The organism is Bacillus fungorum (genome assembly GCF_002746455.1).
Lineage (GTDB): Bacteria > Bacillota > Bacilli > Bacillales > Bacillaceae_G > Bacillus_A > Bacillus_A fungorum.
This window is the reverse complement of record NZ_NWUW01000007.1, coordinates 57,184-114,854: the sequence shown is the minus strand read 5'-3', so window position 1 is coordinate 114,854 and position 57,671 is coordinate 57,184. Positions and strand designations below refer to the sequence as shown.

At 35.9% G+C, this 57,671-nt stretch carries 62 protein-coding genes, 1 pseudogene and 1 riboswitch (2 of these 64 only partly in view); of the genes and pseudogenes, 22 read left to right on the top strand and 41 right to left on the bottom strand.

Annotated elements, in window-relative coordinates; all coding sequences use genetic code 11:
* Together alsD and alsS are read right to left on the bottom strand one after the other, a co-directional pair.
* On the bottom strand, window positions 1–366 hold the 5' portion of the coding sequence (alsD, locus tag CO726_RS12505) for an alpha-acetolactate decarboxylase (protein ID WP_099684448.1). Its footprint begins 393 nt before the window's first position; only the first 366 of its 759 coding nucleotides appear in the window; it begins with the start codon at window positions 364–366; the stop codon falls past the left edge of the window.
* A gap of 16 nt (window positions 367–382) precedes the next feature.
* Entirely contained in the window at window positions 383–2,071 is a 1,689-nt protein-coding gene (gene alsS / locus CO726_RS12500; protein ID WP_099684447.1) for an acetolactate synthase AlsS, read from the bottom strand.
* Between the two features lie 400 nt (window positions 2,072–2,471).
* On the opposite strand from alsS, the gene CO726_RS12495 reads away from it, so the two are divergent.
* A complete protein-coding gene (locus CO726_RS12495) occupies window positions 2,472–3,032 on the top strand; it encodes an HAAS signaling domain-containing protein (RefSeq protein ID WP_099684446.1) in 561 nt (186 codons plus the stop codon).
* A gap of 42 nt (window positions 3,033–3,074) precedes the next feature.
* Here CO726_RS12495 and CO726_RS12490 read toward each other — a convergent pair whose 3' ends face one another.
* Together CO726_RS12490 and CO726_RS12485 are read right to left on the bottom strand one after the other, a co-directional pair.
* Entirely contained in the window at window positions 3,075–3,431 is a 357-nt protein-coding gene (locus tag CO726_RS12490; RefSeq protein ID WP_098761289.1) for a YlbF/YmcA family competence regulator, read from the bottom strand.
* Between the two features lie 143 nt (window positions 3,432–3,574).
* On the bottom strand, window positions 3,575–4,711 hold the full coding sequence (locus CO726_RS12485) for a DUF445 domain-containing protein (protein WP_136699592.1): 1,137 nt from the start codon (window positions 4,709–4,711) through the stop codon (window positions 3,575–3,577).
* A gap of 134 nt (window positions 4,712–4,845) precedes the next feature.
* Here CO726_RS12485 and CO726_RS12480 point away from each other — a divergent pair, with 134 nt between their 5' ends.
* On the top strand, window positions 4,846–5,898 hold the full coding sequence (locus CO726_RS12480; protein ID WP_099684444.1) for a YheC/YheD family protein: 1,053 nt from the start codon (window positions 4,846–4,848) through the stop codon (window positions 5,896–5,898).
* 20 nt (window positions 5,899–5,918) lie between these two features.
* Window positions 5,919–7,379 carry a YheC/YheD family endospore coat-associated protein gene (locus tag CO726_RS12475; protein WP_099684443.1) on the top strand — a complete coding sequence of 487 codons (1,461 nt, stop codon included), beginning with the start codon at window positions 5,919–5,921 and terminating at the stop codon, window positions 7,377–7,379.
* A gap of 16 nt (window positions 7,380–7,395) precedes the next feature.
* Here CO726_RS12475 and CO726_RS12470 read toward each other — a convergent pair whose 3' ends face one another.
* Window positions 7,396–7,641: a hypothetical protein gene (locus tag CO726_RS12470; protein ID WP_099684442.1), complete on the bottom strand. Its 246-nt coding sequence runs from the start codon at window positions 7,639–7,641 to the stop codon at window positions 7,396–7,398.
* 417 nt (window positions 7,642–8,058) lie between these two features.
* On the opposite strand from CO726_RS12470, the gene sasP reads away from it, so the two are divergent.
* Entirely contained in the window at window positions 8,059–8,262 is a 204-nt protein-coding gene (gene sasP, locus CO726_RS12465; protein WP_000013349.1) for a small acid-soluble spore protein, SasP family, read from the top strand.
* A 51-nt stretch (window positions 8,263–8,313) separates the two neighbouring features.
* Here sasP and CO726_RS12460 read toward each other — a convergent pair whose 3' ends face one another.
* The 5 genes from CO726_RS12460 to CO726_RS12435 form a co-directional block, all read right to left on the bottom strand.
* Entirely contained in the window at window positions 8,314–9,048 is a 735-nt protein-coding gene (locus CO726_RS12460; protein WP_098884280.1) for an amino acid ABC transporter ATP-binding protein, read from the bottom strand.
* Between the two features lie 28 nt (window positions 9,049–9,076).
* Entirely contained in the window at window positions 9,077–9,775 is a 699-nt protein-coding gene (locus tag CO726_RS12455; protein ID WP_099684441.1) for an amino acid ABC transporter permease, read from the bottom strand.
* Window positions 9,762–10,559, bottom strand: a complete 798-nt coding sequence (locus tag CO726_RS12450; RefSeq protein WP_099684440.1) for an amino acid ABC transporter substrate-binding protein — start codon at window positions 10,557–10,559, stop codon at window positions 9,762–9,764. Before CO726_RS12450 ends, CO726_RS12455 begins: the two co-directional genes overlap by 14 nt.
* 293 nt (window positions 10,560–10,852) lie before the next feature.
* Entirely contained in the window at window positions 10,853–12,853 is a 2,001-nt protein-coding gene (locus CO726_RS12440; RefSeq protein ID WP_099684439.1) for an ABC transporter ATP-binding protein, read from the bottom strand.
* On the bottom strand, window positions 12,850–14,610 hold the full coding sequence (locus tag CO726_RS12435) for an ABC transporter ATP-binding protein (protein WP_099684438.1): 1,761 nt from the start codon (window positions 14,608–14,610) through the stop codon (window positions 12,850–12,852). The genes CO726_RS12440 and CO726_RS12435 overlap by 4 nt, the downstream gene beginning before the upstream one ends.
* 590 nt (window positions 14,611–15,200) lie before the next feature.
* Between CO726_RS12435 and gapN the strand changes: the two genes are divergently transcribed.
* Window positions 15,201–16,640, top strand: coding sequence for an NADP-dependent glyceraldehyde-3-phosphate dehydrogenase (gene gapN, locus CO726_RS12415; protein WP_061677872.1), 1,440 nt, complete (start codon window positions 15,201–15,203; stop codon window positions 16,638–16,640).
* Between the two features lie 62 nt (window positions 16,641–16,702).
* Here gapN and CO726_RS12410 read toward each other — a convergent pair whose 3' ends face one another.
* A complete protein-coding gene (locus CO726_RS12410) occupies window positions 16,703–16,969 on the bottom strand; it encodes a hypothetical protein (RefSeq protein ID WP_099684435.1) in 267 nt (88 codons plus the stop codon).
* 250 nt (window positions 16,970–17,219) lie between these two features.
* Window positions 17,220–17,401: riboswitch (Lysine riboswitch) on the top strand.
* Window positions 17,402–17,547: 146 nt separating this feature from the next.
* Between CO726_RS12410 and CO726_RS12405 the strand changes: the two genes are divergently transcribed.
* The 3 genes from CO726_RS12405 to CO726_RS12395 all read left to right on the top strand — a co-directional run bounded on the left by CO726_RS12405 (window position 17,548) and on the right by CO726_RS12395 (window position 20,858).
* Entirely contained in the window at window positions 17,548–18,972 is a 1,425-nt protein-coding gene (locus CO726_RS12405) for an amino acid permease (protein WP_099684434.1), read from the top strand.
* Between the two features lie 60 nt (window positions 18,973–19,032).
* Entirely contained in the window at window positions 19,033–20,238 is a 1,206-nt protein-coding gene (locus tag CO726_RS12400; RefSeq protein ID WP_099684433.1) for an ABC transporter permease, read from the top strand.
* 101 nt (window positions 20,239–20,339) lie between these two features.
* Window positions 20,340–20,858 (top strand): general stress protein, encoded by a 519-nt coding sequence (locus CO726_RS12395; RefSeq protein ID WP_099684432.1) that lies wholly within the window; start codon window positions 20,340–20,342, stop codon window positions 20,856–20,858.
* Between the two features lie 54 nt (window positions 20,859–20,912).
* Here the strand turns inward: CO726_RS12395 and CO726_RS12390 are convergent, their stop codons facing one another.
* A complete protein-coding gene (locus CO726_RS12390; protein WP_099684431.1) occupies window positions 20,913–21,461 on the bottom strand; it encodes an NAD(P)H-dependent oxidoreductase in 549 nt (182 codons plus the stop codon).
* 19 nt (window positions 21,462–21,480) lie between these two features.
* Window positions 21,481–22,020, bottom strand: a complete 540-nt coding sequence (locus tag CO726_RS12385) for an ester cyclase (RefSeq protein WP_099684430.1) — start codon at window positions 22,018–22,020, stop codon at window positions 21,481–21,483.
* A gap of 169 nt (window positions 22,021–22,189) precedes the next feature.
* Between CO726_RS12385 and CO726_RS12380 the strand changes: the two genes are divergently transcribed.
* Window positions 22,190–22,528, top strand: a complete 339-nt coding sequence (locus CO726_RS12380; protein WP_063223780.1) for a winged helix-turn-helix transcriptional regulator — start codon at window positions 22,190–22,192, stop codon at window positions 22,526–22,528.
* Window positions 22,529–22,624: 96 nt separating this feature from the next.
* On the opposite strand, the gene CO726_RS12375 is transcribed toward CO726_RS12380, so the two are convergent.
* From CO726_RS12375 to CO726_RS12355, 5 genes are all read right to left on the bottom strand, one after another.
* A complete protein-coding gene (locus CO726_RS12375) occupies window positions 22,625–23,827 on the bottom strand; it encodes an MFS transporter (protein ID WP_099684429.1) in 1,203 nt (400 codons plus the stop codon).
* Between the two features lie 211 nt (window positions 23,828–24,038).
* On the bottom strand, window positions 24,039–24,617 hold the full coding sequence (locus CO726_RS12370) for a TetR/AcrR family transcriptional regulator (RefSeq protein ID WP_099684428.1): 579 nt from the start codon (window positions 24,615–24,617) through the stop codon (window positions 24,039–24,041).
* A 150-nt stretch (window positions 24,618–24,767) separates the two neighbouring features.
* Window positions 24,768–25,082, bottom strand: a complete 315-nt coding sequence (locus tag CO726_RS12365; protein WP_099684427.1) for a DMT family transporter — start codon at window positions 25,080–25,082, stop codon at window positions 24,768–24,770.
* 2 nt (window positions 25,083–25,084) lie between these two features.
* Window positions 25,085–25,429 (bottom strand): DMT family transporter, encoded by a 345-nt coding sequence (locus CO726_RS12360; RefSeq protein WP_099684426.1) that lies wholly within the window; start codon window positions 25,427–25,429, stop codon window positions 25,085–25,087.
* A gap of 412 nt (window positions 25,430–25,841) precedes the next feature.
* Window positions 25,842–26,201, bottom strand: coding sequence for a MerR family transcriptional regulator (locus tag CO726_RS12355; RefSeq protein WP_098761311.1), 360 nt, complete (start codon window positions 26,199–26,201; stop codon window positions 25,842–25,844).
* Window positions 26,202–26,335: 134 nt separating this feature from the next.
* Between CO726_RS12355 and CO726_RS12350 the strand changes: the two genes are divergently transcribed.
* Complete coding sequence (locus CO726_RS12350; RefSeq protein WP_099684425.1) at window positions 26,336–27,106, top strand: SDR family NAD(P)-dependent oxidoreductase; 771 nt, start codon at window positions 26,336–26,338, stop codon at window positions 27,104–27,106.
* A gap of 79 nt (window positions 27,107–27,185) precedes the next feature.
* Here CO726_RS12350 and CO726_RS12345 read toward each other — a convergent pair whose 3' ends face one another.
* Together CO726_RS12345 and CO726_RS12340 are read right to left on the bottom strand one after the other, a co-directional pair.
* Window positions 27,186–27,641: an N-acetyltransferase gene (locus CO726_RS12345; RefSeq protein ID WP_099684424.1), complete on the bottom strand. Its 456-nt coding sequence runs from the start codon at window positions 27,639–27,641 to the stop codon at window positions 27,186–27,188.
* 138 nt (window positions 27,642–27,779) lie between these two features.
* A complete protein-coding gene (locus tag CO726_RS12340; protein ID WP_088232423.1) occupies window positions 27,780–28,274 on the bottom strand; it encodes an Lrp/AsnC family transcriptional regulator in 495 nt (164 codons plus the stop codon).
* Window positions 28,275–28,479: 205 nt separating this feature from the next.
* Here CO726_RS12340 and CO726_RS12335 point away from each other — a divergent pair, with 205 nt between their 5' ends.
* A complete protein-coding gene (locus CO726_RS12335; RefSeq protein ID WP_099684423.1) occupies window positions 28,480–29,391 on the top strand; it encodes a DMT family transporter in 912 nt (303 codons plus the stop codon).
* Between the two features lie 35 nt (window positions 29,392–29,426).
* On the opposite strand, the gene CO726_RS12330 is transcribed toward CO726_RS12335, so the two are convergent.
* The 9 genes from CO726_RS12330 to CO726_RS12290 all read right to left on the bottom strand — a co-directional run bounded on the left by CO726_RS12330 (window position 29,427) and on the right by CO726_RS12290 (window position 37,128).
* Window positions 29,427–29,912 carry a PRK06770 family protein gene (locus CO726_RS12330; protein ID WP_098761316.1) on the bottom strand — a complete coding sequence of 162 codons (486 nt, stop codon included), beginning with the start codon at window positions 29,910–29,912 and terminating at the stop codon, window positions 29,427–29,429.
* Window positions 29,912–30,313, bottom strand: coding sequence for a nuclear transport factor 2 family protein (locus CO726_RS12325; RefSeq protein ID WP_099684422.1), 402 nt, complete (start codon window positions 30,311–30,313; stop codon window positions 29,912–29,914). The genes CO726_RS12330 and CO726_RS12325 overlap by 1 nt, the downstream gene beginning before the upstream one ends.
* Before the next feature lie 155 nt (window positions 30,314–30,468).
* Window positions 30,469–30,873, bottom strand: a complete 405-nt coding sequence (locus tag CO726_RS12320; RefSeq protein ID WP_001077751.1) for a DoxX family protein — start codon at window positions 30,871–30,873, stop codon at window positions 30,469–30,471.
* A gap of 160 nt (window positions 30,874–31,033) precedes the next feature.
* The gene (locus CO726_RS12315) at window positions 31,034–32,098 is read right to left on the bottom strand and encodes a DUF871 domain-containing protein (protein ID WP_099684421.1); all 1,065 of its coding nucleotides are present in this window, start codon (window positions 32,096–32,098) and stop codon (window positions 31,034–31,036) included.
* 48 nt (window positions 32,099–32,146) lie between these two features.
* Window positions 32,147–33,511 carry a PTS transporter subunit EIIC gene (locus CO726_RS12310; protein WP_098761318.1) on the bottom strand — a complete coding sequence of 455 codons (1,365 nt, stop codon included), beginning with the start codon at window positions 33,509–33,511 and terminating at the stop codon, window positions 32,147–32,149.
* A 23-nt stretch (window positions 33,512–33,534) separates the two neighbouring features.
* Window positions 33,535–34,419: an N-acetylmuramic acid 6-phosphate etherase gene (murQ, locus tag CO726_RS12305; RefSeq protein ID WP_099684420.1), complete on the bottom strand. Its 885-nt coding sequence runs from the start codon at window positions 34,417–34,419 to the stop codon at window positions 33,535–33,537.
* Window positions 34,420–34,573: 154 nt separating this feature from the next.
* Window positions 34,574–35,437 carry a MurR/RpiR family transcriptional regulator gene (locus CO726_RS12300; RefSeq protein WP_099684419.1) on the bottom strand — a complete coding sequence of 288 codons (864 nt, stop codon included), beginning with the start codon at window positions 35,435–35,437 and terminating at the stop codon, window positions 34,574–34,576.
* A gap of 29 nt (window positions 35,438–35,466) precedes the next feature.
* The gene (locus CO726_RS12295; RefSeq protein WP_099684418.1) at window positions 35,467–35,781 is read right to left on the bottom strand and encodes an outer surface protein; all 315 of its coding nucleotides are present in this window, start codon (window positions 35,779–35,781) and stop codon (window positions 35,467–35,469) included.
* Between the two features lie 123 nt (window positions 35,782–35,904).
* Window positions 35,905–37,128: a cation:proton antiporter gene (locus tag CO726_RS12290; protein ID WP_136699609.1), complete on the bottom strand. Its 1,224-nt coding sequence runs from the start codon at window positions 37,126–37,128 to the stop codon at window positions 35,905–35,907.
* Window positions 37,129–37,306: 178 nt separating this feature from the next.
* Here CO726_RS12290 and bcaP point away from each other — a divergent pair, with 178 nt between their 5' ends.
* Complete coding sequence (gene bcaP, locus CO726_RS12285) at window positions 37,307–38,710, top strand: branched-chain amino acid transporter BcaP (protein ID WP_099684417.1); 1,404 nt, start codon at window positions 37,307–37,309, stop codon at window positions 38,708–38,710.
* 34 nt (window positions 38,711–38,744) lie between these two features.
* On the opposite strand, the gene CO726_RS31765 is transcribed toward bcaP, so the two are convergent.
* From CO726_RS31765 to CO726_RS12270, 3 genes are all read right to left on the bottom strand, one after another.
* Window positions 38,745–38,909, bottom strand: a complete 165-nt coding sequence (locus CO726_RS31765) for a hypothetical protein (protein WP_098761324.1) — start codon at window positions 38,907–38,909, stop codon at window positions 38,745–38,747.
* A gap of 12 nt (window positions 38,910–38,921) precedes the next feature.
* Entirely contained in the window at window positions 38,922–39,125 is a 204-nt protein-coding gene (locus CO726_RS12275) for a hypothetical protein (RefSeq protein WP_000391504.1), read from the bottom strand.
* 80 nt (window positions 39,126–39,205) lie between these two features.
* On the bottom strand, window positions 39,206–41,668 hold the full coding sequence (locus tag CO726_RS12270) for a LamG-like jellyroll fold domain-containing protein (protein ID WP_136699590.1): 2,463 nt from the start codon (window positions 41,666–41,668) through the stop codon (window positions 39,206–39,208).
* A 315-nt stretch (window positions 41,669–41,983) separates the two neighbouring features.
* Here CO726_RS12270 and CO726_RS12265 point away from each other — a divergent pair, with 315 nt between their 5' ends.
* A complete protein-coding gene (locus tag CO726_RS12265; protein WP_099684415.1) occupies window positions 41,984–42,451 on the top strand; it encodes an S-Ena type endospore appendage in 468 nt (155 codons plus the stop codon).
* A 101-nt stretch (window positions 42,452–42,552) separates the two neighbouring features.
* Here the strand turns inward: CO726_RS12265 and CO726_RS12260 are convergent, their stop codons facing one another.
* From CO726_RS12260 to CO726_RS12240, 5 genes are all read right to left on the bottom strand, one after another.
* Window positions 42,553–42,906, bottom strand: a complete 354-nt coding sequence (locus tag CO726_RS12260) for a DUF3992 domain-containing protein (RefSeq protein WP_098761327.1) — start codon at window positions 42,904–42,906, stop codon at window positions 42,553–42,555.
* A gap of 14 nt (window positions 42,907–42,920) precedes the next feature.
* Window positions 42,921–43,301 carry a DUF3992 domain-containing protein gene (locus CO726_RS12255; protein WP_098761328.1) on the bottom strand — a complete coding sequence of 127 codons (381 nt, stop codon included), beginning with the start codon at window positions 43,299–43,301 and terminating at the stop codon, window positions 42,921–42,923.
* A 106-nt stretch (window positions 43,302–43,407) separates the two neighbouring features.
* Window positions 43,408–44,013, bottom strand: coding sequence for a DedA family protein (locus CO726_RS12250; RefSeq protein WP_099684414.1), 606 nt, complete (start codon window positions 44,011–44,013; stop codon window positions 43,408–43,410).
* 11 nt (window positions 44,014–44,024) lie between these two features.
* Window positions 44,025–44,306 carry a YkvA family protein gene (locus CO726_RS12245; RefSeq protein ID WP_002116431.1) on the bottom strand — a complete coding sequence of 94 codons (282 nt, stop codon included), beginning with the start codon at window positions 44,304–44,306 and terminating at the stop codon, window positions 44,025–44,027.
* 240 nt (window positions 44,307–44,546) lie between these two features.
* Complete coding sequence (locus CO726_RS12240; protein ID WP_099684413.1) at window positions 44,547–44,957, bottom strand: VOC family protein; 411 nt, start codon at window positions 44,955–44,957, stop codon at window positions 44,547–44,549.
* Between the two features lie 108 nt (window positions 44,958–45,065).
* Between CO726_RS12240 and CO726_RS12235 the strand changes: the two genes are divergently transcribed.
* From CO726_RS12235 to brnQ2, 4 genes are all read left to right on the top strand, one after another.
* A complete protein-coding gene (locus tag CO726_RS12235; protein WP_048562472.1) occupies window positions 45,066–45,281 on the top strand; it encodes a spore coat associated protein CotJA in 216 nt (71 codons plus the stop codon).
* A gap of 8 nt (window positions 45,282–45,289) precedes the next feature.
* On the top strand, window positions 45,290–45,553 hold the full coding sequence (locus CO726_RS12230) for a spore coat protein CotJB (protein WP_136699588.1): 264 nt from the start codon (window positions 45,290–45,292) through the stop codon (window positions 45,551–45,553).
* A 165-nt stretch (window positions 45,554–45,718) separates the two neighbouring features.
* Entirely contained in the window at window positions 45,719–46,288 is a 570-nt protein-coding gene (gene cotJC / locus CO726_RS12225; protein WP_002170510.1) for a spore coat protein CotJC, read from the top strand.
* Window positions 46,289–46,505: 217 nt separating this feature from the next.
* Window positions 46,506–47,822 (top strand): branched-chain amino acid transport system II carrier protein BrnQ2, encoded by a 1,317-nt coding sequence (gene brnQ2, locus CO726_RS12220; RefSeq protein ID WP_099684412.1) that lies wholly within the window; start codon window positions 46,506–46,508, stop codon window positions 47,820–47,822.
* A gap of 44 nt (window positions 47,823–47,866) precedes the next feature.
* Here the strand turns inward: brnQ2 and CO726_RS12215 are convergent, their stop codons facing one another.
* The 3 genes and pseudogenes from CO726_RS12215 to CO726_RS12205 form a co-directional block, all read right to left on the bottom strand.
* A complete protein-coding gene (locus CO726_RS12215; protein ID WP_099684411.1) occupies window positions 47,867–48,871 on the bottom strand; it encodes an ABC transporter permease in 1,005 nt (334 codons plus the stop codon).
* Between the two features lies 1 nt (window position 48,872).
* Complete coding sequence (locus CO726_RS12210; protein ID WP_136699585.1) at window positions 48,873–49,739, bottom strand: ABC transporter permease subunit; 867 nt, start codon at window positions 49,737–49,739, stop codon at window positions 48,873–48,875.
* 156 nt (window positions 49,740–49,895) lie between these two features.
* Window positions 49,896–50,075: pseudogene (locus CO726_RS12205) on the bottom strand (YwaF family protein); the annotation flags it as partial.
* 211 nt (window positions 50,076–50,286) lie between these two features.
* On the opposite strand from CO726_RS12205, the gene CO726_RS12200 reads away from it, so the two are divergent.
* The 4 genes from CO726_RS12200 (at window position 50,287) to CO726_RS12185 (ending at window position 54,952) form a co-directional block, all read left to right on the top strand.
* Window positions 50,287–51,390: an efflux RND transporter periplasmic adaptor subunit gene (locus CO726_RS12200; RefSeq protein WP_099684410.1), complete on the top strand. Its 1,104-nt coding sequence runs from the start codon at window positions 50,287–50,289 to the stop codon at window positions 51,388–51,390.
* Window positions 51,387–52,061 (top strand): ABC transporter ATP-binding protein, encoded by a 675-nt coding sequence (locus CO726_RS12195; protein WP_000609098.1) that lies wholly within the window; start codon window positions 51,387–51,389, stop codon window positions 52,059–52,061. Before CO726_RS12200 ends, CO726_RS12195 begins: the two co-directional genes overlap by 4 nt.
* A gap of 26 nt (window positions 52,062–52,087) precedes the next feature.
* Window positions 52,088–53,245, top strand: coding sequence for an ABC transporter permease (locus CO726_RS12190; protein ID WP_425427796.1), 1,158 nt, complete (start codon window positions 52,088–52,090; stop codon window positions 53,243–53,245).
* A 447-nt stretch (window positions 53,246–53,692) separates the two neighbouring features.
* Window positions 53,693–54,952: a 3D domain-containing protein gene (locus tag CO726_RS12185; RefSeq protein ID WP_136699583.1), complete on the top strand. Its 1,260-nt coding sequence runs from the start codon at window positions 53,693–53,695 to the stop codon at window positions 54,950–54,952.
* 380 nt (window positions 54,953–55,332) lie between these two features.
* Here the strand turns inward: CO726_RS12185 and CO726_RS12175 are convergent, their stop codons facing one another.
* On the bottom strand, window positions 55,333–56,421 hold the full coding sequence (locus CO726_RS12175; RefSeq protein ID WP_099684408.1) for a DUF871 domain-containing protein: 1,089 nt from the start codon (window positions 56,419–56,421) through the stop codon (window positions 55,333–55,335).
* Window positions 56,422–56,733: 312 nt separating this feature from the next.
* Here CO726_RS12175 and CO726_RS12165 point away from each other — a divergent pair, with 312 nt between their 5' ends.
* Window positions 56,734–57,671 carry the 5' portion of an MFS transporter gene (locus CO726_RS12165; RefSeq protein WP_099684407.1) on the top strand. 265 nt of this gene lie beyond the right edge of the window, so only the first 938 of its 1,203 coding nucleotides appear in the window; the start codon lies at window positions 56,734–56,736; its stop codon lies off the right edge, out of view.

Sequence of the window (57,671 nt, the reverse complement as noted above, 5' to 3'; positions counted from 1 at the left end):
TTTACTCGGCATCAATTCATGTAATAATACCTCAACTTCTTCACGATTCATCGGATGCTCTATCGTATAGCTCATTTCTTTTTCAAAAAATGTTACAGTCGCAAACGGTGTTGTTTCTTCTGGCTCTACTTTTTCTGCCGAACCGTCTGAACGTAAATGATAAAACTCGTTATCAAATGCGATCATTTCACCATCTAATTGATCAAATGTACCGATGCCGAAATCACCACGTTCTTTCAATTCCTCAAAGCTAATTACACCATCATATATACCATCTAATAGTGCAAGCATTGTAGATGTTTGATATACTTCGTTATTTGTTTTCGTTCTTTTTGCATCCATATCAATTAATTGCGCAACAGTCATCTCAAATCTGCCTCCATTAGTTTAATTGGTTTGGTAATAATTTTTCGCTTAATTTAATATTGTCACGGTAATCGATTGGAATATCAATAATGACAGGACCGTCTGCTGCTAGTGCGGATTTTAGTACATCTTCTAATTCATCGGGCGTGTTAACGCGAAGACCTGTCGCACCGAAGCTTTCTGCATACTTTACAAGATCAACATCACCGAACTCTGTTGCAGATGTTCTACCGTATTTCATCATTTGTTGGAACGCAACCATATCATACGTACCGTCTCGCCATACAAGATGTACGATTGGAGATTTTAAACGTACTGCTGTTTCTAATTCCATCGCCGAGAATAAGAAACCACCGTCACCTGATACAGAAACTACTTTTTTACCTGGTTCTACTAAAGTAGCAGCGATTGCCCAAGGAAGTGCAACACCTAGCGTTTGCATACCGTTACTAAATAATAATCTACGTGGTTCATAAGAACGGAAACATCTCGCCATCCAAATAGAATGGGAACCGATGTCACATGTAACGGTTGTATCGTCACTAATTAAAGAACGAAGTGTACGAATCACTTGAAGTGGATGCGTAACACCTTCTGAAGGACGATTTGGAACTTCTGCTTGTTCTGATAATTTCGCTCGTAATCGTTCTAATACTGCTTCTGATTTCGTGCTTAATACAAGTTTCGGTAGTTTTTCTGCGATGCTATTTACCGTTAAGGCAATATCACCAATTAATTCACGCTCTGGTTGATAGTCATGGTCGATATCCGCTTGATGATCATCAAGATGAATAATCGTTCTGTCGCCAAGTTTATTCCAGAACTTTGGATCATACTCGATTGGATCATAACCGATCGAAATCACAAGATCTGCTTCTTCTAGTAAAATATCACCTGGTTGGTTACGGAATAATCCAACGCGGCCGAAGAAATGGTCTTCTAACTCACGTGAAATCGCACCAGCTGCTTGATATGTTTCAACGACAGGAAGTTCTGTATCCGCAATTAATTTACGAACAGCTTTCGTCACTTCATTTGTGCTCGCTCTCATACCAAGTAAAATAACTGGTAATTTCGCTGCTTTTATTTTTTCTACTACATATGTAATATCATGTGTGGGAGCGATTCCAAGCTGTGGCTTAGAAAGCGCACCGATAGACTCTACAGTCGTTTCCGCAGTCATAACGTCTTGCGGCAGACTTACTAAAGTAGCGCCTGGATTTGTAGAAGTCGCACTTCGGAATGCATTTGATAGTGCTTCTGGCACATTATCAGGATGCTCTACTTCTACGCTATATTTTGTGATTGGTTCGAATAGTGCAGCATTATCCATAGATTGATGCGTACGTTTCAATCTATCTGTACGCGGAACTGCACCAGCTAAAGCAACAACGGGATCACTCTCCGCATTCGCAGTAACAAGACCTGTCGCTAAATTTGATGTCCCTGGTCCTGAAGTTACAAGACACACACCCGGTTTCCCTGTTAATCTACCAATCGCAGCTGCCATAAATGCTGCATTTTGTTCATGACGACAAACAATTAACTCTGGTCCTCTTTCTTGCAGTACATCAAATACAGAGTCAATCTTCGCTCCTGGAATACCGAAAACATGTGTAACACCTTGTTTAATTAAACAATCAACAACAAGATCTGCTCCTTTTGTTTTTGTCTTCACGTCGTTTGCTTTTACATCTGTACTCAAACTAATCATTCCTTTATTTCATAATGTGTGTAATAAAGTTTTTCATTTCACTATGTTAATTAACGTAGTGAAGTATTATTTATTATTATATTACAAATACATTATTTTTCCAACGATATGAATTTGACATTTTTTTGACACACATTAAGGAATACGCTTACAATCCTTTATTTATCCTAAAATAATATTTTTATATCTCCTCTAAAAATGCACAAAAATACTCCATCTAATCACAGTATTAAGAACTTCACATTACCTTGCATAGAACACTAGTAAATGATATATTTGTAAATATTGGAAGTCCTATTAATTGGAATGTTTTTTCGATCAGTCTCTCCCCCTTTCAAAAAGAGAGGATTCTCAGCTGTAATTCATCATTTTATAAAGGAAAGTGATTGTAATGAACAAAAGTGAATTTTTGGAACAACTTAATTCTTCCCTGCGGAATATGCCTAATTCAGAAAAGGAGGATATTATCTCCGAGTACGAAACTCATTTTATTAGTGGTAAACGGGATGGAATATCTGAAGAGGAAATTTCTAAAAAACTAGGAAACCCTAAAACTATTGCTAAAGAACTTAATGTTTCATATGTAATAAGCAATGCTGACAATACACGAAGCTTTAAAAATATGATAACCGCACTATTTTCTGTTATGAGCTTAAGTGTTTTAAACTTTGCCTTTATCATTATCTCCTTTTTCGTACTACTCTTTTTATTACCAATTCTTCTAGCACTTATCATTGCCACTCCATTATTAATCATTTCACCTATTTTATTAATAGGGTTAGGATTTTTTAAAGGGTTTCATCAAATTAGTTATTCCGATGTCTATAATGTGTTCATCGCTTTTTGCAGCGGTTTACTCATATCCGTCATATGTTATCAAATGATAAAACATCTATACGCACTTTTAGTAAAGTATTTGAAATGGAATGTAGCTATTTTACAAAGACACTAATGAATAAAAAAGACGCCCCTATACTAGGAGCGTCTTCTCTCATTACGCTTGTTGTTGCGCGCTATATAATTCTTCAAGGGGCTTCATGATAATTTTGTTAACGTCACCGATTACAACGTTTAGACGTTGTTCAGTTTCCATTAACTTTGTAATTTTAGCATCTTGTTGAATGCGAGCTACAACTTCTTGTGCTTTTTGGTTATCTTCTTCAGTGATTTCTTGACCTTGCATCATTTTTTGTTGTAGGCCAAGTTGCATTGTACGGAACTCATCGAATAAGTTCTTTGAAGCTGCATCACCTTGTACTGCTGCATAGCTTGCTTTTAATGTTTGGAAATCTTCGTTTTCAGCGATTGCTTTTTGTAATTCATATGCTACATCATGAATGTTTTTTGTCATTTTATTTTTCCTCCTTTAGAAGGCTAGCGCTTTTCTCTCGCACTGCCTTTTACGTGCATTTACATACGCACCTCTTCTTACCATATCAAACTATGCAAGAGATGTGAAGAAATTTCAATTTTATTTCTATGTACTTACCTTTATTATCTAAGAAACAATAATAACAATCCTTGCACGATCCCGATCATTCCGCCTAATAAGGCACCTAAATACGTAATCATTTTTAGTTCATTTTTTGTAATAGACAGAACTAAATCTTCTAGTCTCTCCGTTGAAAATGTAGACACTTCTTGCTGGACAATTTCCGCAAGATGGAGATTGCTTAATATACTTTCTACGTTTTCTGTCCCCCAATTCAAACCTTTCGTTACTGCACTTGGGACTACCTTTTCAATAATTGTTGCTCGAACGGGCTCACATACTTGCTGCACAGATTGGTTTAAAAATTTACGCACTGTTTCCTCAACTTTAACTGCTGACAAAATGGAGTTTATAATTGTTTCCTTTTCTATAAACATTTCTAATTCTTTTACATCTCTTCCTTTTAACTTTTCCCACTCTTTTTGCAGTACGTCAGTTAAAAGTTGCTTCGTACCATCTTGCCCTAAAAACTTAATAACTTCTGGCTGCACACGATCTACTACACTTACATTTCCTAAAAACATTCCGACTAAGTTAAGCAGTGTTCCGCGAGAAGCAAAGAAATCATCAATCATTTTTGAAAGGCGCGCTTTCCCTTCTTCACTTTCAAAAAACCTACTTCCTCTCTCTAAAATAAATGCCGCGACATTTGGGATCGCATTCTCTATTTTTTCATGAACAGAATGAGGTAACGCCTGTTCCCATGTATATGTATAGTACTCCGCTAAAAATGCCTGAATCTTTTCTGTAATCACATGTTCAATTTTTTGAATTGCCTCTTCTTCTACATGGGCTACGTTCCATTTTTCTAACATATGCCGCAGTGATTGTTCATTCGTAATTACTTTATCCGCTTCCACTTGTGCCCATTGGATTAAACCTTTTTGAAACTCTTCATTTGTTAATTTTTTTCCGATTCCTTCTGGTGTTAACAAATGTTCTACAACCATTTTTCCTAATTGAACAGCAAGCTCATCACGGCGCTTCGGAATTAATCCTGGTGTAAATGGCACTTGAAACTTTCCAATATACATAGGACGATGAGGACGAAATAACATTTTTATCGCTAAATGATTTGTGAATCCTCCAATAATTGCTCCGAGCCCTGTCGTCGTTAACATACTTAACCATATATTCATTACAATCAACCTTTCGCTTCTCCAAAACTATAGCATATCATCATACGGACAAAAGTATAATGGTATAAAAACGTATTTGCAATATATAGCTTCGCCTATTATGTCAACATTTTGTTAGTAAAGGAGTGATTTCGTTGGTTCTCGGTATTTTAACTTCTGAGCCTCATTATGAGCAAACGTATTACACCGAAATCGCTAAACGCGCCCGGCTTTATCATAATGTCGTTGCACAGTTTACGCCATTTGGTATGGATCCTAAAACAGATCTTATTTCTGGTCTGATTTATGATACAGATACAGGAAAATGGAAAGAGCAAACATTCCCTATTCCTTCTTATATATATGATCGTTCTTCTTTTAACGAGGAAACAGACTTCGAAAAAGCAAAATCAATTATTCACTCATTACACAATCGTCCTTCCACTACCTTTTTAAATAACACACTCATTGACTTAAGCGAACTACATGATGTATTTTTCACGAATAAAAATTTATCTCCTTATATACCAAAATTTGAAATAGCAACAATACAAAACGTTTTCAAACTGTTATTAAAAACAAAAGATATTATTATACGTCCTACTAACACACATTCCAATGAAAGTCTGTACCGGGTCGCTTATAAAAATAAAACGTTTCATATTGATACAATAAATGACGCATATCATAATTCTACTCCAATCAAACGGACTGATGAATTTATATCTTGGTACAAATCTAATATACGTTCAGCGCGTTACATCACCCATACTATGCTGCAACCACCAAATCAATTATCTTATCCACTCCATATTCGAACCATTTTGCAAAAAAACAAAGAACACGAGTGGAACGTTATCGGGCAATTTATACAAAAAAGCTTATTTCCGAATCAACTTTTACTTTCGGCAACGGATGATTCCTCGTTGCATTCATTTTCAAAAATTAAATACGTACTATCTAGTACCGGTGTACAACTATTACAAAACGCTTTACAAGACATTATAAATGAAGTATTTCAAACACTAGATCAATCTTATTCTTCGTTATTCGAGCTAGAGCTTTCCACCATTATGGATCAAAAAGGGGCAATTTGGCTTATGTATGTCAACACGATCCCCCCGTACGAACATTACATTCGTCATAGTGATTCATTAGCCGAAAAAATATATCACGGACCATTAAAATTTAGTCGCTTTACACCATAATGAAAGGAGGTAAGTCCATTTTGAAAGAGCACATATATACATTAAACATTTCAGATGAGCATCCAAATAGTATTACTTTACCTTATATTTTTTCTATTACACCACCGATTACATCCCTATCCTTCGGCATACGCCATGTTGCCAGTGAAGAGGTTAAGATTCATTATTCCTTCACCCGCAAAATCATTATCGGAAAACAAATTGCAGAAAAACTTTTACTTCCTCATTCCACTACCATTCATGCATTCACGCAAAATGAAACAATTATTTTCGGGCCACTAATCGGGATTTTCACAACTGGTTTTAACGATGACTCTTCTAATCCTGTAGGGAACCGCTCAACTTCTCTTGGCGAGTTACTAACGCCGCCATTCACCTTGCAACCATTTGTATTCGTTTTTGGTGTACAACATATAAACTGGGAAGACGAAACAATTGAAGGATATTTCTTTCAAGAAGAGCAATGGGTAAAGAAAAAAGTCCCTTTACCGAATGTCATTTACGATCGATTACCCAATCGGAAAGCCGAAAATTATAAACCGATCGTAAGAGCAAAAAGGAAGTTAGAACATGACTATGCTATTCCATGGTTTAACCCAGGTTTTTTTAATAAATGGGAAGTGCATCAACTTCTTATGAAAGATGAATCCATTATGCCGTTATTACCAAACACAGAAACATTTCAGCACTTCGAACAAGTAGAACGATTTCTCGGAACGTATAAATCGATTTACATGAAACCGATTCATGGTAGCTTCGGTAGAAATATTCATCAACTATTTTATTCTCAAGCAGAGAATTGCTACTACTGTCGTTATCGCGAAAATGAAGAAAACAAACTAAGAAAGTACCAATCATTAGAAACGCTTCTGAACCATGTGTTAAAAGGACATGATTTAAAAACGTTTATCGTACAACAAGGTATTTCCTTACTTCGCTTCAATGGGCAACCTGTTGATTTCCGCATTCATACAAATAAAAATCATTTCGGCCAATGGATGGTCAGTGCAATCGTCGCAAAAATTGCTGGCAAAGGTAGTTTAACAACACACGTAAATAGCGGCGGTGACACAAAATTACTGCAAGAGCTTTTTCCAGATCCGACGAAACAAGTTCAAATTGAAAACAAGTTAAAACAAACTGCTCTGCAAATAAGTTATGCACTCGACGAACAAGTAACCGGCAACATCGGTGAGATTGGTTTTGATATCGGTTTAGACACGCAGGAAAACCCGTGGCTCTTTGAAGCAAACTCTAAACCTGGGCGAACTGTATTCCAAGATGCGAAGTTAAAAGCACAAAGTGAACTGACGCGCCAATTATTTTACGAATATGCCATCTACTTAACTGAACATTCTTTGCGGGGTGCAAAAGAAAAAATGTCTCAAATAAAATTAGGGGCTTCCTCAAACACCAAACATATCCGGTCCACTATGATTCACTCACACATACGAAAACAAAAACTTCCACCTCATTCATAAGGTGGAAGTTTTCTATTTACACAAGTTTTATTACAACCTCTGTTTCCACATTACATACTCCGCAATAAAAAATATGTTTGCAGTATTCATTTGAATTATTATTTGTTAACCCATCTACTGCACTTAATAATTCTTGGTCCATATACGCACTATAATCGTCTATGTAATCTACAGCCTTCCCATAATCTTGGAGTATACTTTGACAATTTTGACAAGAATATGTTTGTGATTCTAATGCGTTGCAAAGCGGGCAAATTCCCATCACGATTCCTCCATACGTTATCATTTACAAGCTGATTGAAGAGAGCATCTAGCCGTGCATAGGAGCGTTCTATCCCACTCCTACTCAAAATAGAACTATAAATGTAATAAGTTATAAATAAGAAGTTAATGATTTGCCTCCAAATAGCGGGATACAAAAAACATATTTCATATCGCTCTTAGTTTAGCCTTCTTTCTAAAAAATACAACGATTACTCTTATTTCATAATTTACGAAATCACCAATATTTTTTACAAAATTTACAAATTATTATTTCGTATATCTTTCTAGGTAACATCCATACTATGAGTACAAACTTAATTACCGATGGATTAGCGCCAAACGGGGCGATAATCTGGTTCAACTCCAGCTAGTCCAACCAAAAAAATTTTTATAACTCTAAGGAGGATATATTCCTATGGCAAACCAAAGTTCTTACAATCAATTAGTAGTACCAGGAGCAACAGCTGCAATCGATCAAATGAAGTACGAAATCGCTCAAGAATTTGGTGTACAATTAGGAGCAGATTCTACGGCTCGTGCTAACGGTTCTGTTGGTGGAGAAATTACAAAACGTCTAGTTGCAATGGCTGAGCAAAGCCTTGGCGGATTCCAAAAATAAATATATATGGCAAAAAGGTCTCAAGGCATATGCCTTGAGACCTTCCTTCATTTATTGCAACATTTGTAAAAACTTCTTCGTACGTTCTTCTTTTGGATTTGTAAATACATCTTCTGGTGTACCTTGTTCGACAACGACACCGCCATCCATGAAAATAACGCGGTTCGCAATTTGATGTGCAAAGCGCATTTCGTGCGTTACAATAACCATCGTCATGCCTTCTTTAGCAAGTTCTTTCATTACTTTCAGAACTTCTTGAACGAGTTCAGGATCAAGTGCTGACGTTGGCTCATCAAATAGTAACACCTCCGGCTCCATCGCAAGCGCGCGAGCAATTCCAACGCGCTGTTGTTGTCCGCCTGATAATTGGAACGGATATAAGTCTACTTTATCCGCAAGACCAACTTTTTCAAGAAAATAGTTGGCTTTTTTCTTCGCTTCTTCTTTCCCCATCTTTTTCACTGTAACGAGCCCTTCCATTACATTTTGAAGTGCTGTTAAATGCGGGAATAAGTTATGGTGCTGGAATACCATACCTGTTTGCGTACGAAGATTGACAATATCTTTCTTCGATACTTTTTGAGAGAAGTCGAGCTCTTTATTACCGATACGAATACTACCAGCGTTCGGCGTTTCTAGCACGTTGAGACAACGTAAGAATGTCGTTTTACCAGATCCAGATGGCCCGATAATAACAACAACTTCTCCCTTCTCAACTGATAAATCTATATGCTTTAGTACAGTATTATCTCCGAAACTTTTTTGTAAGTGCTGAATTGAAATCATAAAAACAAAAACTCCTTTTATGAAAGGGTTATTTTAGAGTGTAACGTTCTGAACGTTTTTCTAATATTTGTTGCACGATAGATAATAAGAAGCAAATTACCCAATAAATAAGACCTGCTTCGAAATAAACAATTAAAAACTCGTAGTTCATTGCCGCAATTTCCTGCGCTTTTCGGAACATTTCTGTTACTAAAATTAACGATGCTAACGAAGTATCCTTCACTAAGCTAATAAATGTATTTGAAAGCGGCGGGATAGATACGCGCCTCGCTTGCGGTAAAATAACACGTTTTAACGCTTGCGGGTATGTCATCCCAATTGTGTAAGCTGCTTCCCACTGCCCTTTCGGAATGGAAAGAATTGAAGCACGAATAATTTCTGATGCATACGCACCGACATTTAATGAAAATCCAACAACTGCTGCTGTATATGGCTCAACTTCAATATTAAGAGTTGGAAGACCATAGAAAATAATAAATAACTGTACAAGAAGTGGCGTTCCGCGAATGATAGATACATAGATACGAGCAATCCATTGTAAAATACGACTACCTGAAATACGTGCCAGCGCCGTTAACGTCGCAAGTATAATCCCGATAATAAATGTAATAAGCGTTAATGGAATTGTCGTAAAAACAGCTTCCTTCAGCATAGGCATGAAGGAAGACTGCATAATATCTATCCAAGTAGACAATCGATCTGAAACCAATGCACTACTTAGATACATTTTCACCGAACCATTTTTTCGCTATTTTGTCATACGTACCGTCTTTTTTCATATCTTCTAACGCTTTATTTACTTCTTGTACTAGCTTGTCGCTACCTTTACGGAATAAGAATCCACTTTGTGACGCTTCTTTTTCTGTATCTACAATTTTAATTTTTGCATCTTTTTTCGTTTCTAAGTAGTTCAACACTGATAATTTATCATTAATTGTGAAATCAACGCGGCCAGTATTTAATAATTCTGCCGCTTGGCTAAAGCCTTCTACATTTGTGATTTCCGCACCATTTTTCTTAGCAATATCTGCATAGTTACTTGTTAAAGATTGTGCTGCTTTTAATCCTTTTACATCAGCAAATGTAGCAGGTTTATCTTTATCTTTTGCAATAACTAATACCGCTGAAGATGATACGTATGGGCTAGAGAAGTCATATTTCTTTTGGCGATCTTCACGAATACCAACTTCATTCGCAACCATATCGAAACGTTTTGCATCTAGGCCAGCAAGTAAACTATCCCATTGTGTTTCTTTAAACACAGGTTTTACACCTAAACGTTTTGAAACTTCTTCTGCTAATTCAACGTCAAATCCAGTTAATTTATTGCTTGAATCGTGGAATGTGAACGGTGGATATGTACCTTCTGTTCCAATTACAAGTTCACCACTTTGTTTTATCTTTTGTAACGCATCTTGACTAGCTGTATCTTTTTTCTCTTCTTTACCACAGCCCGCTACAATCCCGATCGCTAATGTAGTTAGTGCAAGTACTGAAAATAATTTTTTCATGATGGTAATCCTCCAAGTATTCTGATAGGAATTTAAAAACTATATTGATTGTATGCAATCTTGAACAATTTTTCAATGAAAATGTTCTTATTTAGTTTATCCTTTTTCTTCATAATCAAACAAAAGAGAAAAATAACGCTACATACAAAAAATAAGTAACGTTTTTAAATATAGCATTTATAAAGAAAAAGGTAAAACAATACTTCTTATTTAACAGTCGTGATTCGCTGAAGAATCGATATATTCACCAATAAAAAGAACTTGTGAAAATCACAAGTTCTCCACCATACCTATTAAGCGCTCTGGTTTCCTTCCATTTGCGTTTTGTACATATCGTAATAACGCCCGCGCTTTTTCATTAATTCATCATGAGAACCTTTTTCCAAGATCGTTCCTCTATCAAGTACAATAATTTGATCTGCGCTTTTAATTGTTGAAAGTCGGTGAGCAATAATAAATGTCGTTCTTCCTTTTTTCACAACTTCTAGTGCTTGTTGGATCATCGCTTCTGTCTCTGTATCAATACTAGATGTCGCTTCATCTAAAATTAAAATAGCTGGATCAAAAGCAAGTGCCCTAGCAAACGATATAAGCTGACGTTCTCCAGTGGAAAGTGTGCTTCCCTTTTCTGTAATTTCTTCATTTATATTGTTCGCAAATCTTTCAGCACCAACATCACGCAATGCCTTTACGATGCGATCTTTTGAAATGTTTTCATTTTCTAAACTTACATTAGATGCAACTGTCCCGCTAAATAAAAACGGATCTTGCAGTACGATTCCCATATGTTCACGAGTTGCTTGTTTTGGCATCTCTTTTACGTCGTGACCGTCAATTGTAAGCTTTCCTTTTTCAAACTCATAAAACTGAAAGAGTACATTCATAATGGAACTTTTTCCTGATCCAGTATGACCGACAAGTGCCACTGTCTCACCTTGTTTCGCTTCAAAAGAAATATTTTTTAACACTTCATCTTTTCCATTATAAGAAAACGACACATTATCAAACTTCACATTTCCTTGTAAGCGAGGCATACGTTCTTCTTCTACTGCTTCCCCTTTTTCCTCTAACAATTCAAAAACGCGTTCTGATGCCACACGCGATTGTTCTAAGTTAGCCAGCTGGTTCACCATATTTGTAATTGGTGAGAACAATCGTGTTAAATAATCAACGAACGCATACAGTATTCCTAGCGAAATGATGCCTGAAGCACTTAATGAAGCACCACCGAAATACCAAATCACACCTGTGAAAGCGATATTTCTTAATACAGACACTAAATTATGAGAAGTTGCTGCATTTAAATTCAAAATTTTATTTTGATACTTAAAATAATCGCCATTTAATTCTTCAAACTCTTTTTTCGTTTCACGCTCTTGACGGAACGCTTGAATAATTGGCATCCCTTGAATGGATTCATTCACTGTTCCGTTAATATCTGATAAACGTGAACGCATTTTATGATTGTATACAGACGCATACTTTCTATAAAGAATTGCCCAAACGATTAAAATCGGGATGATGAGTAAACATAACGTTGCCAATTTTACATCGAGTAAAAATAGCGCAGCGAATATCCCGATAATATAGATGATACTAGAAACGAATGTCGCCAGCACCGTCACATATAAATCACGAATGGCTTCCGTATCATTCGTTACACGCGACACAATTTTCCCTGCTGGTAAATGATCAAAATATTGAATTGGCAACGTTTGAATATGAGAGAAAACGTCTTCCCTCATAATTTGAATAATTTTGTTCGCTGCCTTCTGTAAGAAAAATTGCTTTCCGTATGCAAACAATGATACGACTACTAATAAAGCGAAATAGCCACCACCAAGTAATAATAGACGGTTTATTTCTGGTTTATAAAACGCAAACACTTCTTCCTTTGTTAATGCTTTCGCTTTATACACTTGGACCGCCTTACCATTTTGAACGGTAATCATATCATCTTTTACAGTCCGTGATCCTTCCACATTTACTTTATTCGGTACAAAATAATATTGAAAACCAACTTGCATCACACGTACTTCTTTTCCCTTTTTCTCACCTTCCTGGAAGCGATCACTTCGCTTATAAAAGGTACCATTATATGAAACAGCCTCGTCACTCTTTTCTGTTTCATACCAAGGTTTCTCTATTCCAACGATATGATCGTCAATCATCGTTTTCGCGACGAAAGGACCAGCAAGCTCTGCGATGACGAAAATAAATAACATTAGCATCGCTGCAAAAATCGTTCCTTTCACTTTCATCGCGTATTGAAACAATCGTTTTGAAACGCTCATATTTTCACCCCACTATCCGCACTTTCACTTTCCCCTTGTTGTCTTTCAAATTGCTCAGCATACCAGCCTCCGCTTTTAATAAGCTGATCATGCGTACCTTCTTCTATTACTTGCCCCTCATCCATAACGAGAATCCAATCCGCATGTTGTACGGCAGATAAACGATGCGTCGTAATAATCGTTGTCTTTCCGCTTCTTTCTGTTCTTATATTGTCAATAATCGCTGCTTCCGTACGAGCATCAACAGCTGATAACGAATCGTCCAAAATTAAAATTTCTGGATTTTGAATAACAGCTCGTGCAATCGAGATCCTTTGTTTTTGCCCTCCTGATAAAGAAACACCTTTCTCTCCAACGAGCGTTTCTAACCCTTCTGGTAAAAACTCTAAATCCTTTGTAAACGCCGCAATTTCAATCGCTTTCTCGAGTTCTTCTTCCGTCGCTTCTCGGTTCCCGAATAAAATATTTTCCCTCGCTGTTTTTGAGAACAAAATATGTTCCTGCGGTACATACCCAATCCACCCAAGTACATTTTCATTCGTTATTTTATCTAACGTCACATCAGAGACTGCAATATCCCCATCTCCAAGTGGATATTGACGAAGAAGCTGACGTACGAGCGTCGTTTTTCCGCTTCCTGTTTTTCCAACAACCCCAAGCGTTTCCCCTTGTTTTAATGTAAATGAAACCTTTTTTAAATTTGTTTCAGTTGATGAAGGATATGAAAAGGTAACGTCATCAAACTGAATATAATCCGGCTCTTGTACAAGCTTTGGATTTTTCGGATCCTTTACATCTGGTTCATACGCTAACGTTTCATTCACACGGTCTAATGATGCATTTCCTCTTTGCATAACATTGATTAATTCCCCAATTGCAAACATCGGCCAAATCATCATCCCTAAATACACGTTAAATGAAACAAGTTCACCAAGTGTTACCTTTGATTGAAATACAAGATACGCGCCATACACTAAACCGATTAAATAACTAAGGCCAACAAGCATTTTCACAGTTGGCTGGAATAATGCATCAATTCTAGCTACCTTCATATTTTTTTCGTAGACGTCATCTCCTAAATGATGAAATCTTTCTTGATCTGCGTTCTCTTGTACGTATGCACGAATAACGCGCACACCAGCGATCGATTCTAGTACCTTATCGTTCATATCACCGAACGCATCTTGCGCAACTGTAAATCTTTCATGCAATTTCTTTCCATATATATTCATCGCATACGCCATAATTGGAAGCGGTATAAGTGCCGCAAATGTAAGCTCCCAACTAATTGTAAATCCCATCATAAAGACAATCGTAAGCATATATAAACTCGAATCAACGAGCGTTAATATACCGAAACCAGCTGTCATAGCGATCGCTTTTAAATCGTTTGTCGCCCTCGCCATTAAATCACCAGTACGATTTTTTTGATAAAAAGTCGGCGTCATCTTAAGTAAATGCCCCATAAATTTAGAGCGCATCGTCTTCTCCAGTACGAATGCACCGCCAAACAATTGATGTTGCCAAACGAATGTGAGGCCATATCCAACTATCGTAACCCCTATTAAAATAAGAATAGACTCTATAATTGCTTCGTTCGTTAACGTTCCTGTTTTTATGTTATCAATCGTAACCCCTAACACTTTCGGGGGAATAACCTCAACTATATTCACAATTAAAAGAGCTCCAATGGCGATACTATATCTCTTCCAATGCTCTTTAAAAAACCATTTCAACTTTAGTAATACTGAAAACAATGTAACCTCTCCCTTCTCGTTCTCGTTTATCTCTCATTTCTTTATCCACTATCCAGATCCATCACATTTACATTTCGTAACCCATGCAATCTCATCACATTTTTCCACCTTCCAAAATTTTATATAGTAACATGGAAAACAAACAAAAAAAAGCATACCGCCGCTTGACGATATGCACAGAAATGCATAAAAAGCGTACGTTACGATATACGCAACGTACGCTTTTTATAAGACAAAGATGCCCTATATATCCGTACAGGTTGCGTAATGATATAAATGTTTTCTGCCATTTAACAGAGCTAAGCCCATTACATTTACGATTACAATCATTACGCACACCTCCTTCATTTATTTTCCATTTATAATCTTACAACTATATTGAGTATTCTGTCAATTGTTTTTTTACAAGCCGGACAAAAATATATGATACATCATTTTGAAATAAGAGAATGTTCTGTAAGAAAGGGTATACAAAATAAAATAAGAATAAGAAATCGTTTTCACAAACATTTCATTTGAAAAATGTTATCAAACCCCCTACAATCACCTTATACTCACTCTTACAAGTTGCTATTTTAGGAGGACTAATCATGACAACTAGCAATACGTACAAATTTTATTTAAACGGAGAATGGAGAGAAAGCTCTTCAGGAGAAACAATCGAAATTCCATCTCCATACTTACACGAAGTAATTGGACAAGTACAAGCAATTACTCGCGGAGAAGTTGATGAAGCAATTGCATCTGCAAAAGAAGCTCAAAAATCATGGGCGGAAGCTTCTCTACAAGATCGCGCAAAATATTTATATAAATGGGCTGATGAGCTCGTAAATATGCAAGATGAAATTGCCGATATCATTATGAAAGAAGTCGGTAAAGGATATAAAGATGCGAAGAAAGAAGTTGTTCGTACAGCTGATTTCATTCGTTACACGATCGAAGAAGCTCTACATATGCACGGAGAAAGCATGATGGGCGATAGCTTCCCTGGCGGAACGAAATCTAAACTTGCGATTATCCAACGCGCACCACTTGGTGTTGTATTAGCAATCGCACCATTTAACTACCCAGTAAACTTATCTGCTGCAAAACTTGCACCAGCATTAATTATGGGTAACGCTGTTATTTTCAAACCAGCAACTCAAGGTGCAATTAGCGGTATTAAAATGGTTGAAGCACTTCATAAAGCTGGCCTTCCAAAAGGTCTTGTAAACGTAGCGACAGGACGCGGTTCTGTAATTGGTGACTACTTAGTAGAACACGAAGGTATCAATATGGTATCGTTCACAGGTGGTACAAACACAGGTAAACATTTAGCGAAAAAAGCTGCAATGATTCCACTTGTATTAGAACTTGGTGGTAAAGACCCTGGTATCGTTCGTGAAGATGCTGACTTACAAGATGCTGCAAACCATATCGTAAGCGGTGCATTCTCTTATTCTGGTCAACGTTGTACAGCTATTAAACGTGTACTTGTACACGAAAACGTAGCGGACGAGCTTGTTAGCTTATTAAAAGCGCAAGTAGCTGAGCTATCAGTTGGATCTCCAGAACAAGACAGCACAATCGTTCCATTAATCGACGACAAATCTGCTGACTTCGTTCAAGGCTTAGTTGACGACGCTGTTGAAAAAGGTGCTACAATCGTTATCGGTAACAAACGTGAGCGTAACTTAATTTACCCAACATTAATCGACCACGTAACAGAAGAAATGAAAGTTGCTTGGGAAGAGCCATTCGGCCCAATCCTTCCAATCATCCGTGTTTCTTCAGATGAGCAAGCAATTGAAATTGCTAACAAATCAGAGTTCGGCTTACAAGCAAGTGTCTTCACAAAAGACATTAACAAAGCATTTGCAATTGCTAACAAAATCGAAACTGGTTCTGTTCAAATTAACGGACGCACAGAGCGCGGCCCTGACCACTTCCCATTCATCGGTGTAAAAGGTTCAGGTATGGGCGCACAAGGTATTCGTAAGAGCCTTGAGTCTATGACACGCGAAAAAGTAACTGTATTAAACTTAGTTTAATCTTATAAAAAAACAGGCTGCGTAGAAGGAGTTATATACCCCCTTCTATGACAGCCTGTTTTTTAATTTTTATTATATTTCGTATCAACAGCAAGCCAAGTACCGAGCGACGTCATCAATCCTAATAACACTACAAGCACTGCTTCTAAATTCAATGTACCTTGTTGGAAAACATAGAAAACAGATAGCACAGCAATAATAACTGTAATGACTGCCCACACATAGTATAAAGGATGATTCCATTTTTTCTTCTTTTTTTTCTTCTTCCACTTAATAATCACAGTCACCTTCTCTTCCTGAGTTTCTTTTACCCAAACCACTTTTCCCATAATTCATACCTCCAATTAATATGTAAAATTTAATGCTCTACTCATATTTTCAGAGAATGAACTAAACCCTTGTTCCAAAATACACTTTTTAAAAATTTATTTATGAATGAATTCCACCCTTAATTTTAAAAACCTAACTAATCACAAACTCTTCTCTATAATCTGATTATTACTATATCCATTGACGTATAAAAATTCATTTGTTACTCTTAAATACGTTAATTTAATATTTAAATCCTCATTCGTATCTCGGTGAGGTAGAGGTTGCAATCATTAAAAGTATCATTTCAGGAGATGTAGTGGCATTGATGAAAGAATGAGAAAGGAATGGTTGCCGAAGTAAGTCGTGTCCACCATGCACGCTTGCTGGGTCTGCATTTAATAAGTGCAGAACTGTCACAAACGTTTCGTTTGTGGAGAGCTATCGAGAGGTATGTCGTGGGTTTCTTATAAGATAGAAAGCATGTAGCGGCAAATTACGTGCTTTTTTTGTTTTGTTTGGAACTTCTCTTCTCTAATAGGAAGACATACATATCTCCTCGCTTGACTTGGTTATACTAACTTTGGAGGTATTTTCTATGCAGCAAAAAAAATGGGGCTTTTGGGTACTCACAGCTTTCGTTGTCGGTAACATGGTTGGCGCTGGTATTTTCATGGTACCAAGTACGTTGGCACAAACAGCAAGCCCTCTCGGTGTCACTTTAGCTTGGTTAACAACAGGGTTTGGTGTTTTAATGCTAGCTCTTGTTTTCGGTAATTTAGCAATTCGTCGTCCTGATTTAACGACAGGACCACAAAGCCATGCATATGCTTTATTCTCAACACCAAAAAAGAAAAAAATGGCTGGCTTCAGTATGGTATGGGGATATTGGGTTGCAAACTGGGCAAGTAACGTTGCCATCATTACATCTTTCGCGGGATATTTATCACTCTTCTTCCCAATTATGAAAGATACACGACTACTATTTTCAATCGGTTCGTTTAACATAGAAGTCGGAAAACTAATTACATTTACGATTTGTTCCATCTTACTTTGGGGAACTCATATTATATTAACAAACGGTGTAAGCGGAGCTGGAAAGCTAAACTTCTTAGCAACAACAACGAAAGTAACTGGATTCCTTTTATTCATCGTCGTTACTTTATTTGCATTCGAAGCTTCTAAATTTGGACAATGGTACACACCGATGATCGATAAATCAGGTGTATCACACGGTCTTCTTTCACAAGTAAATTTAGCTGCTCTTACAACACTTTGGGCATTTATCGGAATTGAATCAGCAGTTCTTTTATCAAATCGTGCTGTTTCTCCAAAAACGGTAAAACGCGCAACAGTTGCGGGATTACTTATTACAGTTGCGATTTACTTAGGAATTACAATTTTAACAATGGGTGTACTTCACGTTGATAAATTACAAGCTTCTGAACGCCCATTAGCAGATGCACTAAATGCTGCAATGGGTCATGGCGGCGGGAAACTGATGGCATTACTTGCTCTTACTTCCCTATTCGGTTCCATCTTAGGCTGGATTTTATTAAGCTCAGAAGTACCGTACCAAGCAGCAAAAGAAGGTTTCTTCCCTTCCTTCTTCACAAAAACAAATAAAAAAGGAAGTCCAATTTACTCATTACGATTAACAAACATTATGTCGCAAGTGTTCTTATTCTCAACATTATCAGGAACCATTGCGGAAGCTTATACATTCGTTATTACCGTATCAACACTGGCCTACCTCATTCCATATCTCGTTTCACCAATCTTCCAGTTAAAACTAGTCGCAACTGGTGAAACATATAAAAATGAAATGCGGGCAAGAATTACAGATGGTATAGTCGCAGTTATCGCACTTTGCTATGCACTATGGGTTATTAAAACGGGTGCATCTGATATAAAAACGTTCCTTCTCGGAATTGGTTTATTCGTAATCGGCTTTGCCTTCTATCCATTAATGAATCGTGATCAGAAAAAAGATAACGAAAAGAAAAACGAGCAAGTTGCATAACGCAATTTGCTCGTTTTTTCTTTTGCAAAACATATATAATAGAACAAAGAGGTGAAAAACATGTCAATCGAATCGCTATGGAGCATCCGCTTCCAACAACATATGCAAAATATCATTACATACTTCGCACGTATGATTAACGGTTTACTATATAGCTTTATCTTCGTTGCCTGTATAGGTGCTTACTATTACGCAAAGTTTCTTAAGACAGCTCCTTCTAAAGGACTATCTTTACTACTCATCACGATTGTACTTACATTCATTATAACGAGATGCCCTATCCGTACATTTATTCAGAAACCTGATGCTGTCTATTTACTCGCACTAGAAGAGAAATTAACATCTTATTTTAAAAAATCTCTTCTATATAATTACATCATTCAGCTTTTCCCATTATTATTTACGTTCCTTATTCTCGTACCACTTGCACTGCAATCATTACAATTAACTGTACCTTTCTTATGTACAATCTTTATCGTTTTAATGATTACGAAAGCTTGGAACATGTACATACATTGGATGTGGCGTGATGGTTATGAAAAAAATATATGGCTGATCATCCGTATTACTTGTAACGCCTTACTCATTTACATGCTGTTTTATTCGGCAAATGTTCTCATATTAGGCGGATTGCTCTTGCTACTTGCTTTCCTGCTTCTATACACGAAAAAACAGCCTACAAAACGAATACCGTGGGATTACATAATCGAACAAGAAGAGAAAATGGACGTTCGTTTTTATCAATTTGCTAGCATTTTCACCGATGTTCCGCAACTGAATAAGCAAGTAAATAAAAGAAAATGGCTTACAAATTGGATTGAACCTTTATTACATAAAAAAAGAGCAACTTTCTTCTATTTACATACACTAGCATTTTTACGTGGAAATGATTATTTTGGTATATATATTCGCTTAGGGTTAATCGGTGCCTTCGCCTTATATTTTATACCAAACATATACGTAAAAGGCGCTATCGCATATATCGTCCTATATATGATTTCTATGCAGCTCCGTTCACTGTGGAAATATTTTTCGGGAAATATTATTGTAGCATTATACCCAATCCATACTGAGAAACGAATGAATCAATTTCTTCACTTAATCTTTATATTGCTAAGTATTCAACTCATTGTATTTTCAAGTGTTATACTCATTGCTACAGGACAATTACTACATGCTTTGATTATTATGGTAATCGGCGTACTTTGGATAAAATTTATTATTGTCCCAAAAACGAAGCAACGCATTTCTTCGTTTCTCCTTTAAAAAATGTAACAATTGATTCATTCGGCTGGGTAAATTTTGCGAAGTTATGGATACAGCCATCCACGTATTAAAATGTGTATGTTTATAAAAGGAGAAGAACCATGAAACGCAACCTAGAAAAAAGACTTTTCTATCTATACACGGGTGAGTTATTTTCAGTCATTACTTTTGTTTTCACAAGTTACTTACTTAATTATGCTTATCCTACATTACATTTATATTCCCTATCTTCTTTTTGGGTCTCATTTCTTCTTTTAGATTTTATCTTACTACAAGGAACAATTTACTGGTACGTAAAGTGGCAACGACTAAAAAAAGAGAAAACATCTATTACACCTATTAGGATGATTCAATGTTTAAAAGTACTTAAAAAGATAAATATAGCATTGATTATCACGGGATTTATTACGTTTACTATTGATTTTGTAATTTGGTATCCCCACTTACCTTTAGGCGGGCTATCATTCACTCTATTTATTTATATTTTTGCATTACTTGAGTACATTAACTATTATCATACTCAGCTTTCACACGATAACATCTCTGATATGAAACATTTAATTAAATCAAAAAAACTAAAACAGTCCTGTATAAGTAAAGATTTTCAACGTATTTCATGAAAGAGAAGGTACTACATCCTTAGTAGTACCTTCTTCACATACAGATGCAAACTATTATTTAATTACTCCATCTAAATGATCTTTCAAGTTCAATAAATACTGCTCAATATTCGGATGCTTCACCACATCATAACAAGCAAAACTCTTTAAAGGGCTCATCCCAAGAAACTTCTGCACACGGTGTAAATGACTAAGCGTTGATTCTAAACTTTCTCCTTCAAAGAACTTCGTCTTATCTCCAAATGCTTTCTCAGGCGCATTCCAAGTTGTAGAAAACATATACTGCTTCTCTTTTAGTAAACCACCTGTTCCATATTCATCAGCACCTTTAAAGAACAAACCGTATTCATATACTTCATCCATATACGTTTTAAATAAGCCAGGTATACTAAACCAGTAAATCGGTGTTTGATAAATCACAACATCCGCCCATAAAAACTTATCTTGTTCTTCTTTAATATTGTAGCCATCTTGAACCGTTGTTGTTTTCACATGATGATTCTCGCTTAATACAGTGACCATATAATCAACTAACGTTTTATTTAATCGTCCTTCCTTTGTACCGTATTTTTCATGTCCATTTATAATGAATATATTTTTCATCGCTTTTCTCTCCCTTATTTTATTCCTCGGCTATTAACCCAAGTTGCTGTTTCAGCGTAAGATTATCTTCTAAATGCCAGTCTTCCGTTATCTTTCCGTCTTTCACATGTAAAATATCAATTGCAAAAAAATTGATCTTCTTATCATTATGCGTTCCTGTAAAAGAAAGACGAGCTGTTACTTTATCACCAACGACTAATAAATCTTCAATCTCGCAATGTATATCAGGCACAACTTTACGAAAATTTTGCGCCGCAAACTTTAATCCTTCAGTGCCTTGTGGTCGCCCTTTTGGCAACGTATTATCGAAGAATTTTTCAGAAACAGTCTGCGGAATAAGTTCCTCTTTACCTGTATCCCAGAATGCATAAAAACGCTGCGCTGCATGAACCATTTCGGTCGCTTCCTTTTTACTTAGTGAGGGATCAATTGTCATTGCTTTTGGCTTTGGCATTTCTTTTAATAACTGGACTTCCGTTTTTTCTTCCACGCCGCATGCTACAAGCACAATACAAACAACAAACAAACTAAGGAATCCAAACAACTTTTTTATCCCCATGGAAATCACCTCCTCCTCATCTAAACTCTTTTTATTCCTTATTGCTATTGTATATGCACTAACTTCCTTTATGGAAGTAGTGATATTTTTTTCATATAGTTACCAAAAGTATAGTTTTGTGATACCATAAAGAAAATTCATCCAAAAAAATTTTATGGAGGCTAGTTCCATGAACAATATAGATCCAGTTGAATTAACGAAAGGTTTACCTGGCATACCTTGTCCTATCGCTAAAACCCTTGACGTAATTAGTACAAAATGGACGTTTTTAATCATTCGTGATCTTCTTATCGAAGGAACATTACGATTTAGTGATTTACAAAAATCAATGGACGGGATTAGTCCAAAAACTTTATCGCTTCGACTAAAAGAATTAGAAGCACAAGGCATTATAACGAGAAAAGTATATCCAGAAGTTCCACCTCGTGTAGAGTACACATTAACGGATAAAGGAAAGCAATTAGAGGGGATTTTTATTGAATTAAAACGATTTGGATTAAGTTTATAAAGTGAAACTTTAATGAACCTAGCTCCGCACAAATAGCAGGATAAACGAAAAGCCCCTTACCATAACAATGGTAAGGGGCTTTCATAATTCACTACATTACTTCGCAAAACTTTCAGCTAGCTGTTTCTCTCTCCACATAAATGTAATGCCGAGACCAACTATTAAAACAACTCCTGAAAATGCATATGGATAATGAATATTCATATCAAACAATATTCCGCCCATCGCTGGTCCTGCTATATTTCCTAAACTCGTATAAGTCGAGTTCATACCAGCAACGAATCCTTGCTCTTTTCCAGCTGCTTTTGATAAAAACGTCGTTAAAGCTGGACGAAGTAAATCAAATGCTAAGAAAATAAAGCAAGTAACAAGAAGTACAATCCAATAATTAAAGACGATAGTTGAAACGAACGCTAATACTGCACCTACAATTAAACAGATTTGAATTAACACTTTTTCACCAAACATATCAACCAATTTACCAAACATAAATACTTGCACAACTACCCCAAAGATTGAACTAATTGTAATAATTGCAGCAATATCTTTCGGTGTGAATCCAAACTTATGATCAGAAAACAGACTAAACACAGTTTCATACGCCGATAAACCGAATGCAAGTACAAATACGATAATAAATGCGATTGCATACATTGGATGTAACGATTTCTTTAAATCACCAATAAAACTTGATTCTTTCGTGTTAGAAGAAATCTCTGCAAGCTCTTCTTTCGTTAACGGTTCTTTTAAAATAAAAATAGAAATTACACATGCTAAAAAGGCAATTGCCGCTGCAACGAAAAACGGCACACGTATACCGTATTCTGCAATAAATCCGCCAATTCCAGGCCCTATAATAAATCCGGTACTAATTGCCGCCGATAAATATCCCATCGCCTTTGGACGTTCCTGCATAGATGTAATATCAGCAACATATGCCGTAACACCAGGCATAATAAACGCAGCACTAATTCCGCCTAACACCCGTGCTGCATAAAGCATCCATACATCCGTTCCTAATCCAAAAAGAAGCTCTGAAACACCAAAAATAAATAATCCAATGATTATCATTTTCTTCCTACCGTAAAGGTCGACCCACCGGCCTGTAATAGGTGAAGCAATAAGCTGAGCCATTGCAAACACTGCAACGAGATAACCCATCGTTTTCCCTGTTAAACCCATATCATTCATAAAGGACGGCATAACCGGAATGATTAATCCAATCCCTAAAAAAGCGATAAATATATTACTCAAAAGAATGACCAATACCATCTTTTGTTCTTTTATCGGTTTCTTCACTTTTTAACACCTCTTCCCGTAAATTCCTCTCAAAAAATAATGCCCAAGAAGCTTTTTCTTTATCCTGCTCTTTGTGGGCTAATCATGAGTAGAGATGCCCCACTCATTAGAATTTCACTCTATCCTTCCACACATACATAAGCATTAGGTGAATGACTATCATTCATTTTTCCTCAAAAATGAACCTACCTTTTCAGACAGGTTCATCTTACTACTTCTTTATATGTAATGCATGTGTTAAAAAATCTAGTACTTCTGCCTTTTGTAGCTCGACTTGTTCATCATCTTTATGATCATATAAATAAACTTGTTCCGCTGCTGATTCAACAAGAGCGATAAATAACTTCGCTGTTCGCTCTGCATGAACCGAATCACGAATTTCGCCGTCTTCTTTTGCTTCACTTAAAAATTCGCTTAGCCACATATAAAGAGGCTCATACACAGCTTCCCATTCTTTTATATGTTCAGTAGATGCAAGACCCGCATACATTAAAGCTTGTATTTCACGATATTCCTCTATAAAGTGAAACACCGCATCTATTACTTGCGTCACTTTACTTGAGAAAGGTGCATCGTTTTGCACTTTTTCTTTCACTGCAAGTATCATCTTTTCAACCATCACTTCTGCTATTGCAGGCATAACAGATAACTTAGAAGGAAAATATAAATAGAAAGTTCCTTGTGCAATGCCAGCCAATTTCACGATATCAGAAATCTTCGTTTTTTCAACGCCCTTTTCCTGAAACACTTCAATAGCTGCATAGACAATTTTTTCTTTTTTATTCATCATCTAAACCCTTTCACACACATATTGAATGACTGTCACTCATTTTATAAGATAATTGATTGTACTGTCAATGATAGTGAACTCTAAGAGGAAATTATTTTTAATATTAAAAATCTCCTAACAAACCATTAGGAGATAAAATGCAGTATAGCCTTACGAAAGAGCCTTTAATCCTGTCACTCCACATACAATAAGAGCCACACTAATGATACGTGCTTTATTTTTCGACTCACCAAACAGGAACATGTTTAATAAAACGGCACCTGCTGTTCCAATACCAATCCAAACCGCATAAGCGACACTTACTTGTAAAAATAAGAAAGATGTATACAACAATGCGAAGGAAGTTGCAAATCCCCCTATATAAATCGCGCCATTTGCTAACGTTTGATCTTTACTATACATTTTAAGTCCTATCACACCGACTATTTCACTAATTGCAGCACAAAATACGAAAAACCAACCCATCTTTAAGCAGCTCCTTCCATAGTCTCTTCTTTATTGTCAGCTAACTTTAAACCAATAACGCCAGCTACAACCATCATAATAAAGAATAGTTTTCCTACACTGAAACTTCCGCCAAAAAGAAATACATCCATTAAGAAAGTACCTACCGTACCTGCTCCGGCAAACACAGCATATACAGTCCCTGTTGCAAGATGTTCACACGCTTTAGAAAGAAAGTGAAAATCAACAGCGATAACTCCTACAATAATAATCCAATGCCACCAAGTATCAGCCGTATTAAAACCAAACACCCAAAAAATTTCAAAAATACATGTTAATATGACATATAACCAAGCTCTATTTTTCATACCTCTCACCTCTTATGACTGACTATCAGTCATTTTTATTTTTAAAAAATATACTCCTTCATCACTACTATATAAAAGACAACTATCATCCTCATTTACCATTATATTTGTTCCATTTCCAAGCTAACTACATCCTTTCACTGAAAATGACTGAATGTCATTCATAAATATTGTACATGAATATTTTAAAAACTGTCAATGCCAAAAGGTTATTTAAAATTTCTTTCATCCGATTTGTATATTTCTCAATAATCTGCCAATACTGCTAGTAACATAATATTTTCTCCACTCCCCCTTGGAGAAATCCCTTGAATGGAGCAGTTAGCTTTTACTATCTGCTCTTTTTTATTTGCCAACACACTATGAGATCAAATCCATTTTTATCATTTAACTAAGGAGCAGATTATGTTTTCTATTTATTTTCCAAAGAGGCCTTGTATGCAATAATTTTATTCTCAAGCATCTTTTCTGTAATTACTAAATTCTCTCTTTGAGTTTGAATAGATGTTTTATGGTTTTCTAACAATTGTAAACGAGCTTCAGTTGTATGCTCTCCTTCTAAATATAACCTAGCGTATTCTCTTATTTTCGCTATTGGCATTTGCGTTTGTTTTAATTTCATTACAAACTGCAACCATGTTATATGTGATTCATCATACACTCTATTTCCATTTGTATTACGATTTGCAATTAATATATTTTCCTTTTCATAATAACGTAATGTATGAGTGCTAACTCCTATTAATTTAGCTACCTCGCTAATTGTGTACATACTCTAACTCCCTCCACACATCCTCATATATTTTATAGCCTTATCAAATTTATAAAAAAACATTTGACTTAGAGTATACTCTAACAAATAAAATTTAACCATAATACATTCATTTGAACTTAGGGGGATTTTATATGAAGTACACTGTTATTACTGGTGCTAGTTCTGGAATTGGCTATGAATCAGCTTTAGCCTTTGCATCTCGCGGAAAAAACTTAATACTTGTAGCTAGAAGACAAGAAGAATTAGACGGATTAAAATTAAAAATTAATGACATGAATCCAGAATTGGATATTGTCATTCGAAGAACGGATTTATCTATCACGGAAAATGTTTATAAGCTTTATGAAAGCCTACAAGCCTTTCAACTTGAAACGTGGATTAACAACGCAGGTTTCGGTAATTTCGCCTCAATTTCTGAACAAAATTTAAATAAAATTGAAACGATGTTACATGTCAATATAGAAGCACTAACAATACTCTCTTCTCTTTTCGTTCGAGATTATTCAATGGTTGATGGAACGCAGCTTATTAACGTTTCATCAGGCGGCGGATACACGATTGTTGCTGATGCTGTTACGTATTGTGCTACGAAATTCTATGTAAGTGCATTTACAGAAGGGCTGTCTCACGAACTGAAAGAACAAGGCGCAAAAATGCAAGCAAAAGTTTTAGCTCCTGCTGCAACTGAAACCGAGTTTGCAAAACGTTCATTTGATATTGATGAATTCCAATACGATAATGTTGTACCAAAATTCCACACTGCAAAACAAATAGCACAATTTATGCTCGACCTTTATGATAATGATAAAGTTGTAGGAATTGTCGACGGTTTTACGTATAACTATGAACTTAAAGATCCGCTTTATAATTTTGCCGTAAGACAAACGAATTCAAATTCTTAATAACATCTCCATTTCTTATGGAAATATAAGTTCCCACTATTATGTAAATAATAGTAGGAACTTTTTCTCTATAAATTTTTCATCCAACATACCGAACCATCGCCACTTCATCACAATAATCCACCTTTGGGCAATGTCTACAATCAATCCATACTTTCTCTGGCAAAGCTTCTTTATTTACAAAATCAAATCCACACTTTTGAAAAAATACTGTTTCATATGTTAAGGAAATTACTCTTCTTACATTTATTTTCGTAGCTTCCTTTATGACATGATTTACGAGCATACGCCCTATCCCTTTCCCTGCATATGTATGCGAAACGACTAACGATCGTATTTCTGCAAGATCTTCCCCTAATACATGCAATCCAGCAACTCCAACAATTTTTTCGTCTTCTTTCATGACATATAAACATTGCAAATATTGATAAAGAGACAAAAGAGAACGCGGTAAAACCACTCCCTCTTTTGTATAAACTTCAATGAGACTATAAATTTCTTTCACATCACTCGTAACCGCATTACAGATTTTCATATTATATCCCCTTGTCCCTGATATTAATATTTATAAATCAAAATGAATTTAAATACATAATTTTATATAATAATACATCTCTCCTTTTTCCCCGTCAATCACTTTTCTTAACCTTATGCAAACAAAAAACCAAGCAATCTAATCGATGCTCGGTTCCTCATTTCGTATTGGCAATACCGTCGAATATTTAATTTCACGAAGAGCTAAACTCGTCTGTATACGTGTAATACCAAGCTTATTCAGCTTCCTAATAAACTGCTCCAATTCTTTACGATCACGATTTGCAACCTTTAATAAATAATCATACTCTCCTGTTAAACAGTGACATTCTAACACTTCCGGCATCGATTCTAATTCTTTCTCCAACACTTCAAGTTTATCTGATTGATGAATATTCGTACTCATAAAAATGAAGCATAACAAATCAAAACCAAGCTTTTCTTGATTTAAAATGGCTACTTGCTTATCGATGAAACCTTCTCCATCTAACCTTTTTATCCTTGCGTGCATCGCAGCTGGTGATAAATTAACGCGTCTCGCAAGCTCTGCATTACTTACTTGTGATTCCTTCTGCAATATATCTAAAATTTGTACATCTAAATCATCCAACACTTTAATAACAGACGACTCCATTACAATTCCCCCTTTTTTCTTACCGATGATTATTCGAAAAAACACCTTATAACTTATATAAAACTGAATATCTTTCTTTAAATAACATTAACAACAAAATTTTTTATCGACTTTTATCCATTATACAAAAGAATATATTACATAATGAAGAAAAATGCTAAAATTATTTACAATTCGTATTGATTACAAAAAAGGGGATTTTAGTATGCCTTATTTTTACGTCTTTTTACTATTACTAACGAGCTTATTATGGGGAGGAAATTTCGTCGTTGGAAAATCACTTGTTGATCACGCATCTCCAATGACACTTACAAGTTTAAGATGGATGATTGCGATCGTTTGTTTATTACCAATGGTTTGGTTTAAAGAAAAGAAAATCATTCCACCTCGTGCTGCAATACTTCCTCTAATACTAATGGGGATTTCAGGGGTCGCTCTTTTTAACATCTTTCAATTCTTAGCACTTGAAAAAACATCCGCAACAAATGTAGGTCTTATTTCTACATTAAACGCAATTTCCATCGCATTATTTTCTGTCTTATTTCTAAAAGAAAAAGTAAATACGCTTCAAATTCTATCCATGATTCTTTCATTCTTTGGGGTTATTCTTGTGCTATTAAAAGGTGATTTCTCACTTTTATTTTCACTACATTTTAATAGCGGCGATTTATGGATGATTGCGGCAGTTTGTATTTGGGGAATCTATTCTGTTTGTAGTAAATGGGCAACAAAAACAACTACACCGCTTATGGCGACGTTATACTCTGGTATTTTCGGCGTTATTTTATTACTTCCATTTAATATAGGGAGCTTCACTGTTTCGAATATAAACACTTCTTTCATAACATCACTTTTATATACAGGACTCATTTCCACAGTTCTTTGTATGGTATTTTGGAATGTTGGCGTACAAAAATTAGGAGCAACTACATCTGGCATTTTTCTAAACTTCAATCCAATTTTCACAGCTATTTTAGCATTCCTTTTCCTCGGTGAAGAACTAACATGGATACAAATTTTAGGGACAATGATCGTTGTAACAGGATGTTATTTATTTTCTCATTTCAAAACGGTTACTGTTCAGCCAACTGGGGCTTTAATACGAAAACATTCTTAATGAAAAAAACATCGTCATCTGAGTTGGCGATGTTTTTATTTATTCTTCATTTCTTTTATATACTGCTTTTCTTCTTCTAGCGATAAACGTTCCGTCGCCTTGCCAGTATCTCCACCTTGAAGGCTCCATAAAAAGTTATGCTCTTCAACAGTTTGAGAAAAATCTCCTTTTTCCCATCTATTTATAATAGAAAATAACTTCATTTTATATTGAAAACCTGTACTATTTTCAATATCTCTTTTCACATTAGAAATTTCCTTGTTCGTCATTTCTACAAATCCCCATTTTTCAGAGGATTTCACCTTTTGATGCACCATTTTATGCATAGTAGAAATAATTTCACCTTCACTAATTTGTGGAGCTTCTTCTGCAACTTTCTTCTCTTTTTCGTTTGCTGCTTGCTGGGTTTGAATATTTTTATTTTCTTTTTCCACATATGCAAGCAATTTCTTTCCTCCAACTATAGACGAGATAATTACTATAATTGTAATGCATATACCTACGATCCACTTAAAAAGCATTAGCTCTTCATCGCTTCCCTAACAATATGACTATCTACATATTGCTTAAACTTCACGATTTTTCCATTCTCAAGTTTCCATACGTGAACGAAATCTGCTTTAAATGATTTTCCTGTTTCTTTATAAACACCAGAATACATACCTTCAGCAATAATTACCTCTTTTCCGTTTACTTCATGATATGTATTTACACTTGCTTTATAATTATCCCATTCTGATTCTAAACGACTAAATACATTTTCCATTATTGCTTCTACACCTGTATATGTTCCGCCGTACGGGAAACCTTCTGCCTCTGTCCATTCTACTTTTTCAGAGAATGCTTCTGCTAAATGTTTTGCATTCGAAGAAGTTGATCCTTCATATGTACTTCGAATAATTTCTAAATTTGATTTAGACATATTACTTCCTCCCGTTTTATTTATTTTTACACAAGATGTAACTTACATTGTTACATCTTGTGTAAAAAAATATTTAAATTGCTTTATTCTTAATTTACATGTTGTAATCATTATAGTTACAATAATCCTTCAAGTCAACAATTTATAAATAAAGTCTACTTCGTTTTCATTACTTTCTCTTTTAAGAAACGATCTACATATCCTTCTGCTTTTACAACGAATAAATACGCACCCATTGATAATAATGCAAGATCTAATTCATACCCTGGATTCTTTCCATCTCCTAATAATCCTGCTGCTCCATTTACCTTTACGATAGCTCCAGCTAAAATAAGAGCGAATAACAATCCTACATATCGAACACCTAAACCAATAATTAATAATATACCACCAACTAATTCAACTGTTGCTACGCCGTATGCAAGACCACCTGGTAAGCCGATGCTTGTAAACCACCCTGCTACGTTATCGATACCTGATTGAAACTTCGCTAAACCATGTGCAAAGAATGTCACTCCTAATACGATACGAATAATTAAATTCCCAATATATTGATTCATTTTGAACTCTCCTTTTTGTTTTGTTATGGTGAACTTTTATTTACAAGTAAAAACAATACTGTATTTTATTTCATTCGTCAAATACTTTTTTAAAGAAAACAAAAAACATTATCCCTTTTACAGATAATGTTTTCCTACAAAACAGCGTTAATTCAAGCTTTTATTCTATCGCACAAAAAATTTGAAACATTTTTCCAGCGCTAACAAACGGCAATAAAGACAAGTCCTCTTCTACAACCATTCCAACAACGTTCACTTTCTCATCTACAGGCAAATCATGTACAACAACTTGCATCTCCCCTGCATATCTACCGTACAATTCATTATCAATTGTAATGCTGCCTTTCTTTCTTACAATTGTATGCACCGGCTGTAACACCACTCTATTTCCTTCCCTTGATTCTACAGATCGAATAACATCACGAGCCGGATCTAGTCTATTTGTATGCACTTGCTCCACCACTTTTAATACTTCTTTATCAGTTATAAATGATTTGTAACGCAATTGAATAATTCCTCTACTCGCACTAGCTACTTCTTGCATACTTTCCAAACTTGCGCTTATATCTCCAATCAATACTTTATCAACACCACAATCTTGAACAAGTTCTAAGTACGCTTCTAGCGGTCGCATATTACGATGTTTTTCTAACGTTGGTAACCCTTCATATAACGGACCACGTTTTTCACCATCTCCTGGAATAAATGCCATCGTTTTTATTCCGCACTCATGCAAATATTGATTTTGCTTTTGCAAGAAGGACTTTGCTAATCCTGTTTCTGGACGCGGGTAAAAATTATGCCACGCTTCTACGTTCTCTATTCGGATACTTTCCGAAAGTAACTCTTTCCAAAATGATTCTGTAATCGTACTCGCATTTAAAGCTACTTTCATCTTATGGGATACGCGTGCAATTTCTTTCGGTGTGATGCCATAATCCATTCGTAAACCAGTAATCCCCCAGCCCAATAGCTCCTCCACATTTTCGTACGTCATTCCTAAATGGTGTAACGATTTTGGAGAAACATCGACCATTAATTCCATTTCATTTTCAAGAGCCTGCTTCCCAAGTATTTGAATTAACTCTTTATACGTACCAGGATCATCCTCTGGTATATGAAGTGATGTAAAAATAGATGAAAATCCATTTTCCTTCGCCACTTTTAGCCACTCTTCTTGCTTCTTTACTTGTTCTTTTGAAAGATAAATTGAAACTCCTATCATATGAATCTCCCTTTCTATGAATAGAAAAAGAGAAAGGAATCCCTTTCTCTATATGTTTTCTGCCATTTCTTCTTTGAATCCGAAGAAGTACGTAAAGATGAATCCGAAAGTATACGCCACTACTAATCCAAGGAAATATAATAAATATTTATTATCAGCAATTAACGGAATTAATGATAATCCTGATACGCCAATTCCAAGTGCCGCCGTTTTCATAACTGCTTGGAATGCACCGCCGACAGCTGCTCCTAAACAAGCGGTAAGAAATGGTTTCCCAAGTGGTAATGTAACCCCGTATAATAACGGTTCACCAATTCCTAAAAATCCAACTGGCAATGCACCTTTAATTACGTTACGAAGTCGTTTGTTTTTTGTTTTTACAAAAATCGCAATCGCTGCTCCTACTTGCCCAGCGCCAGCCATTGCAAGTACTGGTAATAACGGTGTTACGTGCGTTTGATTAATAAACTCCATATGAATCGGTGTTAAACCGTGATGCAATCCGACCATAACGAGCGGTAAAAATGTTCCAGCAAGCACTGCTCCCGCAAACGCGCCGCCAATATTTAAAATACCATTAATTCCGCTTGTAATTCCCTCAGATAAGAAACCTGCTATCGGCTGAATGGCTAACATCGTTACGATACTTACCACTAACACAGTAATGAGTGGTGTCACGATAATATCAACTGCATTTGGCACAGCTTTTCGAACTTGTTTTTCCACTACAACCATAAGCCATGCTGCAAAAATAACTGCAAACAATCCGCCCCGTCCGGGTACTAGCGCTTCACCGAATAATTTCACGTTCGCCATTGCCGGGTTAAAAATTAAAATACCAGCAATTGCCCCAAGAACTGGTGTCCCGCCAAACTCTTTCGCTGTATTCCAACCGACTAAAATCCCTAAGAATGTAAAGATACCGCCGCCAATAAGTAGTAGCATTTGTAGCCACGTTGCATTCGGATCAGCACCTGCGTTTTTCGCAAAGTTAGCAACCCCGTTTATAATACCTGACGCAACAAGACCAGGAATTAACGGAATGAAAATACTTCCTATTTTTCTTAAAAAGTTTTTCACTGGTGTATTATTTTTCTTCTTAATCTCTGACTTCATCTCTTGCCCAAGATCTTCAAGGTGATGATCTGCCACCTCACCAATTCGCAGTCCCGTTAAACCTTCCATTTCAGCTGCTACTTTATTTACTGTCCCTGGTCCAACGACAACTTGAAGCGTCTCATCTTCAATAACACCCATAACCCCTTCAACCTTTTTCAAAAGGTCCATATTCACTTTACTTTCATCATGAAGCGTTAATCGCAGCCTCGTCATACAATGAGCAATACCGCGAATATTTTTCACTCCCCCAAGTTGCTCTGAAATTTCTTTGGCCATTCTCTCTTCTTTCTTCATAATAGAATCCCCCTCCCTATTATTTATAGTGCCTTCTTCACAAACCCTTTCGCTTCTTTTAGTTTCTCCAGTGCTTCCCCATACTCACACTGTAGTAACACCATAACAATTGCAGCTTTCACGTTACGTTCTGCTTTTTCATAGTACTCTGCCGCTACTTCATAACTAGCGCCTGTTGCTTCCACAATAATTCGTTTTGATCGTTCTACTAGCTTTCCGTTTGTAGATTGAACATCTACCATTAAGTTTTTATATACTTTCCCAACACCAATCATAGAAGCTGTTGAAATCATATTAAGTACTAACTTTTGCGCTGTACCAGCCTTCAAACGCGTTGAGCCTGTTAAAATTTCTGCACCTGTTTCTACTTCCACATTTTGTTTTGCATATTTACTTATTTCAGCATTTTTATTACAGGAGATACTAGCTGTACTCGCTCCCACGCTATGCGCGTATTTCAAGCCGCCAATTACATAAGGAGTTCGACCACTTGCAGCAATACCAATCACTGTATCTTTTTCGTTTAATCTAATACTTTTTAAATCTTCTTCTGCTAACTCTTCGCGATCTTCGGCACCTTCTACCGCTTTAGTAAACGCTTTCAATCCACCTGCTATAAATCCTTGTACCATTTTATCATCTGTGCCAAATGTCGGCGGACATTCAACCGCGTCCAAAATACCTAAACGGCCACTCGTACCAGCCCCAATGTAAATTAATCTCCCTTCTTCTTCAAATGATTTAATTACAGTTTGCACAACCTTTTCAATCTGTTCTATCTCTTTTTCAACTGCTAATGCAACAGTTCGATCTTCTTCATTCATACTTTGTAAAACTTCTTTTATGCTCATCTCATCTAAATTCATCGTCTTCTCATTACGGTGTTCTGTCGATAAATTTTCTAACATATTACCACCTGCTTTGAAATTTAATTTCATGCTTTTATTATAACTTTAAGAAATTTAAAATCAATATCACTTTATTATTTTATGAAATTTAATTTCTTTTCATGACGAATTTATGTCCGTCAGTATGCAAAAAAAGATGGGTTTCCCCATCTTCTCATTTCAGCTTCCGTAATCGCAAAGCTTCTTCTCTTGTTTCCATAAATTGATCCAACACTTTATTACCAATACGATTAAAGGTAATCACATATAGAGCATCTATCATGTTCAATTGCGTCATTCTTGAAGCAATACTTGCAATACGATGATCTTGTTCTACATCTGGCATACAAAGACGAATATCCGCCTCTTTATATAACGGTGATGATTGATCAAGCTTTGTAATCGCAATAACTGTTGCACCTTGTCTCTTCGCATATTGTGCCATTTCAAGTACATCTTTCGTACAACCAGATGTTGAAATCGCTACAAATATATCGCCCTCTTTTAAATTTGTCACAAGCGGCAACATCATATGAAAATCAGATAGCATCATCGCTGTAAATCCGAGCCTTGTAAATTTATAAGCACCGTCCATCGCCGGAGTAGCTGATCCGCCTACTCCGTAAAATATGATTTTATCCGCATTTACAATAAGGTCCGCTGCTTTCTCCAGTTCCTTCTTATCAATAGCAGTAACGCTCGCCTCAATTGCAGCTTTATTCACATATGTAACTTTATTAAACAAGTCGTACGGTCCATCTTCCGTATTCATCACTGAAAAATCATTAATATTATAATCAGCAATCGTTAATTCACGAACGAGCGCGATTTTAAATGCTTTGAAACTTCCGATTCCAATCGACTTACAAAAGCGAACAACACTCGCCTCACTTGCGCCTGCATTCGTTGACACTTCTTTCGTCGTTAAGTTCGGAACAATCTCTGCATTCTCCATTATGTACATGGCAACCTTCTTCTCAGCTGGTGAAAATTGATCCATATTACTTTCAATTTTAAATAGTAACGTTGAAGCTTTCACTATTTAACCTCCACTTCTTACGGTTGCGTTCACTTATTTTCTCTTGCTTCAAGAAGATAAAAACCATCATCACCAGGAGGATGAAACACATTTACAATGCGATTTCCTTTTTGATAGACAGTTCTTTCCCCTTCTGTCCACTTCTTTTCCCAACCGTTCATCCAAATCGCAACATTAGGTAAAAAAGCAGTATATTTCAGCTTCTGATTGTACTCACCATCTGCTTCTTCCGAAAAAATAGAAACCGGAAAATCTTTCACCTTTGACTCTTTCCCAGCAGTAAATGGTATGCACAATACAAGGAGTATCATTACGCCTATAACCTTCCCCTTTGTAATCCTCACACATTTCTCTCCTTGCCTACATCATATACATAGATTTTACCATAATTGCACCCTATTCACGCTATATGACGATTGCTTTTCCAATAAAAAAGAGCTTACCTACATCAGATAAGCCCTTCCTCTCTATACAAAATATTTCTTCAAAAGCGGCGGCGTAATAATCGTCGTTAATATGACAACAATAACAATCGCTGTGAAATTTTCTTTCGCTAATAGATTCGCCGTAAGTCCATTCGCAGCAATGATGAGCGCTACTTCTCCGCGCGACACCATCCCCGCACCGATACTAATAGAAGATTGAAGGTTGAACCCTGTTAGTCTTGCTCCTAAACCTGATCCGATTAACTTTGTGAAAATCGCAATGAGAGTCATAATGATAATGAACCAAAGCTGGCTTCCGATACCTTGAAATGTAATTTCCATTCCGATACTTACGAAGAACACTGGAACAAATATTGCATAAGCAATCGGTTCAATTTTATGTTCTACTTCGTGCTTATACTCTGTTTGAGAAATGGCAATCCCAGCTGCAAATGCTCCAATAATACCAGCGATCCCCATCATTTCACTGTAGTATGAAAAAGAAAAACAAATAATAAGAGCTGCGCTAATTAGCGCTTCTGTTACACGAAGTGGCACAAGCATTTTCATAATCCAGGGAACAACTTTCCATGCGATGAAAACAATACTAACAAAGAAAACAATTTTCTTTACGATAACAAGTGTTATATTCACATCTTGCGTTCCTAAAAAGCTCATAACAAATGCTAATAAAATAACAACAATGACATCATCAAATACGGCAGCACCTAAAATCGTTGTACTTTCTCTCGTATTCATTTTCTCTAAATCACGTAACGTTTGCACCGTAATACTAACTGACGTTGCGCAAAGTAATAATCCTAAAAAAATGGCATGAGATTGCATTAATCCAAACAGTAATCCTGTTACATAACCACCGATGAAAGGAAAAATAATTCCACCAGCCGCTACTGCAAATGACGATTTCAAATTCCGATTTAGCTCTTCCAAATCTGTTTCAAGTCCCGCCATAAACATAAGGAGTAAAACACCAATCTCACTCAGTTCATCAATTAGTTCAGAACTATTAATAATACCGAGTACAGCTGGGCCAATAATAATACCGACAATTAGCTTACCAAGTACAGAAGGCTGACCAAGTCTTACACTAATATCACCAGCTAATTTCGTACAAAGTAAAATGACGACAAGTTCAAAATAAAATAACATAGCATCTTCTCCTACTTTATAAAGTGAAACTTTTATGAGTGGTTTTATCACTCTGTTAACCCTGGTCCATTCCTGCAAGTAGTTTCCCCTATTCATTCGCATTTTATTTGTCACATTTTAATTTGACAAAATATTCTGAATTATAATAAAATGAATCCAGCAATTTCAAAAACTATATACCATAACTGTACCTCCATTTACTTACATACTCTTTTTTAGTGGGCTCATACTATATTCGCGGTTATGGAAATGAAAAACGGAGGGAGAGTCCAAAGTGAAGTCATTATTACGAAAAAAAGCGCTTAGTACTGAATCACCACGGCAGTTAGAGAGAACATTAACGGCACTTGATTTAACGTTTTTAGGAATTGGCGCCGTAATTGGGACAGGGATCTTTGTATTAACAGGTATCGTCGCAGCGAAACATTCTGGTCCTGGTATTATGCTATCATTCCTTATTGCTGCATTTACTTGTGCTTGTGTAGCCTTTTGTTATGCTGAGTTTGCTTCTTCTATTCCTGTCTCAGGAAGTGTGTATACTTACGCATACATGACAGTCGGAGAAGTCGTCGCCTTCATCGTCGGCTGGTGTTTAATGCTCGAATATTTACTTGCAGTCGCAGCAGTAGCTGTCGGTTGGTCTGGTTATTTACAATCTTTATTACAAGGATTTAACATCCATCTGCCCGCCATAATTGCCTCGGCACCTGGCGTAGGAAAGGGTGGTCTTATCGATTTACCAGCTGTTTGTATTTTACTAATCATTACTGGTCTTTTAAGTTTCGGTATACGCGAAAGCGCACGCATTAATAATATTATGGTTCTTATTAAGTTAGCTGTTATTATCGCCTTTATCGTAGCAGGCGCAAAATATGTAAAACCTGAAAATTGGACTCCGTTCATTCCATTCGGATACGACGGTATTATTACTGGGGCTGCCACTGTTTTCTTCGCCTTCTTAGGTTTTGATGCAATCGCAACCGCTGCAGAAGAAACGAAAAAACCACAGCGCGATTTACCAATTGGCATTATCGGTTCCCTTCTTATTTGTACTGTTTTATACATGATTGTATCTTTTGTTTTAACAGGTATGGTTCCGTATACACAATTAGACGTTTCTGATCCAGTTGCATTTGCCTTACATTTCGTTGGTGAAGATACAATTGCAGGACTACTCGCTGTTGGGGCAATGACTGGAATGACAACCGTCCTCTTAGTTGTTATGTATGGACAAGTTCGCGTTTCGTATGCGATGAGCCGCGACGGTTTACTTCCAAAAGCGTTAGCACGTGTGAATAAAAGAGTAAAAATCCCTTTATTAAACACGTGGATTACTGGCGTTGTTTCAGCTTTATTAGCAGGACTTTTAGACTTACATGTATTAGCTAACTTAGTGAACATCGGTACGTTAACAGCCTTCACATTCGTTTGCTGTGCTGTACTTATTTTACGAAAAACACACCCTGACTTAAAACGCGGATTCCGCGCACCTTTCGTACCTGTATTACCAGTTGTTGCAATTCTTTGCTGTTTATATTTAATGATCAATTTGTCTAAAACGACATGGATTAGCTTTGTAGTTTGGCTTATAGTCGGCTTATGCTTCTATTTCTTCTACTCTAGAAAACATAGTCACTTAGCTACTGAAAAAACAAATGATGAAGAGAAAAAAGCATAACAAAATAGCTCGCCGATGAAACGGCGAGCTTTCTTCATGTCTGATTATGTTTTTTCGTTAACGATTGTAAAATGAAAAATATGCCGATGCAAGCTGTAAACCACGCCCAATTTCCTATTGGTGTCGAGTATTTAACAATTCCAATACATACAAGCAATAGGAAAATAATCACCTGATATATGAGCTTCCACTTTTTCATATATTCCCTCCTTTACTTCGTTCCCTTCTTTTTCTTCTTCCATGCATTTAGACTATCAAAGAAGAAATTAATAAATAACGTGCCTAAACCCGCTAATAAAAATGTCATTAGAAATAGAACCCAAATACTTTTTTCTTTTAAGAAATAATATCCTACAAGGAGCACAACTGCGATCCATACATATTCAAGAATTCTTTTTAACTTTTTCTCTTCCAAATTATTCGCTCCCTCATTCTATGCTATTTTTAGTATAACAAAAAAGAAGCCTATCATGATAAGCTTCTTTTTCTTCTCTCTTATTTGTTCATACTTTTTTCAACGAGTGAAATCGCATATTCTAACGTACGATTCATTGATTCTACATACTCAGTTTTTGCTTTTGCATCTTTTAATACAGCTTCTGCCACTGTAATCTTTTGACTCAGTGATTTCACTGAACCGTCCGTTACATTTGCAGCTTGCGCTTTTTTCACTACCGCTTTTGCAGATTCAATATTGATTTGTAATTTTTCTTTCGGTGTTTTCGGTTGTTCTTCTGCTACTTTAGATTGTACAAATGTCACATTTGCTGTTTTTAATTCATTATACGTTTGAACAATTTGTTCCCCCGTACTCCCTACAGTTTCAAACACTTGCTTTGCATTATTATAACTTTTCTCTAATTCTTGAAATGCTTCCTTTGAATATTGACCTGGCTTGTCACCAAACTCATACGTACCAGCTAATACTTCTTTTACTTTTCCAAGCTCTTCATATAAAGCGTTTACCTCTTCTAACTTTGTACGGTTAGAAAACTCATTATACGCTGCTACTACTTCTGAAGAACTTAACGCTTTACTATATAATTTTGCAAGCGCAATTTGTCCATTTAACGGAATACCACCATTTCCGTTACTATCAGGGTCAGCTCCAAATGCAAATGGTACGTTCGGGTGATATACTTTCCCTGTAGCTGGTTGGCTATTTACTTTTTTACCATCTACGTAAATGGCTACTTCACTTCCATTATACGTTCCAGTTAAATGGTACGTTTTATTTGCCTCTAATTGAACGCCAACACGCTTATAGCTACCGCCAATATGAGCCCATAATTCAACATATCCACTTCCTGTAGATTCAAAACCAATTCCGCCGCTCTCTGTATTTTGTAAAATACCTTGCCCACGGATTTCATTCATTGAAAATACAGTTTCTAACGTAAACGTATTTGCTACTTTCTCTTTTTGTGCTGCTGAAAACGGAAGATATCCAAATGTATTTGCTTTTCCATTTAGCTTCATAACATTTTTTTTCAATGCTTTATCATATTCAATAGTTACATTGCCCTTAACATCACCTTTTGTACTAAATGGTGAATTATCTTTAAATGTACCCTCTGCAAAGTTCACATCAAAAACATCAGCCTTTGGTACTTTCACATTCGGGTCAATATTATCTTTTTTCGTAGTAATTTCTGCCGTTAACGGTTGTACACTTTCATTGCCAAATGAATCAATCGCAACAACTTCAAGTGTATATGTTTTTCCGCCATCTAATCCTGCAAGTGTAAATGTCAGCTCTTTCGGTACTGGATCACGATAAAACTCTGAGAATGCTAACAATTTATTCTTTATTTCTCCAGTTTGCTTATCTCTAGCTTGTACACGATAAGAGTGTACAAGAAGGTTGTCCAACGCTTGTTGGAATGTTACTGTCACTGCATTTTCTGTTACATTTGATACAGCAAGTTTTGCATCCTTAGCAAAATATGGTTTTTCCTTGTCACGATCTTCTAAATAGTTAAATGATTCTTTTTTCGTTGGTAACTTAATTTTCCAAGGTTCACCTGTCCAAGAATTCGTATGGAAATCACGGCGGTTAATCGTTACTTCTTTATCATCCACTTCTACTAATAAGCCTTGGCTTAATGTGCTAGCTCCTGGCGGGATATTCCCTTGTACTTTACCACCTTCAACTTCCATATAACTTACAGAAGATGTACCAACTGATGTAAAGTCTTTTTGATGAATTGATCTTGGATCATCTAACGGATAATGAGAATGACCTGAAAACGTAATAACTTGTGGATATTCTTTTAATACCGCATTAATTTTCGCACTATCTTGCGTTCCCCATTCTTGGCTACCGTATACTGTATTTTTAATATGTTGATGTAAAAATACGAAAATCGGTTTTTCTGGATCATCTTTTTGTGCCTTTGCCATTTCTTGTTTTAACCAATTAATTTGCTTGTCTGAATAATATCCATGAGTTGTCCCATCTTCCGGAGACATAACAAGGAAATGATACCCTTTCACAACTTTGTGATAGTAAATCGATTCCATTCCTGTTTTTTCTAAGAAACGCTTCTGCGCGCCCTCTACAGATAAACCGTTCCAATAATCATGGTTACCAAGAGAATTCATTCGCACGGCATCTTTATTTGCATTTTCATTATATACTTGCATGAAACGATCATATTGTTGTACCGATCCTGAATCAGTAAAATCTCCCACGATTACAAACGCATCTTGTTTAGGTGCAAGTGTATTAAGTTGCTCGATTGCTCGTTTCCAGCGAAACGTATCATCTGTTCCACTATTTTTAATATGTACATCACTTACAACTGGAAAAACTATCTTCTTCTCACTTGGTGCCTTTTCTTGCTTTTTTTCTTCCGCTTTAACTGATGTACTCCACGGAAATGATACAAATGCTAATACAAAAACCATTAATAATCCAATAAGGCCTTTTACTTCCCTTAAAGCAGTTCTGTTCACGTAAATCCTCCTCATATAATGAATTAATTACAATGTTTATTGTAGCGACTACATATTAACTTCGTATAAATTGCAAATCAAATTTATTTCACTTTTGTAAATATACAGTTAATTAAATGTGAAATGCCACATTTATATGAAACAGCCCTTTTTGTCTAATAGACACCTCTTACTTCTCTATCCCAACAAACTATGCCGTTTTGTAAGCCTAGTAAACTATTTAATTTTTTCATTTTTTGTCCATTTATTAACAACATTCTTCATACTTTTACATTTACTAATAGGAAACAATCTTATGAAAAAGGAGGGATTCCATTGAAACCCCATAAAAACATCGGCTGTTTTGCTCCTTTATCTATCATTTGTCAACCTATTTGCTCCTGTCCTCCTCCTATTCCCCCACCTGACCGATGTGACGCCGAATTAGTTACCAATGAGTTCGCTGGAGATATTCTTATCTCAAATGATTTTATTCCAATTTCTCAAAAACAACTAAAACAAACTTATACTACAGTAAACGTTTGGAAAAACGACGGAATCATTTCATTATCTGGCACTATCTCCATATACAATAATAGGAATAGTACTAATGCATTATCTGTCCAAATAATCGGTTCTACCACAAATACTTTTACAGTTTTACCTGGAAACACTATTTCGTACACAGGTTTTGATTTACAATCCGTTTCAATTATCGATATTTCACCAGACCCTTCTATTTATATTGAAGGGCGTTACTGTTTCCAATTAACTTATTGTAAATCAAAGCGAGATTGCCTATAACAAAAAATTATCGCTTTTGAATTTAATCAAAAGTCTACTAAAAAACGTGCAAACTTATGAATCGTTTGCACGCTTTTTAGTAATCTTTAAATCACTATATATTAAGACAAAGTGTAACGAATCGTCATACAAAATTCTCCTGTTTCAGCAGCTGCCGTCCCAAGAATAGTAACAGTATCAAAACGGCGAACTGTAAAAGATGCGCTACTTCCGGTGGCAACAACAATCGTTTCCACTGCAGTCCCTGCTATACCACCACTATAAAACACAATCGTAACAGGACCAGTACCAGTATCTACTTTCAAGTAACCCGATGCATAAATATCTTGCGAAATATTATCAGCATAAATGATGGCTGCAGTTGCAGCTGCTGTCCAATCAATACATACCTTATCTTGGACAATTGTTTTTTGTCCATTTGCACAACACGAAAGATTTGTACTACAATTCCCCATATTAATTCCCCTCTCTATGACATTAAATATCTAGTTGTAATACAAAATTCACCTTGATACGTACCTACTGGAGTTGCAGGAGTTGTAATTTGTATAATGTTAAAACGGCGAAACGTAAATGAAATGCTAGTACCTTCATTTACTAGGAATGTTTGGATTGTACCTCCACCTGAGTCTAAAACAGTCACCGTAATTTGGTTCGCAGGACTCACCCCAGGCCCAACATCATAAGTTAAATATCCTGTACCAACAATATTTTGATTCACATTATTTGCATAAACTGTAAATGTACTACCTTCAGCACTAGACCACGGGTTACATACTTTATCTTGGACAAAATTACTACTATTATCTGAGCAGCATGTTAATACTGTACTTGAGCATTCACAAGCCATAGCCTTTCCCCTCTCTCTTTTTTATTCCTTATATGTGTATGTCCCCCAGAGTCTTTTGCCTGTACTATTCATCTATTTTTTAAAATTTTAACTTCAGTACCAATGACTAGATAGATTCCGTTCTGTTTCTTTTTTTCATAAATTTATAGATTAATATCCCACCTATAACAATAACTACGACCGCTAATATAGGTAGCATATATTGTCCAACAACATCCGCCGCTTTTGCCCAATGCGGACCTAATTTCATTCCAAAATAAATATACAAAGTCGTTAACGGAAACATTGCTACAAATGTATATATACTAAATTTCCATATATTCATTTTTGCCATACCACACGGAACAGAAATAAGCGTCCGAACCCCTGGCACAAAGCGTCCAACAAATGCTACAACTGGTCCATATTTCTCAAAGAAATTATCTGCTTTTTGAATTTGTTCTTCTTTAATGAAGAAGTACTTTCCGTACTTCACTAGTAGAGGACGCCCTCCGTAATAACCAAGCGCATATAACGTTAAAGGTCCTGTCGTTCCGCCCAGTGTTCCAGCTAATACAGCTAGCCAAAAGTTCATATCTCCCTCGTACACCCAATATCCAACCATGGGTAAAACTACTTCTGCTGGAATAAATTCAAAAGTTAAAGCTAACACAACTCCAAAATAAGAAAACTGCTTTAAATACTCAATTATATCTAAAATAATTTGCTCCATACTTTTAACTCCTATCCTACATTCATATTATGCTTTTCTTGCAATTGTACTGGCGCCATTTTTACAATTCGGTTCAAAATAAATAACACAATTCCAATATCATCTAAAATACCGATAAATGGTAAGAAGTCTGGAATTAAATCGAGCGGCATCGCTACATAACCAACTAAAAAAGCAATAGATAAAATTTTCTTCTTTATTGAAACCTCTTTTGAAGTGAAAAAGTCAAATAGGAATGGAACAAAACGACGAACATGAAATACAACTCTTAATCTACTTATAAGTTTTTTCATTTTTATATCTCCTCTCTTTGTATACAAAAAGGACCCTACCGAATATGGTAAGGGTCCTAAAAAAGACAATAAGGGGCCTTTACCATTGCTGGTAAAGGTCTCACTAACAACGAAACGTTGCCAATAAAGCCGAGGGTTTCTCCCTGTAATGACGACTTTACTGTAATAAGTTACTCCCCTTTATATACACAATTTTATACAATCACATTAAAATATTTGCCTAAGCTTGTCAATATTTTTTTATTCACCATTCAGATTATTACATTGCAAAAATCTCTCTTCTATGTTCTCTATTGAAGTAAATTGAAGTGTATAACCATCTGGATCATGAAATATTATTCTAACTTCTTCACCGCAGCGCTCTTCTACAAATGATATTTGATAAAACGCTAACTTTTTCTTTAACCGCTCGATATTTGTAGTTTTTAACAATAGTTCCTTCACTGATGATGTAACAGTTTCTCGATACTCTCCCAATCCCCTGTTCACAACAAAACAAATTCTCGTTGAACAAATATCATACCACACACCTGTTACACGTATTTGTGGCCTCTTCTTACTCGGTTTAAAACCTAGAATTCCTTCATAAAAATATAATGTTTCCTTTAAGTTTTTAGATTCTAATACAATACATGTTGTAACACTTTCCATCCGCACTCCCCCTGCCCCTTTTAGTTTTCTATATGAGTCATAATTTGCAATTATGTACGAATACAATACATAGTGATGAATATTTCATTTATAAAGGAGGCGTGTAACATGGATAAATTTATGAAATCTTACATACCTTATCACGGTCCAAATGATCCTTGCCCTCCAATTGGAAAGAAATATTACTCAACTCCCCCACACCTATTTATGGGCTTTCAACCACCTAACCTACCCCAATTCCCACCAAAAGAAGCTTTAAGAAAAGGAACTCTCTGGCCTGCTTTTTATGATTTTTATGAAAATCCTTATAAAAAAGGACGGTGAATAAAAACGTGACGCAGACATTACCTGATGAATATTACAAATGGATTGAAGAACTACAAGAACTAGACTTTGTATTAGTTGAACTTACCCTCTACTTAGATACACATCCCGACGATACTGCGGCTATAAATCAATTCAATGATTTCTCCTATAAACGGAGAGTATTACAGCAAAAGATTGAAGAAAAATACGGGCCGCTTCAGCAGTTTGGAAATAGTTATTCTAACGCTCCATGGGAATGGAGCAAAGGGCCTTGGCCATGGCAAATATAAAGTGAAACTTTAATTAGTGAGGGTTTGGTTCATCCTCCACTGATTATTAGTTGAACCAATCGAGCGTTTACGGGTAGCCCGACTCCCACCTAACTTCTTTGCTCCAGTCGAATTTTGAGATGGGAGTCTTACTGTCCGCAAATAGCGGGATAAAGGAGAGAAACTATGTGGATTTATGAAAAGAAATTACAATATCCAGTTAAAGTGAGTACTTGTAATCCAGCACTCGCCAAATTATTAGTTGAACAATATGGCGGTGCGGACGGCGAACTAGCTGCTGCTCTTCGCTACTTAAATCAACGTTATACAATTCCTGACAAAGTTGTCGGCTTACTAACCGACATTGGTACAGAAGAATTCGCACATTTAGAAATGATTGCAACAATGATTTATAAGTTAACAAAAGATGCAACACCAGAGCAAATGAAAGCTGCTGGATTAGACGCACAGTACGCTAATCACGATAGTGCTTTGTTTTATCATAATGCAGGTGGCGTTCCTTTTACTGCTACTTATATTCAAGCAAAAGGAGACCCTATTGCAGATTTATATGAAGATATTGCTGCTGAAGAGAAAGCAAGAGCAACTTATCAATGGCTAATTGATTTATCTGACGATCCCGACATAAATGACAGCTTGCGCTTTTTACGTGAACGAGAAATTGTACATTCTCAACGTTTCCGAGAAGCAGTTGAAATTTTAAAAGAAGAACGCGATCGAAAAATTTATTTTTAACACACGTATCCTAGCGATATGTGTTTTTTTACGTTTAAAGTTAAATCCTTCTTATTAAACATATAAATAGCATATTTATTCAATTTTACGCATTATTTTAAAATATTTTTAAAATTCCCTATTGCTTTCTAGTCATCAGACCTTTAAAATAGTAACAGTTACTCGACAAATTGTTTGAATTTTCGACAAAAACAATCATTAGGAGGATTTTCTTTATATGCGTACAACTTTAAAACCAGCGCAAATACTTTCGATTAGTTTATTACTATTCGCAGTTTTCTTCGGTGCTGGTAATATGATTTTCCCGCCCCTTCTCGGTCTTTCTTCCGGAGGAAATATGTGGGTTTCCATTACAGGATTTATTATTACAGACGTCGGTTTATCTTTACTTGCTATTGTCGCTGTTGCCCTTTCCGGTGGTAGTTTTAACACTTTAGCAAGCCGTGTTCATCCAAAATTCGCAGCAGTATTCGCTATCATTATTTATCTTTCAATCGGCCCACTATTTGTTATTCCACGAACTGGATCTGTATCTTACGAAATTGGGATTGCACCACTTTTCCCGGACCAATGGTACTCTATGTTAGTTTTTAGTGCGATTTTCTTTACAGTCGTTTACTTCTTATCATTAAATCCATCAAAATTAGTAGATCATATCGGAAAAATATTAACACCAATTTTACTTGGAATTATTGCAATTATGGCAACAAAAGCGATTCTTTCGCCAGGAACATTTGCAGAACCTGTTGGTGACTATAAAGAAATTCCATTTTTCAAAGGATTTCTTGAAGGATTTTTAACGTTAGATGCAATTGGAGCGCTCGTATTATCAACGATTGTTGTAAATGCAATTCGCCAAAACGGTATACAAGAGAAAAAATCGATTGCGAAATATACAATTATTTGCGGGAGCATTGCAGCCCTATTCTTAACAATTGTTTATTTCTTACTCGGTTATATCGGCGCTTCTAACGGCAACTTGGGACAATTCGAAAACGGTGGTCAACTATTAGCTACTGTTATGTACCAATTCTTTGGGACAAGCGGTAATGTTTTATTAAGTATCGCAATTATCTTCGCTTGCTTAACCACAGCAATTGGTGTTGTAAGTGCATTCGCCAACTATTTCACAACAGTGTTAACAAATGTTTCATATAAGAAGCTCGTACTATATGTTTGTATTTTCAGCTTCGTGATTTCAAACTTAGGATTAAGTTTATTAATTAAAATTACTTTACCTGTATTAATTATTTTATATCCAATTACAATCATTTTAATTTCCCTATCATTTATTGATAAATATACGAAACGTAAACCTTCTGTCTACATTGGAGCAATGATCGCAGCATTCATTATTAGCTGTATTCATGCACTTGATAATGTGGAAATGATACCAGGTTTTATTGCGAATATTGTACACACCATTCCTTTTTATAACTTAGGAATTGGCTGGATTATTCCAGCAATCATCGGTGGTATAATCGGATACTATATTCCGCAATCAGAAACTGAAGGTGAAGTTTCTACAAAATAAAGAAAAGAAGCAAGCATGAAATACATGCTTGCTTCTTTTTATTTTCACATCGTATGTTTAAAAGTAAATAACTCTTCTTTTGACTGCACAGCAGGTTGTTCCTCTTCTACAACTTCCTTTCTTCTCTCTCCCCCTAATCTTACTTTCATCATCGCCTCTTCTATACTTTTTACAATCATATTTCCTGAAAAAATAGTAAGTCCAAAAAACGTAATGGGAACGAGAGGAATCCATGGATTCACTGTTAATGATCTAAAATAAACTCCAATTAAACCTGACCATTCATGCGTGTAAGAGTCTATTTCTTCTATCGGCCCTAAAAACTTAACCGTTCCGCCAAAGAATATTTCCAGTAACCCTAAGTGCAGTAAAATAGTAAGGGTTTGCGTAAACTGCTGAAAAAATACAAGTATAAACGTCATATAAAGATGCGGAAAAATATGTTTTATAACAATGTGCCTTCTTGATCCACCTAATATGCACGCAGCCTCAATAAATTCTTCGCTTCTCAATTTACGAACTTCCTTCGCAACATACAGCGCAATAACTGGCATCACAAGCATTACAAGTAATAAAACTTGAAACGAAGCCCTTTCAAAAAAGGTTGTTGTCTCCTCTCCGCTTCCAAATGCATTTGCAGATTGTAGAAAAAAATACGCAATCATAACTGTTGGAATAACTGTAAAACTATCAAAAAAAGCCTCGATTTTTGAAAAACCTCTTTTTACATATGTTCCAAGCACAACACCAAAAAAAACACCTATTACCATTCTAAGTGCCGCAATTAAAATAGATATACCAATTGTCCACTTCGCGCCCTCAATGACTAAATGTAACAGGTCATACCCTTTCTGGTCTGTCCCAAGTAAAAATTGTAATGAAGGTGGAAACGGTGGCACTTCTGGATTTTCATCCGCATCATATTGCAATGTAACTTGTCTAATATGTCCATCATTCCATATCGTATTTCCGATGCTCAAAAGAACTAATAGGAGAAGAAACCCAATGCTTATCCAAAATCTTTTATCACGTTTTATATACGTCCACATATTATAATCTCTCCTTCATCGCAGCCGGAATGAGATAATGAAACAATTTAAATAAAATAAAAATCGGAATATATATAAGAAGCACACTAACGATGAAAACCTCAATCCTAATACCTTCATACGATTTCAAAAACATAAAAATACCACCCGTATTAAAAATCCATTCTATAATATATAAATTAGATAACATAAAAAAGATATTCGTTTTCGCAAAGAATAGTGTACTAAGCAACACATTTCGTAAAATATGACGATTTAAAATATGAAAGCGCCCCAGCCCTTTCGCCTTAGCAAATAGTACATAATCTTTTTCTAGCTCATTTTCGAAACGAAGCACTAACATTTTTACAAACAGAATTGTAGTCGGTATACTCAAACAAAATATCGGCAATCCTCTAATCGACTCGCCTCCGATTGACGCAATTTGAAAAGGTAAAAAGCCTGTTTGTTTAAAAACCCATACAACTAAAATTTGCGATACTAAAATAAGTAAAATGTCTGGAATAGATTCTAGGAAGATAAGAAATGATTTAATACGATGTTGTATACGAGGTGAACTACTCATAATCACATAAACAATACAAAATGCTACAAATAATGAAATACAAAAAGCAGCTAAAAATATAACAATCGTTTCTTTATAATGGACGAACAACTGCGGAAATAAAAATTTATCTCCCACATATTTAAAATTGGAGATGTCCATTAAGTTTACAAACACTTCTTTTAAACTCTGTATGTACTTTGATACATGCAGCTCAAATCCATAAAATAACTTCGGCAGTGCCCCTAAACAAATAATACCCAAAATCGAAATAATAAATTGAACCGTCACTTCCATCCCATTTAGAAAAACTTTTTTGACCACGTTTTCCCTTCTCTCTTTATATAATTTACCCTTTAATTTTATTCTTAATTTTCTGAATTGTAAATATTCACAAAAAAAATCACTAGGTTATGATCCTAGTGATTCTTTATGCGCATGCCCTTCACTTTTCGCAAACGGCATATACAAAATAAAACATCCTATAAATAAACATGCAATCGCATATCGAACCGTTATATTCCACTCACTTTGCCGTAATACATCTTGGTATTGATACAGAAAAAATATCCCCACCAACATAATAAATAATATAAGGACGTGTTGCCTTGAGTATGGAATAAATGGTTTTAATGGATGCGCACTAAAATAAGCTTCCATCTTCCTTCCTCCTCTCCTCCATACAATATTATTGTAAGAAAGAAACAACGAGTCAATTCATTTGCTTAGGCTGGGACAACCTTTGCCTTACATTTACATATTCATACCTTACAAAACTGTAAGGTTTTTGTAAGCTAAAACGATTTGTCAGATTCTTTCCCTCTTCTATACTTAATGTAGATACTAAAACGAACGAAAAGGTGATAAATAGATGAAGAAGAAAAATAAGGTGTTAATTACTAGTGTAGTAGCAATCGGAATTGCAGCTGGATCATACTTTGCATTTGCTGGAGGCGGTTCAGAAGTAGCAACGGCATATAGCGGATATAAAGTAACCGAAAAACAAATCCAAAACGCGCAAAAATTTGGAGGCGAAGTTATTCCAAACGGAATTGAAACTATTTCATTCGATCCAACAAAAGGTACGTATGAATTAGCTGTAAAAAAAGGTGATGAAGTGAAAAAAGGGCAGCTTCTGTTTAAATATAATGATCCTACTGCTAAACAAGGTGTAACAGAAGCAGAAATGCAAAAGAAAATCGCACAAAAAGAAGTAACATTGTTCCAAAAACAAATTGATACAGCAAAACAAAAATTACAAAAAGATAAAAATGCGGGTCTTCCTGCTGAAGCATTAAAAGCATCAGAAATCGAAGTACAACAATTAGAATCGCAACTTGAAATGAAAAAGTTTGAAGTTGAAAAATCTGATGAAATGATTAAAGCGGCAAAAGAGAAAGTAAACACACTTTCTGTAACGAGTCCCACCGATGGCGTAATTGATGATATTGTGAAAACTGCTGATGAAAAAACAGGTATGAGTGGAATTACTCTTCGTCACGCTGGTCCATTTAAAGTAAAAGGTCAACTTTCTGAATATGAGCTTGCTAGTATGAAAGTTGGGCAAGAAGTAACTGTTTCATCAAAAACGGTCGCTGGTAAAACTTGGACAGGAAAAGTAACAGAAATTAGTTCTACGCCATTAAAGAGCATGGATGAAAACAAAACTGTTTCTAACTATCAATTCACTGTCACGTTAGATAATAGTGAAGAATTACAAAACGGTTTCCATGTTTACGTAACAAGTAAATCTGGCGAAGCAACTGGTACAATTGTTCCGAAAAGCAGCATCGTGAAAAAAGGTGACAAAAATGTTGTCTTCGTTGTAAAAGACGGTAAAGCGAAAGAACAAGCGGTTACTGTTGAATTCGAGACTGATAGCGAAGCAAAAGTTTCTGGAGTAAAAAAAGGAGAACAAATTATCTCTAAACCTGAAAAAGACTTAAAAGATGGTATGGAGGTTGTCGCCCGATGATTAACTTAAAAGGCATCACGAAATCTTTCCAAAATGGTGCAGAATCCGTTCAAATATTACACGGCATTGATGTAACACTGAACCAAGGAGAATTCACTTCTATTATGGGACCATCTGGTTCTGGTAAATCAACATTAATGAACATTATCGGCTGTTTAGATAAACCAACGACAGGTGCGTATGAACTAGCTGGTCAAAATATTTCAAACATGTCTGAAACAGAACTTGCACGCGTGCGTAATAAAGAGATTGGGTTCGTATTCCAAAACTTCATGTTATTACCGAGACTTACAGCACTTCAAAATGTAGAACTCCCTCTTATTTATGCAGGTGTTGATAAAAAAGAGCGACGCGAGCGCTCACTAGCCGCTTTAACAAAAGTAGGTTTAGCTGATCGTGCTACTCACCTGCCGAACGAATTATCAGGTGGACAAAAACAGCGTGTCGCAGTCGCACGTGCAATCGTAAATAATCCAAAGTTCATTTTAGCCGATGAACCGACGGGGGCACTTGATACGAAAACAAGTACACAAATTATGGACCTCTTTTACGAATTAAACAAACAAGGCTCAACAATCATTATGATTACCCACGATCGTGAAATTGGGGAAGCTGCAGCACGTCAAATTGTAATTCGTGACGGAAATATCGTCCAAGATTGGAGAGGTTAATTTTGAACACGAGTGAAAATATACGCATGGCCCTTTCCTCTATCTTTGCTCATAAAATGCGTTCTATCTTAACGATGCTAGGAATTATTATTGGGGTTAGTGCCATCATTACCATTATCTCAATTGGGGATGGAACAAACGCAAAGTTCCGCGAACAAATTGGGAACGAAAAAAAGGATCAGTTTTCTGTAAATTATAAGACAGAAGATTACTCAGATATGGACGGGAAAATTTCCTCAAGCATGTATGAAAGTATATCCAAAATTTCTGGTGTGCAAGATGTTTATCCAGATGTAAGAGGAAAAGAAAAAGTATATGCAGGAAAAAAAGAATTAGACCTTGACATTACCGGTGCAAAAGGTGATTATTTTGAAGATACATCTAAATTCAAACTTGAGCACGGCAGATTTTTAACAGCAGCTGATTTAGACAGACCTGAACATGCAATTGTATTAAATACAGATGCTTTTGATAAATTATATTCTTCATGGGAACCAAACTTATATATAGATATAAAAGGTACACCATACAAAGTAGTTGGCGTATATTCAGTAAAGGCAATGATGGGTGGCATGACATTTAAAGAAGGTGTCATTTCAGCAGAAAACTGGCCTGTATTATTCGGGAAAAACAACTACGACTCTGTAACAGTAAAAATTGCTCCTGGTCAAGATAAGGAAACTGTTCAAGAAGCAGTTGTAAAATCATTAAATGAAGCAAAAAAACCAGAGCATTCAGGTAAATTTGAAGTACCAGATCCACAAGAATTCTTAAAAGAAATTGATAGCTTCACAGGTATATTAAAAAGCGTATTCGGTGGTATTGCCGCTATTTCCTTACTTGTAGGTGGTATCGGTGTAATGAACATTATGCTAGTATCTGTAACAGAGCGTACACGTGAAATCGGTATTCGTAAAGCATTAGGCGCAACACGTGGTAAAGTACTAATGCAATTCTTAATCGAAGCTTGTATTTTAACAGCATTAGGTGGTTTTGTCGGCTTTATGCTTGGAATCTTCTTCGCATGGATTGTCGCAATGTTTGCAGGATGGCCACTTGTCGTTTCACTAAAACTAGGACTTATCTCCGTTGCCCTATCTATGTTAATCGGTATACTATTCGGTTTACTTCCAGCTAACAAAGCTGCAAAACTTGATCCAATTGAATGTTTACGATATGAATAAACAAAAACGTAGGAGTTTACACTCCTGCGTTTTTTATTTATCTATTAAATCGTGTTTCTTCTATTATATATGTTTCACGTTATAAACACCTTTAATTATTTTAACGTACTAAGGCTATTATAGAATCCTATTATTGCAAAAATAATATGTGACAGACTAAAATCAAGGCGTAATTTTTTCCATACCTCGACTTATTTTGTAACAATTATAGCGATATTTTATTAAATTCCACCTCATTTATATTTCTCCACAGCGAAAGTAGTTATTTTTACATAACTACTTTCCCGTTTCAACAGCAAAATACGACATTTTTGTAATACTTACGAAAAAATCATGTAACAATATAGAAATAATATTAATCTATTAGAAATTGAAATCCTGCCCTTTTTATGTATCACATGCTCTAACCTCCCCTAAAAACTATAAGAAAGCGCTTTTAGGATATTACTGGAATTATTACAGAATATTAATGACCCGTTACGAAAGCTTTGTAATTTTATGTTTTTCGCAAATAAGAAAATAATGGTTGCTATAATGAGGTCAACGAAAACAAATGCAATGGAGGCTATTATGAAAAAATTTATGGGTATAGCAACAGCAGCGGTTTTTGGTCTTGGGATTTTCACAACATCTGCTAAAGCAGAGACAATCGTAACAACTGACGTATTAAATGTGCGAGAAAACCCAACTACTGAATCAAAAGTTGTCGGAAAGTTATTAGATGGATATAAAGTTAACGTTTTACATACAGAAAACGGATGGTCAAAAGTGAAATTAAATAGTGGTAAAGAAGCTTTCATTAGCGCTGACTACACAAAAGATATTTACTACGTAACAGCAAACGTATTAAACGTACGTGCTGGAGCAAACACAGACTCAGAAATTCTTGGTAAGTTGAAACAAGATGATGTAATTGAAACAACACACCAAGTAGAAAATGGTTGGATCCAATTTGAATATAACGGAAAAACAGCTTATGTTCATGTTCCTTACTTAACAGGTAAAGCTCCAGTTAAAGTTCAGCCAGTAGTTAAAGCTGAAAAAACAACTAAAGTTCAAGATACAGCTAAAATTCGTGAAACAGTTAAAGCCGGAGAAGTAGCTGAAGCTGAAGCTCAAGCAAAAGCTAAGGCCGGGGAGGCAGCTAAAGCTCGTGAAGCAGCTGAAGCTCAAGCAGAAGCTAAGGCCGGGGAGGCAGCTAAAGCTCGTGAAGCAGCTGCAGCTCAAGCTGAAGCTAAAGCTCAAGCAGCGGCTAAAGCCGGGGAAGCAGCTAAGGCTCGTGAAGCAGCTAAAGCTCAGGCAGAAGCTGAAGCTAAGGCCGAGGAAGCAGCTAAAACTCAAAAACCAGCTACACAAAAACCTACTGCAAAAGAAACTGAAACAAGTGCACCATCATCTTCTCGTGAGTTACGCGTTGTAGCAACAGCTTACACAGCAGATCCACTTGAAAATGGTTATAAAGCAGGCGACCAAGTAAAATCATCTTTAGGTCACAACTTAACAGCTAATCCAAACATGAAACTAATCGCAGTTGATCCAAGTGTCATTCCATTAGGTTCAAAAGTATGGGTTGAAGGTTACGGAGTAGCAATTGCTGGTGATACTGGTGGCGCTATTAAAGGAAATAAAATCGACGTTTTAATGCCTGATAAAGGTACATCAAGTAACTGGGGACGTAAAACAGTTACAGTGAAAATTTTAAACTAATTATTTAAAAAAGAGTTAGTCTCATTTGAACTGTACCCTATAAAATGGACAGTTTAATAAAAAGACCGTTAAAAATTAGGCACTTAAAAGATGGTTCCGGTATTGTACCGGGGCCATTTTTTTTGAGTGTCCATTGATAACGATCATAATTATAATCTTGCATATAATCCTCTATTCCCTGCCTAAGAGAGTGTAACGTTTGACAACACTTATAGTCTAATTTCCTCTACGTGACATAGATTGTCATTCCCATCTCCTTTACACGGCGCTGAAATTCTGGATGCGTGTGAAAATACACAAAAACCCCGAATCATGGACTTTTTTAGTGTCCACGATTCGGGGTACAGTTCAGTCAATAGTTTTTCCCCTTTATATTCTCTCTATTTCTTTAATGTAAATCCGAATTTATCCCATGCTTGTAAATAGTCTAGTAAGAAAATCTCTTCTTCTACAATTCGACCAACTACATTTGTTTTTCCTGTATTCACCATATCTTTTAACGCGATTTGTAATTCACCTTTATATTGACCATACTGTTCATTATCAATTAAAAGATCACCGCGCTTAATTTCGCGTGTATTATGTGGTTTGAACTCTTCTTTCTTATATTTCACACGACTTTGTGTCGAGCGAATCATATATTCAGATACATCTCCGCGATAAAAATGCGGTTCCTCTAACACAATAATTCTTTCTAGTTCTGTCGTTGTATCATATAGTTCGATATCAAATGTTTGTTTCTCTTTATTTAGTGCACCTAGTGCTTGTAATTCTTCTTCTGATGCATACGCATTCGCAATAATAACATCATCAATTAATTCTGTCGCAAATAAATGCTTCGCCTGTGTTGTCATCGGTAATTCACGATGCTGCTCTAACGTACATAACCCTTCTGTTACTGGCCAAGGTCCGTATGTTGCATCAAATGATGAAATAAACGCAGCTGTTCTCATACCGTAATTTTTAAATTGTTTCGAGCATTTAATGAAATGATCGTATGATAATCCTGAATAGCGGTGCGGATAAAAATTATGACAACCAATTAAATTTTCACGATTTGGTCTATGACTCATAATGTTATCTACATATTTCGTACCGTTACTCATATTAATTTCAATTTTTAAGCCGTATGGATTGTAAGTCATAATCGATTCTTCTAATCCTGAGAAACCGACATCTAAACGAATACCGTACGCTCCTAACTCATGGAAGAACGATAAATCATTATATGAAATACCTAATTGTGTAAAGACAGCTGGACTAATATCAACTAATACTTGGAACCCTAATGCATTTGCATGCGAGATCGTTTCCTTAAACTCTTCTATAATTTTCTCTTTTTCTCCATCTACAGACAATAAACATGTGAACATACGTGTAAATCCGTATTTACTCGCTAATGTTAAATATTCCTTATCTTTCTCTACTGTTGAATGTTCTGGATAAATAGAAATACCTAATCGTCTCATATGTACACGCCTCTTTCTTCATTGTTTTGTAAACCCTTTCAAATATATGTAGTGAAAAAGTATATATCCCCTTCTCATTCACTACTTTTTGAATCCGCTTTCTTAAAAAACAATTTCTATCATTCATAACAACTACAAGTCTATACATCTATACTTTACATCTTTTTTTCATAGTTGTGTAGCTTTTACACAAATTTGTCAATTTTTTCACCTCGAAAATTGTTATCCGTTTCAAGACACCTTCCTTGACTGTTACATTGACCAATACATATACTCGAAAGAAAAGAGAAATTTTATATAGGGGATGAATATATGGGAGAGGCAATACTCGTAAAACGAGAACCGTTATGGACGAAAGAGTTTATTGCACTAATTCTAGCAAACTTATGTATGTTTTTAGGGTTTCAAATGTTAATTCCTACTTTACCTGTTTATGTGAAAGAAATTGGTGGCACAAGTTCCAATATCGGATTTGTTGTCGGTATGTTTACCGTTGCGGCACTTTTTGTGAGGCCGCTAACTGGAAATGCCTTGCAAAAATTCAACAAAAAAATCATTTTAATGATCGGTACTGCTATTTGTTTACTCGCTATGGGTAGTTATCTTTTCGCTTCAACCGTTTTCCTATTACTTGCCGTTCGAATTTTACACGGTGCTGGATTTGGTATTACAACAACTACATATGGAACTGTCGTTTCAGATTTAATTCCGCAAGCTCGCCGCGGTGAAGGCATGGGATATTTCGGTCTCTCTGGAACGATTGCAATGGCGCTCGGTCCACTAATCGGACTTTGGCTTATGCAAACATATAACTTTACGATTCTTTTTTTATGTGCACTTTCCTGTACAATTGTTTCATTAATATTAACGAAACTACTTCAAATTAAAAAATCGCCACAATCACCACAGCAAACATCTGGTACCTTTCTCGATGGATTTATTGAGCGAAAAGCTTTACTTCCTTCATTATTAATATTATGTATTACATTAATGTACGGAGGAATCGGGAGCTTTATTACATTATTTGCTACGGAAGTCGGAATTGCTGATATAAGCCTCTTCTTCTTATTTAATGCACTTGCAATCGCTGTCACTCGTCCGTTTTCTGGAAAATTGTATGATGCGAAAGGCCATACATTCGTTATTATTCCAGGAGTTATTATTACGTTTACAGGTATTATTTTATTGTCGTATACGACTACAATTCCAAGTTTAATTATTGCAGCAGCATGCTACGGAAGTGGTTTTGG

Bases quoted from the DNA above. Each gene is read 5' to 3' on its own strand.
- CO726_RS12470 (WP_099684442.1), bottom strand. From the start codon at position 7,641: ATGGGAATTTGCCCGCTTTGCAACGCATTAGAATCACAAACATATTCT.
- CO726_RS12245 (WP_002116431.1), bottom strand. From the start codon at position 44,306: ATGAAAAAACTTATAAGTAGATTAAGAGTTGTATTTCATGTTCGTCGT.
- sasP (WP_000013349.1), top strand. From the start codon at position 8,059: ATGGCAAACCAAAGTTCTTACAATCAATTAGTAGTACCAGGAGCAACA.
- murQ (WP_099684420.1), bottom strand. From the start codon at position 34,419: ATGTTAGAAAATTTATCGACAGAACACCGTAATGAGAAGACGATGAAT.
- CO726_RS12370 (WP_099684428.1), bottom strand. From the start codon at position 24,617: ATGATGAATAAAAAAGAAAAAATTGTCTATGCAGCTATTGAAGTGTTT.
- cotJC (WP_002170510.1), top strand. From the start codon at position 45,719: ATGTGGATTTATGAAAAGAAATTACAATATCCAGTTAAAGTGAGTACT.
- CO726_RS12460 (WP_098884280.1), bottom strand. From the start codon at position 9,048: ATGATTTCAATTCAGCACTTACAAAAAAGTTTCGGAGATAATACTGTA.
- CO726_RS12365 (WP_099684427.1), bottom strand. From the start codon at position 25,082: ATGGGTTGGTTTTTCGTATTTTGTGCTGCAATTAGTGAAATAGTCGGT.
- CO726_RS12260 (WP_098761327.1), bottom strand. From the start codon at position 42,906: ATGGGGAATTGTAGTACAAATCTTTCGTGTTGTGCAAATGGACAAAAA.
- brnQ2 (WP_099684412.1), top strand. From the start codon at position 46,506: ATGCGTACAACTTTAAAACCAGCGCAAATACTTTCGATTAGTTTATTA.
- CO726_RS12290 (WP_136699609.1), bottom strand. From the start codon at position 37,128: ATGAATAGGGGAAACTACTTGCAGGAATGGACCAGGGTTAACAGAGTG.
- CO726_RS12345 (WP_099684424.1), bottom strand. From the start codon at position 27,641: ATGAAAATCTGTAATGCGGTTACGAGTGATGTGAAAGAAATTTATAGT.
- CO726_RS12340 (WP_088232423.1), bottom strand. From the start codon at position 28,274: ATGGAGTCGTCTGTTATTAAAGTGTTGGATGATTTAGATGTACAAATT.
- CO726_RS12450 (WP_099684440.1), bottom strand. From the start codon at position 10,559: ATGAAAAAATTATTTTCAGTACTTGCACTAACTACATTAGCGATCGGG.
- CO726_RS12235 (WP_048562472.1), top strand. From the start codon at position 45,066: ATGGATAAATTTATGAAATCTTACATACCTTATCACGGTCCAAATGAT.
- CO726_RS12330 (WP_098761316.1), bottom strand. From the start codon at position 29,912: ATGCTTTTTAAGTGGATCGTAGGTATATGCATTACAATTATAGTAATT.
- CO726_RS12440 (WP_099684439.1), bottom strand. From the start codon at position 12,853: ATGAGCGTTTCAAAACGATTGTTTCAATACGCGATGAAAGTGAAAGGA.
- CO726_RS12320 (WP_001077751.1), bottom strand. From the start codon at position 30,873: ATGAATCAATATATTGGGAATTTAATTATTCGTATCGTATTAGGAGTG.
- CO726_RS12350 (WP_099684425.1), top strand. From the start codon at position 26,336: ATGAAGTACACTGTTATTACTGGTGCTAGTTCTGGAATTGGCTATGAA.
- CO726_RS12240 (WP_099684413.1), bottom strand. From the start codon at position 44,957: ATGGAAAGTGTTACAACATGTATTGTATTAGAATCTAAAAACTTAAAG.
- CO726_RS12175 (WP_099684408.1), bottom strand. From the start codon at position 56,421: ATGAGACGATTAGGTATTTCTATTTATCCAGAACATTCAACAGTAGAG.
- CO726_RS12455 (WP_099684441.1), bottom strand. From the start codon at position 9,775: ATGTATCTAAGTAGTGCATTGGTTTCAGATCGATTGTCTACTTGGATA.
- CO726_RS12325 (WP_099684422.1), bottom strand. From the start codon at position 30,313: ATGTCTAAATCAAATTTAGAAATTATTCGAAGTACATATGAAGGATCA.
- CO726_RS12395 (WP_099684432.1), top strand. From the start codon at position 20,340: ATGAAACGCAACCTAGAAAAAAGACTTTTCTATCTATACACGGGTGAG.
- CO726_RS12385 (WP_099684430.1), bottom strand. From the start codon at position 22,020: ATGGGGATAAAAAAGTTGTTTGGATTCCTTAGTTTGTTTGTTGTTTGT.
- CO726_RS12485 (WP_136699592.1), bottom strand. From the start codon at position 4,711: ATGAATATATGGTTAAGTATGTTAACGACGACAGGGCTCGGAGCAATT.
- CO726_RS12190 (WP_425427796.1), top strand. From the start codon at position 52,088: ATGGCCCTTTCCTCTATCTTTGCTCATAAAATGCGTTCTATCTTAACG.
- CO726_RS12215 (WP_099684411.1), bottom strand. From the start codon at position 48,871: ATGTGGACGTATATAAAACGTGATAAAAGATTTTGGATAAGCATTGGG.
- CO726_RS12495 (WP_099684446.1), top strand. From the start codon at position 2,472: ATGAACAAAAGTGAATTTTTGGAACAACTTAATTCTTCCCTGCGGAAT.
- CO726_RS12310 (WP_098761318.1), bottom strand. From the start codon at position 33,511: ATGAAGAAAGAAGAGAGAATGGCCAAAGAAATTTCAGAGCAACTTGGG.
- CO726_RS12255 (WP_098761328.1), bottom strand. From the start codon at position 43,301: ATGGCTTGTGAATGCTCAAGTACAGTATTAACATGCTGCTCAGATAAT.
- CO726_RS31765 (WP_098761324.1), bottom strand. From the start codon at position 38,909: ATGAAAAAGTGGAAGCTCATATATCAGGTGATTATTTTCCTATTGCTT.
- CO726_RS12405 (WP_099684434.1), top strand. From the start codon at position 17,548: ATGCAGCAAAAAAAATGGGGCTTTTGGGTACTCACAGCTTTCGTTGTC.
- CO726_RS12195 (WP_000609098.1), top strand. From the start codon at position 51,387: ATGATTAACTTAAAAGGCATCACGAAATCTTTCCAAAATGGTGCAGAA.
- CO726_RS12390 (WP_099684431.1), bottom strand. From the start codon at position 21,461: ATGAAAAATATATTCATTATAAATGGACATGAAAAATACGGTACAAAG.
- CO726_RS12335 (WP_099684423.1), top strand. From the start codon at position 28,480: ATGCCTTATTTTTACGTCTTTTTACTATTACTAACGAGCTTATTATGG.
- gapN (WP_061677872.1), top strand. From the start codon at position 15,201: ATGACAACTAGCAATACGTACAAATTTTATTTAAACGGAGAATGGAGA.
- CO726_RS12315 (WP_099684421.1), bottom strand. From the start codon at position 32,098: ATGATAGGAGTTTCAATTTATCTTTCAAAAGAACAAGTAAAGAAGCAA.
- CO726_RS12400 (WP_099684433.1), top strand. From the start codon at position 19,033: ATGTCAATCGAATCGCTATGGAGCATCCGCTTCCAACAACATATGCAA.
- CO726_RS12250 (WP_099684414.1), bottom strand. From the start codon at position 44,013: ATGGAGCAAATTATTTTAGATATAATTGAGTATTTAAAGCAGTTTTCT.
- CO726_RS12410 (WP_099684435.1), bottom strand. From the start codon at position 16,969: ATGGGAAAAGTGGTTTGGGTAAAAGAAACTCAGGAAGAGAAGGTGACT.
- CO726_RS12360 (WP_099684426.1), bottom strand. From the start codon at position 25,429: ATGAAAAATAGAGCTTGGTTATATGTCATATTAACATGTATTTTTGAA.
- CO726_RS12490 (WP_098761289.1), bottom strand. From the start codon at position 3,431: ATGACAAAAAACATTCATGATGTAGCATATGAATTACAAAAAGCAATC.
- CO726_RS12355 (WP_098761311.1), bottom strand. From the start codon at position 26,201: ATGTACACAATTAGCGAGGTAGCTAAATTAATAGGAGTTAGCACTCAT.
- CO726_RS12380 (WP_063223780.1), top strand. From the start codon at position 22,190: ATGAACAATATAGATCCAGTTGAATTAACGAAAGGTTTACCTGGCATA.
- CO726_RS12200 (WP_099684410.1), top strand. From the start codon at position 50,287: ATGAAGAAGAAAAATAAGGTGTTAATTACTAGTGTAGTAGCAATCGGA.